Raw genomic sequence first — 47,635 nt, 5'->3', positions numbered from 1 at the left:
GAGGGGGTCGGGGGTGTCGGCGCTCATGGTCGGGTCCAGCCCGATTCTAGAGCGCGCACCACATCGGAGACGGTGGGGCGGGTCTGCACCACGCGGCCGAAGCCGGCTTTCTGCGCCGTGGCCGCGATGCGCGGGTGTGTGACCAGCGCGCTCGCCTGCGTCCACACCAGGGGCGGACGCAACGCCTGCAAGGTGGTCAGCGATTCCGAACTGCTGAACAGCCACACATTGCCAGGGCCCGTGGCGGCTTGTATCCAGGCATGGTCTTCGGTCGACAGGGATGGCGCGCGGCGCGCATAAGCCACGCAGCCCCGCACGGTGGCGCCCGCGGCCGCGCATTGCTCGATGAGCCAGTTGCGGCCACGCCCGGCCACCGCCGCCGCGGCCGTGGTGGTGGCCTGCGCGCCATGCGACGACGTGCCCCGCACGATCAATACAAGGCGACCCGGTGCGACCTGCGACGACACCAAGGGCCACAGGTGTTCGGAATCAAACTGCTTCGCGTCGGCCGCGGGTGCGTCGATGCGGTCTTCGGCCAGGCCCAGCGGTGCGATCGCCCGCGCCAACTGGCGCGCGGTGCCCGGGCCGGGCGCCCAGAAGCGCGTGCGGCTGGTCGGCAACGCGGCGGCCACACCCTGCGCAAAGAAGTGCTGGACCGCGGCCGAGCTGACGAACAACATGGCGTCGGCCTGTCCCCAGTGCCTGCGCCAGTGCTGCAGCGTGGCGACGTCCTCCGGCGCCTGCGGCCCGGTGATGTCGATCAGGGGTTGCGCGTGCGCGGGCCAGCCTTGGGCGCGCAGGGCCTCCACCCAGGTGGCGACCTCGGGCGCGGGCCGTGTGACCACGAGCCGCTCCAGGCGTGTGAGGGCTGACGCATGCGTGCCGTGTTCGGCCAAGGCTCAGGCCCCCACGGGCGGCGCAGGCGGCACGGCGCCCGCTGCACGCAGGGCCGTGGCCACACGCTGGCCAAGCGCTTCGGCGTCGTCCAGTGTGTGGACCTGGGCATGGCCACTGGCGCGCACCAAGGCCTGCTGGCCATCGGGGTCGCCCCAGGCGGTGTCCAGCAACAGGTTGCCATCCGGCATCCAGTCCGCGAAAGCGGCCAACGGCATGGAGCAACTGCCGCCCATGGCGCGTGAGACCGTGCGCTCGGCCGCCACGCGCAGCCAGGTGGGCTGGTGCACCAGGGGCGCGAGCGCGTCGACGAGATCGGTTCGGTGGGCCCGCACCTCGATGCCCAAGGCGCCCTGCCCCGCCGCGGGCAGCGACTCGGCGGGCTCGAAGGTGTGGCGGATGCGCGCGCCCAGGCCCAGCCGCTTGAGGCCGGCGGCGGCCAGCACGATGGCGTGGTACTGGCCTTCGTCGAGCTTGCGCAGGCGGGTGTCCAGGTTGCCGCGCAGGGGTTCGATGCGCACGTCGTCGCGCTGCAGCTGATGCAAGGCCTCGCGCAACAACACCTGGCGGCGCAGGCTGGAGGTGCCCACCACCGCGTTCGGCGGCAGATCGGCCAGCCCGGCGCAGTGGGGCGACACCCAGGCATCGCGCGGATCTTCGCGCTCCATCACGCAGGCCAGGGCAAAGCCGGGCGGCAGGTCCATCGGCACGTCCTTGAGCGAGTGCACGGCAATGTCGGCACGGCCGTCTTCCAGCGCCAGCTCCAGCTCCTTGACGAACAGGCCTTTGCCGCCCACCTTGGAGAGGCTGCGATCAAGGATCTGGTCGCCCAGGGTCGTCATGCCCAGCAGCGTGACGTGGTGGCCCAGGCCTTCGAGCAGCGCCTTGACATGCTCGGCCTGCCACAGCGCCAGCCGGCTCTCGCGGGTGGCGATGGTGATGTTCAAGGCGAGGGGAGATGGAGACATTCGGATTCGGGGAGAGAAGCGGCCCGCAGGGCCTGGAAACGCGGGCATTTTGGTACCCGGCTGGTAACTGAAAAAGGGTGTGCGGGATGCTAGCATGGCCCGTTTGTCTGCTCGCCTGAATTCCCCCTTTACACCTCACCTCCATGACGCGCATGCCCGCCCGCTCCGCAACCCCATCCAAGGCCTCTGGACGGGCCGACAAAGACCAGCCCCTGATCGACGACATCCGGCTGCTCGGCCGCATTCTGGGTGACGTGATCCGCGAGCAGGAGGGCCAGGCCGCGTTCGACCTGATCGAACAGATCCGCCAGCTCTCGGTGGCCTTTCGGCGCCATGCCGACGAGTCCGCCGACAAGACGCTGAAGAAGCTGCTCAAAGGCCTGAGCGGCGACCAGGCGGTGAGCGTGATCCGCGCCTTCACCTATTTCAGCCACCTGGCCAACCTGGCCGAGGACCGCCACCACATTCGCCGCCGCGCCGTGCACGAACGCGCGGGCAACCTGCAGGAAGGCAGCCTGGCGCGCACGCTGCAGCACCTGCGCGAGGCCGGCATTGCGCCCGCCGAGGTGGTGCGCACGCTGGCGCACAGCCACATCTCGCCGGTGCTCACCGCGCACCCCACCGAAGTGCAGCGCAAGAGCATTCTGGACGCCGAACGCGCGATCGCGCGCCTGCTGGGCGAGCGCGACGAACAACAGCGCCTGCCGCGCGAACGCGCCGACATCGAGGCACAGATCCGCGCCCGCGTCACGCAGCTCTGGCAAACGCGCCTGCTGCGCTTCACCAAGCTCACCGTGGCCGACGAGATCGAGAACGCACTGAGCTACTACGACGCCACCTTTCTCACGCAGATTCCGCGCCTGTACCGCGAGCTCGAAGAAGGTCTGGGCCACAGCGGCGACGGCGCGGCGATCGCGCCCTTCCTGCGCATGGGCCAGTGGATCGGCGGCGACCGCGACGGCAACCCCAACGTGACCGCGGAGACGCTCGAACTCGCGCTGCACAGCCAGGCCGACATGGTGCTGCGCCACCACCTCACGCAACTGCACCACCTGGGCGCGGAGCTGTCGGTGTCGGCCATGCTCAACAGCGTGAGCCCCGAGATGCAGGCCCTGGCCGAACGTTCGCCCGACACCAACGCACACCGGCAAGACGAACCCTACCGCCGCGCCCTCACCGGCATGTACGCGCGCCTGGCGGCCACGCTCAAGCACCTCACCGGCGGCGAGGCCGCGCGCCATGCCATCGCGCCGCAGGACGCCTATGCCAGCGCGGCCGAGCTGCTCGGCGATCTGCGCACCATCGAAGCTTCGCTCAAAGGCCACCACGGTGAAGCGCTGGCGCGCGCACGGCTGCAACCGCTGATCCGCGCGGTGCAGGTGTTCGGCTTTCACCTCGCCACGGTCGACTTGCGCCAGAGCTCGGACAAGCACGAAGAGGTGGTGGCCGAGCTGCTCGCCGCGGCGCGCATCGAGTCGCGCTACAGCCAGCTCGACGAAGCCGGCAAACAAGCGGTGCTGCTGCGCCAGCTGAACGACGCGCGGCCGCTGCGCGTGCCCGGCGTCGCGTACTCCGCCCACACGCTGGGCGAGCTGGCCATCTTCGAGACCGCGCGCAGCGGGCGCGCCCGCTTTGGCGCGCAGGCGATCCGCCACGCCATCATCAGCCACACCGAAACCGTGAGCGACCTGCTGGAGGTGTTGCTGCTGCAGAAGGAAACCGGCCTGGTGCATGGCACGCTGGACGATGGCGCGGTGTGCGACCTGATCGTGGTGCCGCTGTTCGAAACCATCGAAGACCTGCGCAACGCCGCGCCCATCATGCGCGACTACTACGCCCTGCCCGGCATGCTCGCCATGGTGCAGCGGGGCGCGGCCGAGGGCTACAGCGAGCAAGACATCATGCTCGGCTACTCCGACAGCAACAAGGACGGCGGCATCTTCACCAGCAACTGGGAGCTGTACCGGGCCGAGACCGCGCTGGTCGAGCTGTTCGACAGCGTCAACAAGGACAACCCCAAGCCCATCGGACTTCGCATGTTCCACGGCCGCGGCGGCACGGTGGGACGCGGCGGTGGCCCGAGCTACCAGGCCATCCTGGCGCAGCCCCCGGGCACCGTGCGCGGCCAGATCCGCCTGACCGAACAGGGCGAGGTGATCGGCTCCAAATACGCCAACCCCGAGATCGGCCGGCGCAACCTGGAAACCCTGGTCGCCGCCACGCTGGAGGCCACGCTGCTGCAGCCCACGCGCAACGCGCCCAAGGCCTTCCTGGCCGCGGCCGACGAGCTCTCGCGCGAAAGCATGGCGGCCTACCGCGCGCTGGTCTACGACACCCCGCGCTTCACCGAGTACTTCTTCGCCGCCACGCCCATCCGCGAGATCGCCGAGCTCAACATCGGTTCGCGCCCGGCCTCGCGCAAGGCCTCGCAAAAAATCGAAGACCTGCGCGCCATCCCCTGGGGCTTCAGCTGGGGCCAGTGCCGGCTCACGCTGCCGGGCTGGTACGGCTTTGGCTCGGCGGTGCATGCCTTCCTGCACCGCGACGGCCCCAAGGGCGTGGCCGCGCAAAAGGCGCTGCTGCAGAAGATGGTGAAACAGTGGCCCTTCTTCAGCACCTTGCTGTCCAACATGGACATGGTGCTGGCCAAGAGCGACCTGGCGCTGGCCTCGCGTTATGCCGAGCTGATGCCCGACAAGCGCCTGCGCAACCAGGTCTTCAAGGCGATCGAGGCCGAGTGGCAGCGCACGGCGGCGGCGCTGGCGCTCATCACCGGCGAGAAACAACGCCTGGTGAACAACGCCGCCCTGCAGCGTTCGATGCGCCACCGCTTTCCCTACATCGACCCGCTGCACCACCTGCAAGTGGAGCTGGTGCGGCGCTACCGGGCCGGCGAAAACAAAGCCGACCGCGACGAGCGCGTGCGCCGGGGCATCCACATTTCCATCAACGGCATCGCGGCCGGCCTGCGGAATACGGGATAACCCCGCACGCCATTCGCCACGGCGCCACATGGTCAATCCGTAAAACCTAGAATGAAACGGTGAACACCTTGACCAACGCCGACCTGCATTGCCATTCCGTCATCTCGGACGGCACGCTCACGCCCGAGGTGCTGGCCCAGCGCGCCAAGGCCAACGGCGTCGAGTTGTGGGCGCTGACCGACCACGACGAACTGAGCGGCCAGGACCGCGCCATCGCCGCCGCGGGCGCGCTCGGCCTGCCCTACCTCACGGGCACCGAGATCTCCGTCACCTTTGCCGGCATCACGGTGCACATCGTCGGCCTGGGCATGGACCACAAGCACCCCACCCTGCTGACCGGCCTGCACGCCACGCGCAACGGGCGCGAGCAGCGCGCGCGCGAAATGAGCGATGACCTGGCGCGCGTGGGCATCCCGGGCGTGTACGAAGGCGCGCTGAAGTACGTCGGCAACCCGGAACTGATCTCGCGCTCGCATTTCGCGCGCTACCTGGTGGAAATCGGCGTGTGCAAGGAGACCAACGAGGTCTTTCGCAAGTACATCACCGAAGGCAAGCCCGGCTACGTGCCGCACCGCTGGGCGGCGCTGGGCGATGCGGTGGGCTGGATCACGCAGGCCGGGGGCGTGGCCGTGGTCGCCCACCCGGGCCGCTACAAGCTCACACCGAATGAAGAGTTTGCGCTGTTCACCGAATTCAAGGCCCATGGCGGCCGGGGCGTGGAGGTGATGACCGGCGCGCACGGCCAGGCCGACTACGTGAAATACGCCGGTTACTGCAAGGAATTCGACCTCGCGGCCTCGCGAGGCAGCGACTTCCACAGCCCGGAAGAAAGCCACACCGACCTGGGCCAGCTGCCCGATCTGCCCGGCACCGTCACACCCGTGTGGGAACTCCTGCGGTCGCGCATCCTTCAGTGATGGCGAACCCGGCGCACTACAAGCCCGCGCAGGCCGCGCTGGGCATTGGCTTCCTGGTGCTCGCCACCGCGTGCTTCGCGGTGCTCGACACCACCGTGAAATACGTCGGCGCCTTCGTGCCGGTGCTGATGGCCGTGTGGTTCCGCTACGTGTTCCACGCCGTGGTGGTCACGGCCGTCATGCTGCCCGTGCGCGGGCGCAGCCTGGTGCGCACGGAACACCCGCGCTTCCAGTTGTTGCGGGGCACCCTGTTGCTGACCGTCAGCGCGCTGTCGTTCGTGGCGCTGCAGTACATGCCGGTGGGCGAGTTCACCGCCATCGTGATGATCACCCCGCTGGTGGTCACCCTGCTGGCCGCCCTGTTCCTGCGCGAGCGCGTGACCTGGCTGCGCTGGGCGCTGGTGGCGGGCGGCTTCACCGGCGCCTTGCTGGTCGTGCAGCCGGGCGGCGACGTGATCGGCTGGGCCAGCCTGCTGCCGCTGGTGATGGTGTTCACCTACGCCTGGTTCCAGATCCTCACCAGCAAGATGGCGCGCACCGAAGACCCGATGACCATGCACTTCTACACCGGCTGGGTCGGCGCGCTGGTCTCCAGCCTGGCGCTGCCGCTGGTGTGGCAGGCCATCCCCGACGCCTTCACCTTCGCGTTGCTGTGCCTGATCGGCCTCATGGGCACGGTGGGCCACTTCCTGCTGATCCTCGCGTTCGCGCGCACGCAAGCGTCCACCCTCACGCCCTACCTCTACGGCCAGATCGGTTTTGCCATGTTCTGTGGCTGGCTCGTGTTTGGCCATGTGCCCGGGCGGTTCGAGCTGATCGGCATCGCGCTGATCGTGCTGTGCGGCGCCTCGGCCAGCTGGATCACCGCACGCGACCAGCGCCTGCCGGTGGAACAACCCGAGGCGTAAGGGCCGGTTGCGGATCACAATCGCACGATGTCCCAGTTCTTCGACGTCCACCCCGAGAACCCGCAGCCCCGCCTGCTCAAGCAAGCTGTGCAGCTGCTGGAAAAGGGCGGCGTGCTGGCCGTGCCCACCGATTCGAGCTACGCGCTGGTCTGCCACCTCGACGACAAGGCTGCCGCAGACCAACTGCGCCGCATCCGCCAGCTCGACGAGAAGCAACACCTCTCCCTGCTGTGCCGCGACCTGAGCGAACTCGCAAGCTACGCGAAAGTGGACAACCGGCAGTACCGCCTGCTCAAGCTCGCCACGCCGGGCCCGTATGCCTTCATCCTCGAAGCCAGCAAGGAAGTGCCGCGCCGCCTGAGCCACCCCTCGCGCAAGACCATCGGCCTGCGCGTGCCCGAACACAAGACGCTGCAAGCGCTGCTGGGCCTGCACAACGCGCCGCTGCTGGCGACCACGCTGATCCTGCCCGGTGACACCGACCCCATGAACGACGCGCACGACATCCGCGACCGCCTGGAACACGAACTGGCCGGCGTGATCGACGCCGGCGCCTGTGCGCTGGAGCCCACCACCGTCATCGACCTCACCCCCATGGGCACCGGCGGTGAGCCCGAGGTGGTGCGCACCGGACGGGGCGACCTGGCGCGCCTGGGGCTGTGAGCCGCTGAGGCTCGGGGCTGCGCCCCACCAGTCTGGGACAATACGCGTTTGCTTTCGCGTCCGCCCGACATGGATTTCGCCCTCATCGTTCAAACCGTCGCTCTCTACGCCATCCCGGTGCTGCTCGCCATCACGCTGCACGAGGCGGCGCATGGCTACGCCGCGAAGCGCTTCGGCGACAACACCGCCGAGATGATGGGGCGCATCACGCTCAACCCGCTCAAGCACATCGATCCCCTGGGCACGATCGCGATGCCCTTGCTGCTCTACTTCGCCACCTCGGGCGCCTTCCTGTTCGGCTACGCCAAGCCCGTGCCGGTGAACTTCGGTCGACTGCGCAACCCCAAGCGCGACATGATCTGGGTGGCCCTGGCCGGCCCGGGCTCCAACTTCCTGCAAGCCATTGTCTGGACCGTGCTGTTGTACGTGCTGGTGGCCATGGGCGTGGAAGAAGAATTCTTCCTGCGCATGTGCCGCGCCGGCATGCTGGTCAACCTCGTCATGTTCGCGTTCAACCTGTTCCCGCTGCCGCCGCTGGACGGCGGCCGCATTCTGGTCGGCCTGCTGCCCTGGAAACAGGCCGCGCTGGTTTCGCGCGTGGAGCCTTGGGGCTTCTTCATCGTGATGGCCCTGGTCATCACAGGCGTGGTCGGCACCTTCTGGCTGCGCCCACTCATGATGCTCTCCGGCAACGCCATCGAGCTGCTGCTCTCTCCTCTTCGCATGCTGCTGTTCTGATCGATCTCCCGTCCATGAAAACCCAACGCGTCCTCACCGGCATCACCACCTCCGGCACGCCCCACCTGGGCAACTACGTGGGCGCCATCCGCCCGACCGTGCGCGCCAGCCGCCTGGCCGAGGTGGAGAGCTTCTACTTCCTGGCCGATTACCACGCGCTCATCAAGACCAGCGGCGATCCGGCGCGCGTGCAGCGCTCCACGCTGGAGATCGCCGCCACCTGGCTGGCCTGCGGGCTCGACCCCGAGCGTGTGACCTTCTACCGCCAGTCCGACATCCCCGAAATCCCCGAGCTCACCTGGCTGCTCACCTGTGTCACCGGCAAAGGCGTGCTCAACCGCGCGCACGCCTACAAGGCCTCGGTCGACAAGAACAACGCCGCGGGTGAAGACCCCGACGCGGGCGTGACCGCCGGTCTCTTCATGTACCCGGTGCTGATGGCGGCCGACATCCTGATGTTCAACGCGCACAAGGTGCCGGTCGGGCGCGACCAGATCCAGCACATCGAAATGGCGCGCGACATCGCCTCGAGCTTCAACCACCTGTACGGCGAGCACTTCACGCTGCCCGAAGCGGTGACCGAAGACCATGTGGCCCTCTTGCCCGGTCTCGACGGCCGCAAGATGAGCAAGAGCTACGACAACACCATTCCGCTGTTCGTGCCGCGCGAGCAGTTGCGCAAGCTCATCATGGGCATCCTGACCGACTCGCGCGCGCCCGGCGAGCCCAAGAGCACCGAAGGCTCGGCCCTGTTCCAGCTCTACCAGGCCTTTGCCTCCGCCGACGAAACCGCCGCACTGGCCAAAGCCTACGCCGACGGCATCGCCTGGGGTGACGCCAAACAGGTGCTGTTCGAGCGCCTGGACCAGGAGATCGCCCCCATGCGCGAGGTCTACGACCGGCTCATGCAAGACCCGGCGCAAATCGAGAAAACGCTGAAGGCCGGCGCCGAGAAGGCCCGTGCCATCGCCACCCCGTTCACCACGCGGCTGCGCGAAGCCGTGGGCCTGCGCCGGCTGGACAGCGTGGAGGCTTCAACCGGCGCCAAGGCCGGCAAGGCGGCCCCGCCCACGTTCAAGCAGTACCGTGAAAGCGACGGCCTGTTCTATTTCAAGCTCGTCGATGCGGCGGGCCAGCTGCTGCTGCAAAGCACCGGCTTCCCCTCCGGCAAAGACGCGGCCCAGGCGATCGCCCGGCTGCAGCAGCAAGGCCCCGCAGCCCTGGTCGAATTGCAGGCGCAACTGGTCGTGCAAGGCGAGGCCAACGCGCTCGAACACGCCCTTTCGCACTTCCGCTCGAACAAGCCCTGAGACTCATTCGCCCCCACAATGTCACGTCGTGCGTGCTTTGATACACAATCGGAAGCACCCGCGGCCCGCAAGCCACAAACCCTTCGACTTCAGCGGGCGTCGAGACTGAACCCATCCGTTCGAATACCCTCCAACGATGGGATCAGAAAGTAAAAAGAACGACTGCATTCCTGCCCCGCTGGCTATCGCCAAACACGGACAATCTCGATATGCTGTCGCATTGAAACCATTTATTAGTAGCACGCCAGACATGAGCATTTTTGTAATTGACGATCACCCGCTGATGCGCGAAGCAGTCGTCATGCTGCTTCGGCGCCTACGCGCCTCCACCCAAGTGGTCGAACTCGAACGTCTGGCGGCGGTGAGCAAAGCAATTGCAGAACACGGCGACCCCGAACTGGTGTGCCTGGATCTGAAGCTGCCCGACACCAACGGCGTCTCGGGCGTGCGCGAAGTGCGCCAGATGCTGCCCGACACGTCGCTGATCGTGCTCTCGGCCTCACCCGCGTCTGACTACGAAGACTTGGCGCGCGAAGCCGGCGCCGATGCCTACGTCGAAAAATCCGCCGGTGCCGCCCAGATTGCCAAGGTGCTGCGCGAGTTTCTCGCGGAAGAACCGGAAGACGAAAACGCGCCGACCATTCCCGAAAAACTTTCCAAGCGCCAAAAACAGCTGCTGGTGATGCTGGACCGCGGCCTGAGCAACCGCGACATTGCCGAACAACTGCAGATCAGCGAACACACCGTCAAGGTGCACCTCTGGCGGCTGTTCCGCCGCCTCAACGTGAAGAGCCGCTCGCAAGCCAGCCACCTCGCGCGCACGGCCGGCCTGCTCGATCTCTGAGCGAAAAGCGCGGGGCACACGCGCCCCGCCACTCAGAAAATGGAGTTGTCCTCCACACCGTTCGGATACTCCTCAGGCTCCCGCTGCGTGAACTCCGGCATCATCACGCGGAACACACTGCCCTGATTGGCCACCGAGTTCAACGCCAGCTGGTACCCCATCAGCGACGTGAGCTTGGACACGATGGTCAATCCAAGGCCCAGGCTGTCCTCCGTCCCCTGGTGCTGCGAGACGCGGAAGAACTCCTGAAAGATGGCCTGCTGGTGTTCGCGCGCGATGCCGACGCCTGTATCCCACACTTCGAACATCAGCATGTCCTCGCGGTGCCTGAGCGACACCAGAACGCCGCCCTGGTGCGTGTGGCGCAAGGCGTTGGAAATCAGGTTGCCCAGAATGCGGCGCAGCACCACCGGATCGGACCAGATGATGGTCGGTCGGGTGTGGGTGCGCAGCCGCAGCGACTTGCCCACCGCCACCGGTTCGAACTGCAATGAGAGATCGCCAAAAAGCTTCCGGACATCGACATGCTGCAAGCGAACCTTGTAGTTGCCCGCGTCGATGCGCGTCAGGTCGAACAGCGAGTCGAACAGTTCGTTGATCGCGCGGGTGGACTGCAGGATCCGTGGCGAGATGTCACGCGCCATCTCCGGCTCGGTGGCCAACCAGTCCGCGTACAGACTCAGGGCATGCACAGGCTGACGCAGATCGTGAGCAGCCGAAGCCAGGAAACGGTTTTTGGTGGCCACGGCGCGCAACGAGGCCCTTGTTTGCAAGGTCAGTGAGTCGATCAGCTCCTGGTTGGAGAACTGCAGCTCGAAGCTCGCGCGGTACACCTCGTGCAGACGCCGGCCGGCCATGGTCAGCAACCCCCAGAACACCATCAGAAGCACCATCAGCACGATGCCGGTCTGCAACACGTCGGGTTTTTGGGCCATGCGCGCGGTGCCCAAGGCCAGGCCGATCAGTACCGCAAACATCAGGGCATTGGTGTAGCGCCGGAACACCGGCATGTAGGCACTGAACGTCGTGAGCGCCAACAGCCCGTGCCCCAACACCACCAGCCCGCACACGAACTGCGTGGGCTGGGAAGACACCTGGTAGCTCAGGAACACGGGACCGCTCCAGAGCAGCGCCATGACCGTCCACGACCATTTGTAGCGCTGCACGAAGCTCAAGCGCTGCGGGCCTTCAAGGCTGTCGTGGCGCACACGGTAGATGCCGATCATCCGATAGCGCAACACCAGCATGACGGCCGTCAGCACCGCCCAGACGGCCAATGCGATCGTATTGGTCTGTCCTGCCATGAGCAAGACCAGCGCGGGCAGCGACAGCACACCGGCCAGCAACGAAGGCCCCATGTTGTCCATGAGGACCCCGATAAGCTGCGAGCTGACCCAATGGTCGCGCACCTCCGGCGAGGCGGGCACATGCTGATAGGTGGCGGGCTGGGTGTCGACGAGCATGTCAGGGCCAAAGTCAAACGGTGGCGCATTCTCTCATTCGTCTGCCGCCGCGTTGGCGAATCCGATCGGCCTCCGGCACCTGCTAGAATCGCAGGCTTCGAGCACGGAGAGGTGGCAGAGTGGTCGAATGCGCGGGACTCGAAATCCCGTGTACGTTTTCAACGTACCGTGGGTTCGAATCCCACCCTCTCCGCCAAGAAATTGGACTCCTATATAGCCCTTGTAGATCAAGCATCTACGAGGGCTTTGTTTTTGATCTTTCCCCCACGCAGTTCCCCCACGCAGCCCCGGCGACTTGAATCGCTGCCAGGGCTACTTCAAGCGCATACCATCACGGTCGGCCCGCATCCTTTTCCACTCCAACGAGACACAGGACCTGCATGACGTTTGAAGACACCCTCGACTGGCAGGACGTGCAGGGCCGTCCCTCGTACCGATACTTCAAACTGATTTTTACGGCCGCACTCCGTCTTGGGGCCGAGGTGAAAATCAGGACTCCGCTCCACATAGTTCTGAGCGGTGACAAGACATCGGCACCGCAATACAAGGACCGAATCACTTACGAAGGGAAGCTCTCGATCAATGGCGCAATCCACGATGGCATCGTCTACGTCCTGGACCATAGAAAAAGCAATCCCGAGTTAGTAACCTTCTGGCGGAAAAGTCAGTTCGGCGACTCGCCTGGAACGCGCGGCGGTGCTCACCCTTTTGTTGAGCTCTACATGGAATACCTACGGGGTACCACTGTTGAGCGAAAGACATTCGACACCAAAGCGGTCGCCGACCTCTGCGAGGTCTACAACCGTGACCCTCGTTTCAGCATCCAGTCTTGGATCGTGAACAACGTCCCCACCGACCGCACGGAACCCCCGGAGGCAGCCCCCTCCGTTGAGGCCTTGGAGCCGGACGAAGATCAAAGCTCGGCTCTTCCTGCGCTTCGTCTATTAAACAAGTGGAAAACCGATGTCCGCGCTACCGGCATTCCGTACACGAACTACGAAATCGACGCGTGCGTTCGCGGTGTCACGTGGAGCCCCGGCGACGAGCGTATTTCACTTGAAGTGCATTGGGAAAACGGGAACTACGTCCGGGTTCGAGACTTTGGTCGTTTTGATAGGTACGCGCCGATAGCGGAGCGGCGTAGCGTTTTCGAGTACCTGAAGGCAAGCGACGGCGCAACCCAGCGTGCTCGATTGATCCTCACGGTCAAGGGTGACTCGACGGACTGGGTGTTGGCTGCGGCGACAATGCTGCGGCGTCTCCCCGACATCTCGTAGCCACGTCTTCTCCGTTTGACGCGCCCTGCATGCTGCCCTCCGTGCTATGCAATTGCACCTCCTAGGGGTGCATAGCCGGGCTACTTCTCGACCCCCTCGATCTCCCCAGCGCGTCCTCCTCACGGCGCTGCGCGAGGTCATCTGCGAGGGCTCGTGCAAACTGGGGGCTGTAGACCTTGACGGCTCTCCAGAAGATGTCCGGCTGGCGCTCCGCCGTGGCCCCAAGGCTCTACGCAGGAACAGGGCCATCTGCTCCATCCGCTTCTCTTCCTCCTCGGGCGACCAGTCATCGGCATCAGCCATCCCACTCATTGAACCCCAGTATCCATGCGGCCTCCATGGCCGGTCAACTGCGCCAGCCTGGCCTGGTTCTGTAGCCGATCGCATCACGCGCCTTACGAAACTCGTAGCGAGAAGAGCTCACCACGCATCGCCGTTTGATAGTGCAACTCGCGCACCTCGGGCTGAAGTCGCCAATCGCGAACCACGTCTTGAGCCGCCAACTTGTCCATGGCGTTCATTCGACCCGCAGTTGCAGCGTAGATGCCAATGGCGACCTCCTTGGGCGTGAGGCCAGTCTTCCTCGCTTGATCGACAACCTCGGTGGAAAGCGGCGAGTTCAGAACGATCTCGTTGATGCCGAGTTCGCGTAGAGCGGAGCTGAGTGACAGGCGGAAAGCGAGCTTCTTGAGCATGCAGTGATTGGGACATCAGGAACCAGATGCCCTGTTCGTGGCGCCGAAAAAGCGGAGGATGCGAATCGACCGAAGGGCCAAGGGGACGAAGGGAACAGGGCGGTTCACCCCATGTGCAGGCCACCGTTGACCGACAAATCGGCACCGGTGGCATAGCCGCCCTCCTCGCTCGCCAGCCACGCGATGATGGAGGCGATCTCGCTCGGCTCGCCCAGGCGCTTGACCGGCACGGTGGCCACGATCTTTTCCAGCACGTCGGGGCGGATTGCCTTGACCATCTCGGTGCCGATGTAGCCCGGGCTCACGGTGTTGACCGTCACACCTTTGGTGGCCAGCTCCTGTGCCAGCGCCATGGAGAAGCCGTGCATGCCCGCCTTGGCCGCCGAGTAGTTGGTCTGCCCGGCCTGGCCCTTTGCGCCGTTGACCGAACTGATGTTGATGATGCGGCCCCAGCCTTTCTCCACCATGTCGGGCACCACCTGCTTGGTGACGTTGAACATGGAGTCCAGGTTGGTACTTATCACCGCGTCCCAATCTTCCTTGGACATTTTCAAGAACATACGGTCCTTGGTGATGCCAGCGTTGTTGACCAGCACGTCGATGGGTCCATGTTCGGCTTTGGTCTTGGCGAATGCCTCAACCGTGGAATCCCATTCGGCCACATTGCCGACCGAGGCGTGGAAGGTGTAGTCCAGCACCTTTTGTTCGCGAAGCCATTTCTTGTGGTCACGTGTGGGGCCGCAACCCGCGATAACGGTGAAGCCTTCGTGGTGCAGGCGTTGACAGATGGCGGTGCCGATGCCGCCCATGCCGCCCGTGACATATGCAATCTTCTGACTCATGTGGTGCTTTCCTGTGAAGTCGAGATTGACGGATTCATGCTAGCGGGCTTTCGCAGTACCCGACAGTGAGGGAAATTCCCCATACCTCGGAACGCATTGAAGTAAGAGGATGCCGATTGGTGAGTGAACCGCCGGTCAGCTTTGAGTTGCAAGCCATGCACGGGAGTCTGGTGAACGGCATCGTGTCCAACCCGTTCATTGAACACGCCTTCACCACGCTGGAGTGGCGCATCAAGGTAACGTTCAACGCCGACGGTACCTGGTCCTACGACCAAGACACCGTGATGCAGATCCAGGGGCTGGCAGAACCCTTTCACCACGCCGACCGGAACACGCTCACCAAGGTCGGCGAACCCTCTCCGAATCCGCGCAGCGGCTTTGTTCCTGGAACACCTTGAAAAAGAATTTCCCAAAATTCAAACGGTGCTCACGACCAGGTCGACATCGGGCTAGAGAAGGTTTTCCGAGAACCCATTCTTCACCAGCCACACCGACCATAACGGTGGGTTTCAAAACCTTCCGTTGACATCCGGCCAAGGCTTCGCTTGTAAGGGTACTTCTGGAGCATCTGACACCAGCGCACCCCTATACTGATTTGATGCCTCCGCCTTCCCTCAACGTTGCCCCGCCTGACATCCGCATGCGCGGCTTCACGCAGCGGGTTGAAGTGGCCGCGGCACTGGGCTGGATCGACGATCATGCGCATGTGCTGCCCGGTGAACAGGTGTCGATGGATGACGTCACCGGACGCGTGCTGGCGTCCCATGTGGTGGCGTCCATTGCGGTGCCGGAGTTCGACCGCTCGGCCATGGACGGCTACGCGCTGCGGGCTGCCGAGACCACGGGCGCGGGTGAATACAACCCGCTGGCGTTTTCCATCGTGGGCCATTCGTTTCCCGGACGGCCATTCGAGGGCACCGTACAACAGCGCTCGGCCATTCGCATCATGACCGGCGCACCGGTTCCGGATGGCGTGGATGCCGTCGTGCCGGCCGAGTACGCAACGGAGGTGGATGGTCTTCTCACCATCACGCGTGCGGTGGCACCCGGGCAGCATGTGGGGCATGTGGGCGAGGACATTCAATCGGGTTCCACGGTGCTGTCCACAGGGCGCCGGCTGCGCCCCCAGGACGCCGGCCTTGCCGCCTCGCTCGGCCTGACGCACTTGCAGGTGGTTCGCCGTCCCCGTGTGCGCCTGCTGGTCACGGGCAACGAAGTACGGCCGCCCGGCGAGCCCAAGCGTCCCTATGAAATCTATGACGCGAACTCGATGATGTTGCGCGGCCTGGTTCGCCGGGATGGTGGCGTGATCGAATCCCACCTGCGATTGGGCGATGACCCGCAGGCCATCAAGCTCGCCATGTCGGCCCCGGGTGCCGATGTTGTTCTCGTCTCGGGAGGCTCCAGCGTCGGGGCGGAAGACCACGCGCCCCGGCTGCTGGCCGAATTGGGCGATCTCGCGATCCACGGCATCGCGATGCGGCCCTCGAGCCCGGCGGGCATGGGCCGTATCGGCGATGCACACGTTTTTCTGTTGCCCGGCAACCCGGTGTCCTGCCTGTGCGCCTACGACTTCTTCGCAGGCCGTGCCATCCGCCGGCTGGGCGGCCTGCCCGCGGACTGGCCCTATCGACAAACGCGTGCCGTCGTCGCGCGCAAGATCGTCTCGCAGGTCGGCCGCGTCGACTACGTGCGCGTGAAGCTGGGCGAAGAAGGCCTGGAGCCGCTCGCGCTCTCGGGAGCGTCGATGCTGAGCTCAACCACACGGGCCGATGGTTTCGTGGTCGTGCCCGCCGAAGGCGAAGGCTACGGTGTCGGGACCGACGTGACCGTCCATCTCTACGAATGCCCTTGAAAGCCCAATCGCAATTTCTCCATGTCGTCACGCGGGACGAGGCCGAGCGCCGGTTCCGTGAGCACCTGAATCTGGCACCGCTGGGCCATGAAACCATCCCGCTTCGTGCCGCCCTGAACCGGGTGTTGGCCGTGGATGTGGCCGCTCCCATCGACGTGCCCGGTTTCGATCGTTCCAATGTCGACGGCTTCGCGGTACAGGCCGCGGACACCTGGGGCGCCATGGAGGAGCAGGCGCGCTCGCTGGCACTCACCAGCGAGATCCTCGCGCCCGGCATCGCGCCGGGTCAGGAGGTGCGGGGCGGTCTGGCAACCACCATCGCCACCGGCGGCATGCTGCCGCGCGGCGCGGATGCGGTGGTGATGGTGGAGCACACCGACGTCACGGACGGCGGCGTACAGATCCGGCGCGCGGTCACGGCCGGCGAGAACGTCAGCTATGCGGGCACGGACATCGCGCGTGGAGAAACCGTGCTGCGCGCCGGCATGCCGCTGAGCTCGCGCGAAATCGGCGTTCTCGCGGCATTGGGTCTGGCCGATGTGTGCGTCTACCGCCAGCCGCGCGTGGCCGTCTTCTCCACGGGCAATGAGATCGTCGCGCCCGGCGAACCCTTGCCCGTCGGCGCCGTGTACGACTCCAACGCGGCGATCATCGGCGCCGCCATCGAAGAGTTGGGCGGTGTGCCCGTGCACCTGGGCGTCATCCCGGACGACGAGGCCGCGTTGTCGAGCGCGTTGGCCCAAGGACTGGCGCACGACGCGGTCGTTTTTTCGGGCGGCACGTCCAAAGGTGAGGGCGATCTTTCCTACCGTGTGGTGGGCGCCCTCGGCGATCCGGGCGTCGTCGCGCACGGCGTGGCGCTCAAGCCCGGCAAGCCGGTGTGCCTGGCCGTCACCAACGGCAAGCCCGTGGTCATCCTGCCCGGCTTTCCGACCTCGGCCGTCTTCACGTTCCACGAATTCCTGGCGCCGGTGATCCGGGCGTTCGCCGGTCTGCCGTTGCAGCCCAGGCACGAGCACATGACGGCGACGCTGCCGATGCGCATCAACTCGGAACGGGGCCGCACCGAGTACCTCCTGGTGGGCCTGGTGCCCACCGAGGGGGGCCTCAGCGCGTATCCCATGGGCAAGGGATCGGGTTCGGTGACCACCTTCAGCGGCGCCGATGGCTTCATCACGATTGGCCAGCACACCGAGATCCTGGACGAAGGCGCTTCTGTCCAGGTGCAATTGCTGAGCAAAGGTCTGGATGCGGCCGATCTCATTCTGATCGGCAGCCATTGCGTGGGCCTCGATTGGTTGGCCGGCGAGCTGATGCGCCAGGGCATCCGCATCAAGTCCATGAGTGTGGGCAGCACGGGCGGTTTGATGGCCGCCCGGCGGGGTGAATGCGATGCCGCGGGCATCCACCTGATGGACCCCGCCACCGGCATCTACAACCGGCCGCTGCTGACGCCGGCCCTGGAACTGATCCCGGGCTATGGCCGCATGCAGGGCATCGTCTACCGACGGGGTGACGCCCGCTTTGAAGGGCGTGACGCGGTGTCCGCGATCACGGCAGCCCGTACGGAGCCCGGCTGCGTCATGGTGAACCGCAACGCTGGCAGCGGCACACGCATTCTGATCGACCGCCTGCTCGACGGCGCGCAACCGCCGGGCTTCGGCGTGCAGACCAAGTCGCACAACGCCGTGGCCGTGGCCATCGCGCAGCGGCGCGCCGACTGGGGTCTGGCCATCGATACCGTCGCACGGCAGTACGACCTGGGGTTCATTCCGATCCAGGAAGAACACTACGACTTCGTGGTGCCGAAAACGCGACTGGAACGCGCGCCCGTGCAGGCGTTCATCGCCTTGCTGCGCTCCGACGCCGCGCGCAACGCCTTGCGCGATCTCGGCTTTCGCGTCGATACCGAAGCGACCGACACCGACGCTTGAGAACGGCATGGCCGGGTGCATCGCGCTCGGGTTCGCTCGCAACCTATGCTCGGGCGTTCATATAGCCCGAGGGAGATGGCACTGCCAGAATGGGCGCGCCCTCCAACAACTCAAATCCCCACACGCCCATGACCTCGCGCAGAAGTTTCACGCTCCTCGTCCTTGTCGCTGCGACGCTGCTGGCACCCCTTGTCCAGGCACAAGAAAAATTCATCGTGCTGGCCTCGACCACCTCCACCGAGCAATCCGGTTTGTTCAAGCATCTGCTGCCCGAGTTCACCAAGGCCTCGGGCATCGAGGTGCGCGTGGTGGCCGTGGGCACGGGCCAGGCGCTGGACATGGCGCGCCGCGGCGATGCCGACGCGCTCTTCGTGCACGACCAGCCCGCCGAGGAAAAGTTTGTCGCCGAGGGCTTCGGCCTCGAACGCCGACCCGTGATGTACAACGACTTCGTGCTCATTGGCCCCAAGGCCGACCCCGCTGGCGTGCGCGGCAACAACATTGCAAGCGCGCTCAAGCGCCTGGGCGAGACGGGCGCGGCGTTCATCTCGCGCGGCGACAAGAGCGGCACCCACTCGGCCGAGTTGCGCCAATGGAAGGAGGCGGGCATCGACGTGGCCACCGCCAAGCCCACGGGCTACAAGGAATGCGGTTGCGGCATGGGGCCGGCGCTCAACATCGCAGCGTCCACCCATGCCTATGTGCTCTCCGACCGTGGCACCTGGCTCAACTTCAAGAACCGCGCCGACCTGGGCATCGTCGTCGAAGGCGACAGGAATCTGTTCAACCAGTACGGCGTGATCGTGGTGAACCCGGCCAGGCACCCGCACGTGAAGAAGGCCTTCGCACAGACCTTCTCCGACTGGGTGGTGTCGCCGGCCGGCCAGGCCGCCATCGCGGCCTACAAGATCGGCGGCGAGCAGCTGTTCTTCCCGAACGCGAAGCTGTGAACGGCCAGCCCCTCCAGCGGCCCTGCGCACCGCAGAGGTGATCGGTAGCGGCCGATATGATCGGCACGACACCCCCGGGGCCCAGCGCCTCGCTCTCCGCACCGACCTATGCCCAGTGCTTCGCGCGGCATCCATCTGCGCTACACCTTCGAAACCGCCGGCGCCGCCGACCAGCAGGGTGCGCAGATCGAGAACCCGCTTTTCGACCTGCTCTTCGCGTTGCAGGCACACGGCTCCATCAGCGCGGCGGCGCGGGCGCAGAACAGCTCCTACCGCCACGCCTGGGGATCGCTCAAGCACTGGGAAGAAGTGCTGGGCGAACCGCTGGTGCATTGGGGCCAAGGCCGCCATGCGCGGCTGACACCGTTTGCCCAACGCCTCATGTGGGCCGAGCGCCAGGCGCGCGTGCGCATGACCCCGCACGTGGAAGCGCTGCGCGCGGAACTCGCGCGCGTGTTTGCGCTGGCCGACGACGCGTCGCTGCAGGTGCTGGACATCTTCGCCAGCCACGACCTGGGCCTGCCGCAACTGCAGACGCTGGCCGAGGAACGCGACGGCCTGCACATCGGTCTGCGTTTCGCGGGCAGCCAGGAGGCCCTGCGCGCGCTCAACGACGGCCGCTGCCGCGTCGCCGGCTTCCATGTGGCGCGCGCTGCTGCGGCGGACAGCGTCATGGCCACGGCGCTGCGGCCGCTGCTGCAGCCGGGCCAGCACAAGCTCATCGGCAGCCACTGGCGGCGCCAGGGCTGGATCTGGCGGCCTGGCGATACGCGGCCTGAAGACATCCTGGCCCTGCGCACAGGCCGCTGGCGCTTCGTCTCGCGCCAACCCGCTTCGGGCACGCGGCTGCTCACGGACCACCTGCTCGCGCAAGCGGGCCTGCGCCCCGAACAGGTGCCCGGCTACACCACCCGCACCGAAGACACCCACGTGGCCGTGGCCGCGGCGATCGCGTCGGGCGCGGCCGACGTGGGCATCGGCATCGAGGCCGCGGCCGCCGAGGCGGGCCTGGCGTTCTCGCCGCTGGTGGACGAAAACTACTACCTGCTGTGCCTGAAGGAAGACCTGGAGACGCCGCCGTTGCGCAAGCTGCGCGAGCGCCTGGCTTCACCGGCCTGGGCACAGGCTTTGAGCCGGCTGCCCGGTTACGGCGTGCACCGACCGGGCGAGGTGCTGTCGCTCACGCAGGCCTTGCCCTGGTGGCGCTACAAGAAGCCCAAGCGCTAAGAGCCGTTGCTCCGCGGCGGCATCAGCGCTGCAACTGGCCCAGTTCGCCCAGGGTGTTGGCATTGAAGAAGGCGGCGCCATCCTCGAAGGGCACCTCGACCGTGCGGTGCCGCGCGGTCCAGCGGTCGAATTTGCGCTCACCTTCGTGCAGGTACGCCACCAGGCTTTCCATGAGATCGGTGCGCAGCAGGCAGAACACCGGTTGCGCGCGCAACCGCCCCTCTTCGGGCGCGGCGGCCATGGCGATCTCGGCGTCCTGCGCGGCCGCCGCAACGGCCAGGCGTTCGACGACATCGGTCGGGAAGTTGGGCGTGTCGCAGGGCACGGTCACCAGCCAGCCCGTCTGCGCGTGCTCCAGCCCGGTCAGCAGCCCGGCCAGCGGGCCCGCATAACCGTCGATGGAATCGGGCCACACAGGCGCCCCCATGGCCTCGTAGGCCGAGAGGTTGCGGTTGGCGCTGATCATGGTCGCGCCCACCTGCGGCTGCAGACGCAGCAGGGCGTGCAGGGCCAACGGCATGCCGCGGTGGTTCTGCAGCCCCTTGTCGACCCCGCCCATGCGGCTGCCGCGGCCGCCGGCCAGCACCAGGCCCGTGATGTCGTCGCGCGAAATCGGGTTCATGCGTTGATTCTCGGTGTGCTCAGGTTTCGAGCAGGTCGAAGGCCTGTGTCTCGACTTGCACGAAGGCCCATGTCATCGCCGCCACGGCGCTCCAGAGCCGGGCCGCGGGCTGCGCCTGCACCGCCTGGCAGAGGGCTTCGATCCAGGGCTGTACATGGGTACGGAAGAAGCGCCGCTGCTGCTCGAGGTTGCTCACGGCCGCATCCTCGCCCGCAATCAGGTAACGCATCACCTCGAAGAGGTAGGCCACGTGGTCTTCGGTTTCCAGCAGTGCCGCATCGCGCGTCAGGCCCAGTTGAGCGAGGTCGGTGCGCAACAGCGCCAGCGGCTTTTCGTTGACGAAGCCCGCCAGGAAGAAGGAACCATAGGGAAAGACCTCGGGCTTGCCCACGCCCTGAAACAGCGCGATGAATTCGGCGCTGGCCGTTGCCACCGTGGTGGCGCGCATCTGCTCCACCAGTGCCTGCCAGGGCGCTTCGAGCAAGCCGCCGGCCTGCGGGGCCACGGTCACCGCCACACGGAACTGCTGCAGCAGTGGCTCGTCGGGCGGCGCCAGCCACAGGCGCGCGAGCAGGCCATAGAGTTCGGCGCGGGCGATTTCTTCGCTGAAAGGTTCGTTCTTCACAGGTCGGTGATGCGTTGTTCGTGGGTATTGGAATACATGTCGATGACGCGGCAATCGCTGCACATCTTCAGCCGTTCGGCCGCGGCACCCTGGAAGGCGGCGTGGCCGGCGAGCCGGGTGATCATCGTCTCGATCGCGCGCAGCGTGCCGAAGGGCTTGGCGCAACGCACGCAATGGAAGGGCTGCGCCTCGTGCAGCACGCGCGAACGCGTGCGCTCGCGGCCACCATCGGCCAGCAACAGCCGCGGTTCCAGCCGGATCGCATCCTCGGGACAGGTGCTCTGGCACAGCCCGCACTGCACGCAGTTCTTCTCGATGAACTTCAACTGCGGTTGATCGGGGTTGTCGGCCAGCGCGCGGGACGGGCAAGCACCCACGCAGGCCAGGCACAGCGTGCACTTGGCGCTGTCGACCAGGACGTTGCCATACGGTGCACCTGCCGCTGGCAACACGATGACGTCTGGCGGAGGGGCCGCATCGGGCAAACAATCGATCAGATGGCCCAGCACGAGTTCCAGCGTGCCGCGTTTGTCGGGCTGGATCGCGAAGCCCGCGGGCCGGGCCACGCCCTGCGCAGGCGCCGCGCGCAACGCCGCATCGAGCGAGGCCACATCGCCCCGGGCATCGATGAGCCGGAAATGCTCGCCCGCATAACCCAGGCCGTGCAGGATGGCCTGCGCCAGCGCCATCTGATCGGCCAGCGCCTGCCGATACGCGGGCGCTTCGGACTCGCCCACCAACACCCAGACCTGGTTGGCGCCCTGGGCAAAGGCGCTCAGCCAGACATCCAGCCCGACACTGGCGCTGTGCCACAGGGCCATGGGCAACACGCGCGCGGGCATGCCCTGTGCGCGGTGCGTGCTGGCGACGCGGCCCAGCGCGTTGATGAGGGACGTGCCTTCCTCCTGGCTGTGCAGCAGCAGCACGGCGTCACGACCACCAGCGACCGCATAGGTCTTGAGCAGCGTGCGCACGCGGTGGCCCAGGTCGACCGGGCCGGGGTAGCCGTAGCTGATGGCACCCGTGGGGCACACGGTGCTGCAAGCACCACAGCCCACGCACAGATGGGGTTCGACCACGATGCCCGCCGTGAGCGGCGCGGCACTGCCACCTTTGCGTCCCACGGTCTTGCCCTTGAGCGAGGCGTCGGAGCGGATGGCCTGCGCCGAACACACGTCAATGCAGGCGGTGCAGCCGATCTGCTCGTTGCGGCTGTGCGCGCACACGCGCTGCTCATAGCGGAAGAATTTGGGTTTCTCGAACTCGCCCACCATCTCGCGCAGCGCGAACACGGCGGGCATGAGCTGCGTCTCACTGCCCACGTGAAAGTAGCCCTGCGGCGGCTGGTGCATGGCGAAGGCGGGCGTCGCGCCCAGATCCAGCACGAGGTCGAAGCGGCCTTCGGAGATGCGCGGGCCGCGGTTGAAGTCGATCGCGCCGGCCGCGTCGCAAGCCGCGACGCAATCGCGGTGCGCCTTGCAGCGCGCGAGGTCGACCTGGTAGCCGAAATCGATGGCGCCCTCGGGGCAGACCTCGATGCAGGCGTTGCAGCGCGTGCACAGATCCAGGTCGATCGGGTTGGCGTCTTCCCAGCGCGCCGCGAAGGCGCCCAGCCAGCCGGTGAGTTGCGTGAGCCGACCACGCTGGACCGCGAACTCGTGCGCCTGCTGCAAGTCGCCGCCATCGACGAGCAAGCTCAGTTCCAGCTTGTCGGCCAGCAGCGCCGCGGCGGCCTCGGCGCGTGCGGCCGGACCCAGGATGAGGCAGTGGCCGGCCGAGCGGTAGCTCACCGTCCCCACCGGCTCGGGGGATGGCAACTGGGCCGCGGCGATCAGCGCGGCCAGCTTGGGCGTGGCCGCCGCGCCTTCGCGGGACCAGCCACCGGTTTCGCGCAGGTTGACGAAACGGATGGGCCGCTCGGTCAGCGCGGGCGCGCCTTCGGTGTGCTCGGCCAGCGCCTGGAACAGGCGGCTTTCCTGCGTGCAGGCCACGAGCAGTTCCTCGCCCGATCTGGCGGCGCGCTGGAAGGCCGGCGCCTCGCGCCGGCACAGCACCGAATGGACGTCGCCGATGCCCTCAGCGCTGGCGCCCGGTGTCTTCGTCAGCGCCTGGCTCAGCGCCGGGCGGTCCAGCGTCATCGAGCGGTTGCAATCGCAGATCAGGGTCTTCATCGTGGGTCTTCATCTCGGCCGCATGCAGTGCGGCGGCGGTGGGCACGGCCGGTGCGTTGCCGGCCATGGGCGCCGAGGTCGGCGCGGGTTCCGGTTCGACCAGGCCCAGGTAGGCCGCCTGCGCCATCTGGCGCAGCATCGACGCGGGCAAGGGGTCGGGTGTGTTGTAGTCGTCGATGTAGGTGTCGAGTCCGTCCATCACGTTGAAATGCGGGTCGGTGAACAGCTTCTTCAGCGCGGCATTGCGGACTTCGCCACTCACCTCGGGCGCGACGAACCGCGCATAGTCGGACTCGCGGGTGAGCATGGCCACGTCGGCCAGCGTGGGCGGCGGCGGGCCCTTCGAATCGGGCTGCCCGGCATCGCAGGACCCGGATGACAACGCGGCGCGCGCGCGTGCCGCTTCGCCGTGCGCCGGCGCTTCGTCCAACGGGCGCGTGGCCTCTGGTGGCGACACGTCCGGCAGCGGGTCGCCATGGCGCGCCTCCACCTTGCGCCGTGACCAGCGTGACAGGAAGCCCTGGTTCTCTTCCACGGCCGTCAGCGCCTGTCTTCCGGCGCCACGAAGGAGGCGGGGCGCTTGCGCTTCTTCGGCTCGGGCCGGTAGTTGGCATCGACGTAGTCCTGCAGCGCGTCGCGCACCGGGGCGTCGAGCGGGCAGTTGTCCACCCGTTCCTGGGCATCCAGCCACCGGCCCGCCTCGTTGTAGGAGAGGGTGACGATCTCTGGCCACGCCAGGGAGGGGTCCGCATGGTGGACACGCCACATCACAAACCAGACCGGGGACCCGGAGCTGAGGTTGAGGTAGTAGCCCTCGGCCTCGTCGCGGTGCAGGGACACCGGCAGATCCGGGAACAGCCACTGTGTGCAATGGCCATCGTCCCGCAGCACCCGCTGCTCACCACCGAACAGGCCGTCATCGAGGACCACCTCGGCGATGTTGAAGCGCCAGTCCTCCCAGCGGGTCGGTTGCCGCAGTCGGTCAATGCGCACCGCAACGCGCAAGGAAGGTGGGGAATCGCTCGAGAACACCGTGGGCAATCAGCGCGCGAAGGCGCACGTCGATGGGACTGTTCGATTCAGTATAGGCCTGCGATGGGCCCGTCGATAGATGGGTGCAATCCCTTAGTGGACTCAGAATTTGTTACGGCTTATGCTCGGACGGTCATATGGAGTTTCAGCGAAGCACCGGCATCCGAGCCGGAACGAGGTGAGCCAAATGCCAAAGCCAAACCCGTTGCGCGATCCGCGCCAACCCACGCTCTCACGCCGCACCGTTTTCGCGGGCGCCGGCGTCGCAGGGGCGGCGGCGGCGGTCGTCGCCGTGCTGCCCGGCGTGACGCAAAACCCTGAACCCGCCGCTGCTGCCACAGCACCGTCCGCCGAGGGTTATCGGCTGACGGAGCACATCCAGCGTTACTACAAGACCGCCAGGGTCTGAGCGCGAGGAGTCCCACCATGCTGCTCACGCGCAAAACACACACCACGTCAGCCGGGGCCGTGTCCTCTGGCCTGGTCACCAACCTCGCGCGCGGCCTCGCGCACGCCGTGCCCACCATCGACCGCCGCGCCTTCCTGCGCCGCTCGGGCCTGGGCGTCGGCGTGGGCATCGCCGCTTCGCAGTTGTCGTTGGTCAAGAAGGCCGAGGCGGCCGATCCGGTCAAGGCCGGCGATGGCTCGGGCAAGGTCGAGGTCAAGCGCACCGTGTGCGGCCACTGCTCGGTGGGCTGCGCGGTCGATGCCGTGGTGGAGAACGGTGTGTGGGTGCGCCAGGAACCGGTGTTCGATTCGCCGATCAACCTGGGCGCGCACTGCGCCAAGGGCGCGGCGCTGCGCGAGCACGGCCATGGCGAGTTCCGCCTCAAGTACCCGATGAAGCTCGTCAACGGCAAGTACGAGCGCATCAGCTGGGACCAGGCGCTGCAGGAAGTCACGGCCAAAATGCTGGAGTTGAAGAAGGCCAGCGGCCCCGACTCCGTCTTCGTGGTCGGCTCGTCCAAGCACAACAACGAGCAGTCCTACCTGCTGCGCAAGTGGCTCTCGCTCTGGGGCAGCAACAACACCGACCACCAGGCCCGCATCTGCCACAGCACCACCGTCGCCGGTGTCGCCAACACCTGGGGCTATGGGGCGATGACCAACTCCTACAACGACATGCAGAACAGCAAGTGCGCGTTGTACATCGGCTCCAACGCCGCCGAGGCGCACCCGGTGTCGATGCTGCACATGCTGCATGCCAAGGAGACCGGCTGCAAGATGATCGTGGTCGACCCCCGCTTCACGCGCACCGCGGCCAAGGCCGACGAGTACGTGCGCATCCGCTCGGGTACCGACATCGCCTTCCTCTTCGGGGTGCTCTACCAGGTGTTCAAGAACGGCTGGGAAGACAAGCAGTACATCGAGAACCGCGTCTACGGCATGGACAAGGTGCGCGAGGACGTGCTGGCCAAGTGGACGCCCGACAAGGTGCAGGAAGTCTGCGGCGTCGACGAGGCGACCACGCTCAAGGTCGCCCGGATGATGGCCGAGAACCGGCCCAGCACGCTGGTGTGGTGCATGGGCCAGACCCAGCACACCATCGGCAACGCCATGGTGCGCGCCTCCTGCATCCTGCAGCTGGCGCTGGGCAACATCGGCAAGTCCGGCGGCGGCGCCAACATCTTCCGCGGTCACGACAACGTGCAGGGCGCAACCGACGTCGGCCCCAACCCGGACTCCCTGCCCGGCTACTACGGCCTGGCCGAGGGCTCGTTCAAGCACTTCGCGGCCACCTGGGGCGTCGACTTCGAGTGGATCAAGCAGCAGTACGCGCCCGGCATGATGACCAAGCCGGGCATGACGGTGTCCCGCTGGATCGATGGCGTGCTCGAGAAGAACGAGTTGCTCGATCAGGACAGCAACCTGCGCGCCCTGTTCTTCTGGGGCCATGCGCCGAACTCGCAGACGCGCGGTCTGGAAATGAAGACCGCGCTGGACAAGCTGGACCTGCTGGTGGTGATCGACCCATTCCCCAGCGCCACCGCGGCCATGGCCGCCATGCCCGGCAAAGAGGGCGACCTCAATCCCAATCGCGCGGTCTACCTGCTGCCGGCCTGCACGCAGTTCGAGACCAGCGGCTCGTGCACGGCGTCCAACCGGTCGCTGCAATGGCGCGAGAAGGTCATCGACCCGCTGTGGGAAAGCCGCAGCGACCACATGATCATGTACCAGCTGGCCGAGAAGCTGGGCTTCGGCAAGGAGCTGGTCAAGAACTACAAGATGCAGAAGATCAAGGGCCTGGACGAACCCGTGCCCGAGGACATCCTGCGCGAAATCAACAAATGCGTCTGGACCATCGGCTACACCGGCCAGAGCCCGGAGCGGCTGAAGGCGCACATGCGCAACATGAACGTCTTCGACGTGAAGACACTGCGCGCCAAGGGCGGCATCGACAAGGAAACCGGCTACTCGCTCGATGGCGACTTCTTCGGGCTCCCCTGGCCATGCTGGGGCACGCCGGAGTTGAAGCACCCGGGCACGGCCAACCTGTACGACACCAGCCAGCACGTGATGGACGGCGGGGGCAACTTCCGCGCCAACTTCGGCGTGGAACGCGAGGGCGTCCCGCTGCTGGCCGCCGACGGCTCGCACAGCAAGGGCGCGGACCTGACCACGGGCTACCCCGAATTCGACCACCTGCTGCTCAAGAAGCTGGGATGGTGGAACGAGCTCACGGAAGCCGAACAGAAGGCCGCCGAGGGCAAGAACTGGAAGACCGACCCCACGGGCGCCATCATCCGCGTGACCATGAAGAACCACGGTTGCCACCCCTTTGGCAACGCCAAGGCCCGCGCGGTGGTCTGGAACTTCCCCGACCCGATCCCGCAGCACCGCGAGCCTCTTTACAGCACGCGCCCCGACCTCATCGACAAGTACCCGACGCACGACGACAAGAAGGCCTTCTGGCGCATGCCCACCCTCTACAAGTCCGTGCAGGACAAGAACAGGGACATCGTCAAGACCTTCCCGTTGATCATGACCTCGGGCCGTCTGGTCGAGTACGAAGGCGGTGGCGAGGAAACGCGCTCCAACCCCTGGCTGGCCGAGCTGCAGCAGGAGATGTTCGTGGAGATCAACCCGCGCGCGGCCAACGACCGCGGCATCCGCGACGGCGACCAGGTGTGGGTCAAGACCCCACCCATGGCGGCCCTGCCCGACTTCAAGGGATTGAAGGTGCGCGCGCAGGTCACCGAGCGCGTGGACGCAAGCACCGTGTTCCTGCCCTTCCACTTCTCCGGGCGCTGGGGCGGCATGGACCTGGCCAAGTACTACCCCGAGGGCGCGATGCCGGTGGTGCGTGGCGAAGCCGTGAACACCGCGACCACCTACGGCTACGACAGCGTCACGATGATGCAGGAAACCAAGACCACCGTGTGCCAGATCGAGAAGGCCACCTAAAGGAGTCCGACCATGGCACGAATGAAGTTCATCTGCGATGCCGAGCGCTGCATCGAGTGCAACGGTTGTGTCACAGCCTGCAAGGCTGAGAACGACGTTCCCTGGGGCGTGAACCGCCGCCGCGTGGTCACCCTGGGCGATGGCCAGCCGGGCGAAAAAAGCATCTCGGTCGCCTGCATGCATTGCAGCGATGCGCCCTGCATGGCGGTGTGCCCGGTCGACTGCTTCTACCGCACCGACGAAGGCGTGGTGCTGCACAACAAGGACACGTGCATCGGCTGTGGCTATTGCAGCTACGCCTGCCCCTTCGGTGCGCCGCAGTTCCCGAGCAACGGCACGTTCGGGTTGCGCGGCAAGATGGACAAGTGCACCTTCTGCGCGGGCGGGCCCGAGGACAACGGCAGTGCCGCCGAGAACGAGAAGTACGGGCGCAACCGCCTGGCCGAAGGCAAGCTGCCCGCGTGTGCCGAAATGTGCTCCACCAAGGCCTTGCTGGGCGGCGATGGTGACGTCGTGGCCGACATCTTCCGCACCCGCGTTCTGCACCGCGGCAAGGGCAGCGAGGTGTGGGGTTGGGGCACGGCCTACGGAAAGCCGAGCAAGTGATGTGCCGCAAACCCATCGCCCGAACGGTGTTCTTCGCCGCAACGCTCGCGCTGTTGCTCGGCGCCTGCGGCGAGAAGCCGCAGACCGCCAGCGCGCGCACGAGCGATGCCCAGGCCTGGAATGGCGCTAAACCGGCCTTTGACGCCCCGGGCTGGAAACCGGGCGACAAGGCCAGCTGGGAAGAGCAGGTCAAGCAACGCAACCGCCATCAGGACGAGTACGCGCGCATCGCGCCGTGACCCGACGACATTCCGCGGAGGCCTCCACGATGAACAAGCTGTTGTCCCGTTGGCTGGTGACCGTGCTGTTGAGCACCGCGGGTGTATGCGCGCAGGCGCAGACGACCGCACCCGCGGAGGCGACAAAGGGGCCGCCGGCAGGCTTCGTGGCGCCCGCGGAACCCCAGGCCGATGAAAACAACGCGGCCCGCGCGCGGTCGCAGCCCGGCAACAACGCGCCCTTCTGGCGTGGCGTGCGCCAGTCGGGTGAAACCGCGGGCGTGACCAATCTTCCGGGTGTGGAAAAGGGCGTTCTGATCCAGCGCTTCGTCACCTACCCGGGCTCCGACCACACCAACGCGGGCGAGGCCTGGCGGCAGGTGCGCAACCGCGTGATCATTCCCTACGGGGGCTCGCTGATGCTGATCGTGCTGGTCGCGATCGCTCTCTTCTACGTCCGCCGCGGCGCCATCGGGCACAAGCATCCGGAGGGCGGCCGGCGCATCGAGCGCTTCACGCCGTTCGAGCGTGCCGCACACTGGCTCAACGCCATTGCCTTCGTGCTGCTGGCGCTCTCCGGCGTGGTCATGGCGTTCGGCAAATTCTTCCTGCTGCCGGTGCTGGGCGGCACGATCTTCGGTGCGCTCACCTACGGCCTGAAGACGCTGCACAACTTCGTCGGCCCTTTGTTCGTCGTGTCGCTGCTGGTCATCATCTTCACCTTCATCAAGGACAACCTGCCGCGCAAGGAGGACTGGACCTGGATCAAGAAAGGCGGCGGCATGCTCTCGGGCGAAGAGGTCCCCTCGCACCGCTTCAACGCGGGCGAGAAAGCCATCTTCTGGGGAGGCGTCCTGGTGCTCGGCCTGACCGTCATCGCCTCGGGCCTGGTGCTCGACCAGCTGATACCGAACATCGCGTACACGCGCGGCACGATGCAGGTGGCCCACATGTTCCATGCCATCGGCGCCGTGCTGATGGTCTGCGCTTTCTTTGGCCATATCTACCTGGGCACCATCGGCATGCGCGGCGCCTACCGCGCCATGCGCACCGGTTATGTCAGCGAGGGCTGGGCCAGGGAACACCACGCCTTGTGGTACGAGGACATCCAGGCCGGCAAGATCCCCGCGCAGCGCTCGGACGCATCGGCGCCCGAGAAGCAGATGCCGCCGCGGCCCCGCGGAGCCTGAGCCCCGCCCGCAGGCCAACCACGGAGATCCAGCATGAGAACCCAGATCGCCTTGTCGTTCCTTGCCCTCGTCGCGGGCAGTGCCATGGCCAAGCTGCCCCCACTGTCGGACGAGGCCAAGGCCAAAGCCGCCGAAACCGCCGCCAGAACCGCCTGGACCGACAAGGCCGCGGCCTACAAGCTGTGCCAGTCGATGGACCGGGTGGCCGCCACGTATCTTGAGCGCACCCGGGCCGCCGGCAAGCCGGTTCAACCCGTGGCGACGCCACCCTGCACCGACCCGGGGCCGTTCAGCTACGCCCCCAAACCCATTGAAGCGGCGGGCGCGCATTCACCGCCAGAGACCGCGTCCTCACCGCCCAGCACCACCAAACCGGCGGCAGCGGGACCCAAGCCCTGACCACCTCGGCCCCCGACCCGGACGACGTCCTCGGCTTCGAGGCGGACGCCTTCCTGCATGCCCCGCTGCCGGGTGCGCCGCGCCTGTCGCGGGCCAGCGTCCCGCTGCTGCGCAACATCGAGATCCTCGACGCCAGCGGTGAGCGCCGCCGCATCCAGATTCCCGACGAGCGCCCGTTGACCGTGTTCGTCGACAAGCGCGAACTGGTGACCTTGATGACGCTGGGCGCGCGGCCCGAGCTGCTGGTGCTGGGCTACCTGCTCAACCAGCGGCTGATCGATCGACTGGAGGACGTCGCGGCCATCAACGTGGACTGGGACGTGGCCGCCGCCGCGGTCACGACGCGCGCGGGCATTGCCGATCTGCAGGCGCGCACCGCGCACCGGGTCGTCACCACCGGCTGCGGCCAGGGCACCGTTTTCGGCGATGCCATGGATGCCCTGGACCACATCCAGTTGCCCGACGCACACGCCGCGCGCATCACGCAGGCGCAGCTTCAGGATCTGCTGCTCAGCATGCGCCAACGGGATTCGGTGCACCGCCGCGCCGGCTCGGTGCACGGCTGCGCGCTCTTCCAGGGCACGCGCATGCTGGTCGCCGTCGAAGACGTGGGGCGCCACAACGCCATCGACACCATCGCCGGCTGGATGCTGATGCATGGCGTGCGCGGCGCCGACAAGATCTTCTTCACCACCGGCCGGTTGACCAGCGAGATGGTGATCAAGGCGGCGCAGATGGGCATTCCCATCGTGGTGTCCCGCAATGGCGTCACCGCCATGGGCCATGAATTGGCCTCGCGCCTGGGCATGACCCTCTTCGGCCGCGCCGCCCACCGGCACTTCCTGTGCTACACCGGCTTCGAACGCTTCGACGCCGAACCCGCCATGGAAACCGCTTCTGTCGTCGACGCCCACGACTGAATTCCTCGGTCTTGTTCACCGACTGCGGTACAAAGCAGTCCATCCATGAACACCATGACCGACAGCTGGGGACTGGCCGCACGCCTCATCCTCGACGCAGACCCCGAACTCGTGCGCATCGCCTTGCTCTCGCTGCAGGTCAGCGCCACGGCCTGTGCGATCGGCGCGGTGATCGGCCTGTTGCTGGGCGCCTGGCTGGCCGTCGCACGTTTTCCGGGCCATTCGCTGCTGGTGTGGCTGGTCAATACCCTGCTGGCGCTGCCGGCCGTCGTGGTGGGCCTGTTCGTGTACCTGTTGCTGTCCCGGTCGGGGCCCTTGGGGGAACTCGGCATCCTGTTCACGCCATCGGCGATGGTGGTCGCCCAGAGCGTGCTGGTCACACCGTTGATAGCAGCCCTGTCGCGGCGGCTGGTGATCGCCGCCCTGGCCGATGGCGGCGATCAGCTTCGCTCGCTCGGTGCCCGGCCCTTGACGGTGTCGCTGCTGATGCTGGCGCACGACCGCATGGGCGTGGCCACCGTGGTGCTCACCGCCTTTGCCCGCGCGATCGCCGAGGTGGGTGCCGTGATGATCGTGGGCGGCAACATCGCCGGCGTCACCCGCGTGATGACCACCTCCATTGCGCTGGAAACCAGCAAGGGCGATCTCGCCCTGGCGCTCGCGCTGGGCATCGTGCTGCTCGCGGTGGTCGGCGTTGTCAACGGCGCGACCGGCCTGGTGCATTTCCTGAGCAGCCGCGCACGCCGCACCGCGCCAGATCCAAAGGCGCCCTCGGCGCCGCCCGAGCCTGTTGCGCCCGGTGCGCCTGCCGCTGCCGCACCGGATCCGCTGGTGGTCCTCGAGGACGCCACGGTGCGCCTCGGTTCGGTCACGGCGCTGCGCGGCGTCACACTGACCTTGCGGCGGCGAGATCGCCTCGTCGTCGTCGGCGCAAACGGGTCTGGCAAGACCACCTTGCTGCGGTTGCTGCACGGCCTGGTCCCTGGCACGGGGCGCTGCGAACAGCTTGCGTTGCGCCCGGAAGGACGATTGCCGCGCGTGGCGATGGTGTTTCAGCGCACGTTCCTGCTCAACCTTTCGGTGTGGCGCAACATGTGGATCGGCCTCTGGCTGGCCGGCGTCCCGGCGAACGAACGCCGCGAGCGGTGCCGCCATGCGTTGGCGCGCGTCGGCCTGCTCGGCCACATCCACCGGCCCGCGCGCATGCTGTCTGGCGGCGAGCAGCAGCGTCTGGGACTGGCGCGTGCATGGTCGCAGCAGCCCGACATCCTGCTGCTGGACGAACCGACGGCCAACCTGGACCCGAACGCCAAGAGCGAGATCGAAAGCCTCGTCGAAGAAGTCGCGGCCAGCGGTGTCACGGTCGTCATGAGCACGCACAACCTGGGCCAAGCCAAGCGCCTCGCCACGCGCGTGGTCTATCTGCAGGCGGGTCGGCTGGTCGTCGAGCGCCCGGTTGCGCACTTCTTTGATGGCGAGGCGTTGCCGGCGGAAGCGGCCAGGTTTCTGCAGGGTGAGTTGGGCTGGCGCTGAGGGTGGTTGGCTTCTCTCTGTAGCGAGGAAACGGCCAGCCTCTCGTGATGAACTGCCCGGGTCACGGGCGCACGTCACGTTCCGCAGGAGAAGGCTCAGGCCGAGCTCCCGCCTTGCTGTGAAGACACCAGCAGATGTTCTTTCAGCAGCGCCGCCGCGCTCGACAGTGGGCGCTGCGCCGACGTTGCCAGCAGCAGCCGCCGGACGGCCCATGCGTCGGTCAGGCGCACCGCCTTCAGTCCCATCGAATCGATGCGCGGCTGGCACGCCGCCAGGGGCAGCACGCCAATGCCGAGGTTGGCGTCGATCATCTGGCACATCGCGTCGAAGCTGCGCACCTGCACCCGCAGCCGCAGCGGTGAACCCGCCTGCTCCGCCGCGCGCGAAATCAATTCGAGCAACGAACTCCCCCGATTGAGTCCGACAAATTCGTGCGCCAGGCAGCGCGCGAAACTGACCTTCCTGAGCCGCGCGATGGGGTGTTTGGGCGCGCACACCACCACCAGATCGTCGGTCTGAAAAGGTCGCACATCCAGGCCATGGGTGGGCGTGTTTTCGGCAAACACGCCGACGTCGGCAAGGCCGTCGATCAGCGCGCGCGCAATGTCCCCACTGAGCTGTTCCTCGACCTCGACACGGATGTCCGGGTACAGCTTCAGAAAGGAGGCCAGGCACGCCGGCAGGAACTCGGTCAGTGCCGACATGTTGGCCCACAGCCGCACGTGCCCTCGCACGCCGCGCGAGTAGTCCTGGATCTCGCTGCTGAAATGCTCGAAGCCCTGGAACAGGCGCATCGCGTGCTGCATGGCCACGTGGCCCGCCGGCGTCAGGGCCACGCCCTGTGCCGAACGCTCCAGCAACCGGGTGCCGGCCGTGTCCTCGAAATCGGCCAGGCGCCGGCTCGCGGCCGACAGCGCGAGGTTGCAGGCCTGGGCACCCTTGGTGATGCTGCCCGACTGCGCCACCGCGCAGAACAGCCGCAAGGTGACGAAGTCCATTCGGGCCGGGTTGATGAGCTTGCTCATGCCCGGATTATGGGCCTTCGCAAAACGCGAAGGGCCTCTGCCGGATGGGCAATTCCGCTGATGCGCGCCGCTGCCTACAGTCTCGTCCAACCACAGACTCACAGGCATCGCATGGAAGCACTCAAAGGCGTCAAGGTCCTCGAACTCGGGCAACTCATTGCCGGACCTTTCGCAGGAAAAACACTGGCCGAATTCGGCGCCGACGTCATCAAGATCGAACCGGAAGGCACGGGCGACCCGCTGCGCAAATGGCGCATGCTGCGAGACGGCACGTCGGTGTGGTGGGAGGTGCAGTCGCGCAACAAGCGCTCGGTGGCACTCGACCTGCGCAGCCCGGAAGGACAGCGCGCCGTGCGCGAGCTGGCCCGCGAAGCGGACGTGCTGATCGAGAACTTCAAGCCCGGAACACTGGAAGGCTGGGGACTGGGCTGGGAGGCGCTGCACGCGCTCAATCCGCGGCTCATCATGCTTCGCATCTCGGGCTATGGGCAGACAGGTCCCTACCGCAACAAGCCGGGCTTCGGCGTGCTCGGCGAGGCCATGGGCGGGCTGCGCCACCTCACCGGCGAACCGGGGCGCGTGCCGGTGCGCGTCGGGGTGTCGATCGGCGACAGCCTCTCCGCCCTGCATGGCGTGATCGGCGTACTGACCGCGCTCTACCACCGCGACGCGCGCGGTGGCCAGGGCCAGATGGTGGACGTGGCGCTCTACGAGAGTGTCTTCAACGTCATGGAAAGCCTGGTGCCCGAGCACGACGCGTTCGGCGCCGTGCGCGAGCGCTCCGGCAGCGCCCTGCCCGGCATCGCGCCGACCAACGCCTACCGCTGCGCGGACGGGCGCTATGCCCTCATCGCCGGCAACGGCGACAGCATCTTCAAGCGGCTGATGCGCTCGATCGGGCGCCCCGATCTCGAGAACGACGCCACGCTTGCACAGAACGACGGGCGCGTGGCGCGCGTGGAAGAGCTCGATGCGGCCATCGAGGCCTGGACCTGTCATCGCTCGCTGGACGACGTGTTGGCGACGCTGGACGCGGCCGGTGTGCCGGTGGGCCGCATCTATTCCGTGGCCGACATCGCGAGCGACCCGCAGTACCTGGCGCGCGACATGATCGTCCAGGCGCCGCTGGCGGACGGCAGCGTGCTCAAGGTGCCGGGCGTGGTGCCCAAGCTCAGTGCCACGCCGGGCGGCATCTCCCACCCGGCGCCCCGGCTCGGTGAACACAACGCCGAGGCCATCGGCGCCCGCGGCTGGCCCGTTCGCGCGCCTTCGTGTGCTGCCCATGCAGTTGTACAGGAAGGAAACGCGGCATGAACGCAGGCAAGAACACCCCCCTGGCCATCAACGAGGTGGCGACGCGCGACGGCTTCCAGATGGAGCGCCACTTCATCGAGAGCGAGGCCAAGATCGCGCTCATCGACGAGCTCAGCCAGCTCGGCTACGCCAAGATCGAGGTCACGTCCTTCACGTCCGCGCAGGCGATCCCCGCGCTGCGCGATGCGGAGCTGGTCATGCAGCGCATCCGGCGTGAGCCCAACGTCGTCTACACCGCGCTCGTGCCCAATGTGCGTGGCGGCGAGCGGGCCCTGGAATGCCGCACCGACGAGTTCAACCTCGTCATGTCGGCGAGCGAGACCCACAACCTCGTCAACCTCCGCATGACGCGGGAGCAGTCGTTTCGCCAGCTCGACGACGTGGCCGCGCTGGCGAACTCGGCGCGCGTGCCGGTCAATGTGTCGCTGTCCTGCGTGTTCGGTTGCCCGATGGAGGGCGAGGTGCCGGTGGACAGCGTGCTGAAATGGGTCGACCGCTTCGCGGCGCTCGGCGTGCAGGGTGTCACGTTGTGCGACACCACGGGTATGGCCTATCCCACGCAGGTGCAGGAGGTGTGCGAGCGTGTGCTTGGCCGGCACCCGGACCTGGCGGTCACCGCCCACTTCCACAACACACGGGCCATGGGCCTGGTCAACACGATCGCTGCGGTCGAGGCGGGCATCCGCCAGTTCGACATGTCGCTGGGTGGCATCGGCGGCTGCCCCTACGCGCCAGGGGCATCGGGCAATGTCGCGACCGAGGATGTGGTGCACATGCTCGAATGCATGGGCTACGACACCGGCATGCGGCTCGACGGGCTCATCGGCGCGGCCGGACACTTGCAGACACTGGTCGGCCACGAACTGGCCTCTCAGGTCTCGCGCGCCGGCCACCGCCTGATCCGGCACGCGCCGCCACCCGAGTTCGAGTCCTTGCGCGAGCGCGCCCTGGCCCGCGAGGCCGCGCGCCAGGCCGGTGGGCGCATGGACGGAGCGGCCCCATGATCGACCGCCTCGACCACCTGGTGCTCACGACCGCACACGAGCAGGCCTGCACCCGCTTCTACACCGAGGTGCTGGGCATGCGGCTCGAGACCTTCACCGGCGGCATCCCGCCCGTCGAGCGCAAGGCCTTCACGTTCGGGCGCCAGAAGATCAACCTGCATGTGAAGGGCCTGGAGTTCGAGCCGAAGGCACACACGCCTGTTCCCGGCGCGCTGGACCTTTGCTTCATCGCCAGCGTGCCACTCGAAGACGTCATCCGCCGTCTGGCCTCGTTCGGCATCGCCATCGTGGAAGGGCCCGTTCTGCGCACCGGTGCGACCGCGCGCATCCGCTCGGTCTACGTGCGGGACCCCGACCTGAACCTGATCGAGCTGTCGGAGACCGTCGAATGAGCCCGCACCGTGTCGTTTTCCTGGACGCCGCCACCCTGCCCTTTCCGCTGAGCTTCGATGCATCGCTCGGGATTCGGTACGAAGCCTTCGAATCGACGTCCGCGCAGGCGCTTGCCGGCCGCATCGACGGCGCGGAGATCGTCATCACGAACAAGGTTCGGCTCGACGCGGCGCAACTGCGCAGGGCCTCCGCGCTGAAGCTGATCTGCGTGGCGGCCGCCGGCACCGACAACATCGACCTGACAACCGCCGCGGCCCTCGGCATCGGTGTGCACAACGTGCCGGACTACGGCAGCGAATCCGTGGCCGAGCATGTGATCGCCTCGCTGTTCGCCCTCCGGCGCGAGCTGCGCGCGTACGCCAGCGCGGCGTCCGACGGCCGATGGGGTCGCTCACCCCACTTCTGCTGGCTCGGGCCGTCGATCCACGACCTGGCCGGCTCGGTGCTGGGCATCGTCGGCCGTGGCCGCATCGGCCAGGCCACGGCACGCAAGGCGCGCGCGCTGGGCATGCAGGTGCTCTTCGCGCAGACCCCCGGGAAGCCTTGCGCCGACGACGAGCGCGAGATCGACAGTTTGCTGGCCGACGTGGACGCCGTGAGCCTGCACATCCCGCTCACGCCCGCCACGCGTGGGCTCATCGATGCCCGACGGCTGGGGTTGATGAAGCCACAGGCTGTACTGATCAACACCGGCCGCGGCGCGCTGGTCGATCCCTTCGCGTTGGCCCAGGCTCTGCGCACCGGCGTCATTGCCGCGGCGGCCATCGACGTGCTCGAACAGGAACCGCCCCGCGCCGGGCACCCCTTGCTCGCCCCCCACCTGAAAAACCTGCTGCTCACGCCGCACGTGGCCTGGGCCAGCCAGGGCGCGCAGCAGCGCCTGGCCACGCGGCTGGTGGAACTCGTGACGGGCCATGTGAAGGCTGCCCAGACAGCCCCGACAGCGACTGCGACCTGATCCCCTTTCTCGCCAACCAACACACGGAGACAAGACCGATGATTGCCAAGACACTTCTCGCGGCGGGCCTCGCGCTCGCGACCCAGTTCGCCAGCGCACAGGCCTGGCCCACGGCCCGCCCGATCACGATGGTGGTGCCCAGCGCGCCGGGCGGCTCGACCGACATCAGCGCACGGCTCGTCGCGGAGCCGCTGGCGCTCGCGCTGGGCCAGTCGATCGTCATCGACAACAAGCCCGGCGCCGCGGGCAATCTCGGCACCGAGATCGTCGCGCGCGCCAAACCGGACGGCTACACGCTGCTCATGCAGTACTCCGGTTACCACGTCGGCAACCCGGCACTGTTCCCGCAGATCAAGTGGCACCCCACCAAGGACTTTGTGCCGGTGGCCCTCGTGATGCGCGCGCCCCACGTCGTGGCGGTCAGCGCCCATGTGCCGGCCAACTCGCTGCAGGAACTGATCGCGCACGGCAAGAAGAATGGCAAGGGCATCCTCTATGCCTCCTCGGGCAACGGCTCCATCCAGCACATCGCGGGTGCGCTCTTCGCGGAGCAGACCGGGGTGCCGGTGACGCACGTGCCCTACAAGGGCGCGGGGCCGGCGCTGAGCGACCTGATGGGCGGCCAGGTGGACATGTTCGTCACCACGCCGCCATCGGTCATCAGCCAGGTCGCCTCCGGCAAGCTCAAGGCGCTGGCGTACACCGCCCGGCAGCGCCACCCTTCGCTGCCCAACGTGCCCACCTCGGCCGAGGCCGGGCTGCCCGGCTACGAAGTGGAGTCGTGGTTCGCGGTGTTCGCACCGGCCGGCACGCCGCCCGCCGTGGTGGCGCGGCTGAGCGCCGAGATCAAGACCGTCGTGGAAAGCGCGATCTTCCGCAAGAAGATGGACGACCAGGGTGCCTTCGCGGTCTACATGGATTCGCCAAGCCTCGCGCGGTTCGTGGACACGGAGTTGAGCGCGTGGGCCAAGGTGATCCGCAGCGCCAACATCAAGCCGGACCAATAAGCGGCACAGACCACAACACCCCGAGGAGACACACACCATGAAATTCATCTTCCGGCTCATCGCATGGATGATCGCCATCACCGCCAGCACCAGCGTGCTGTCGAGCGAGTTGTTCGTCTCGAAGATCCCGTCCAAGGCCTTGTCACGCGAGTACCGCTTCAGCGTGTATCTGCCGGACGGCTACGCCAACTCGACGCTGCGCTACCCGGTGCTCTACCTGCTGCACGGCGGCAACAACGACGAGAACTCGTGGGCCGTCAAGGGCAACATCCAGGCCATCGTCGACGGCATGGTTGCACGCCGCGAGATTCCCCCGATGATCGTCGTGATGCCGGGCCACTACCGGGGCTACTGGGTCGACGGCCTGGTCGAGCGCGGTGAGAGCGCGGTCATCGAAGACCTCGTGCCCCACATCGACCGGCAGTACCGGACCATCGCCCAGCGCCGCGGACGTCTCGTCGCGGGTTTGTCGGCCGGGGGTTACGGCACGGTGAACATGGCGCTCAAGCACCCGCAGCTGTTCGCGGCGGCGGCCGCGCTCAGCCCGGCGGTGTGGCATCCGGTACCGGACGCGAAGTCCGGCTCACGCACCTACCCTCAGTTCCAGGTCGACGGCAAGTTCGACGAGGCCACGTGGCAGCGCCTGAACTGGCCCACGCACCTGCCGGCCTACCAGGCGGCCAAAACGGTGGTGCCGATGTTCATCGCCAGCGGCGACCACGACCGGCTCGACATCGCCTACGCATCGGCGCAGCTGTTCAAGGAGCTGCGCAAGCACCAGCCCGACGCGGTCGAGCTGCGCATCGTCGACGGCGATCACGAGTGGGACGTCTGGCAATCGCAGATCGCCGAAGGCCTGAAGTTCATGAACCGCTACCTCAGCCGCCCGGAGACGCCGTGAGCACCGGCCATTCCGTTCCCACCGACTTCCAGGTGCGGGTCGACGACCTGCAGATCCACGGACGCGGCTTCAGCCGACCCGAATGCGTGCTGGCGCTCTCCAGCGGCGAGGTGCTGGCCTCGCACGGCAGCGGCGGCTACTCGGTGCGCAGCCCGGACGGCGGGCTGCGCCACGTCATCGGTCGCGGCGAACCGGGCCGGCAGTACGTGCCCAACGGCATCGCACTCGCACCGGACGGGCGTGTGCTGTTCGCCGACCTGGGCGCCGAACAGGGCGGCATCTTCGCGGTGGAGCCCGACGGGCGGATCGTGCCGGTGGTGGCGGAGATCGAGGGCAAGCCCCTGCCGCCAAGCAACTTCGTGACGGTGGACGAAGCCGGGGTGCTGTGGTTCACCGTCAGCACGCGGCTGCATCCCCGCAGCCGCGCCTGGACACCCACCGTGGCCGACGGGTTCATCGCGGTCCGCGACCATCGGGGCACGCGCATCGTCGCCGATGGCCTGGCCTACACCAACGAAATCGCCTTCTCGCCGGATGGCCAGTGGGTCTACACCAACGAGACCTACGGGCAGTGCGTGAGCCGCTTCCGCCTGCTCCCCGGGCCCAGCCTCGGTCCACGCGAACTGGTGGTGCAACTCGGCGGCGCCGACCTGCCCGACGGCATCTGCTTTGACGTCGAAGGCGGCGCCTGGATCAGTTGCATCGCCAGCAACCGACTGCTGCGGGTGCGACCCGATGGCGCCGTGCAGACGGTGCTGGCCGACACCGACGAGGACCACGCCCGGCGCGTGGCCGAAGGCATTCGCAGCGCCACGCTGGCGCACGCGACCATGCAGACCGCAGGCCACTCGCGCCTGGGCAACATCTCCAGCCTGGCCTTCGGCGGCCCCGACCGGCGCACGGCCTACCTGGGCTGCCTGCTCGATGACCGCTTGCGTGGCTTTCGCGCGCCGGTCCAGGGCGCCGAGCCGCCCCACTGGCGCCGCCGCCTGCGCGGCGCCTGAGATGCCTTCAAGAAGAACGACACCACCACCCCTTAGGAGACAACATGAACAAGAAGATCCAAACACCGCTGCTCGCCGCCACCACCGCCCTGCTCGCCACGCTCGGCGGCGTGGGCGCCCATGCCGCCGACGTGCAGGAACGCACCATCAAATTCGGCTACGTCGCACCGCAGCAGCACCCGCAGGGCATGGGCGCGAAGAAGTTCGCCGAACTCGTGGCCCAGAAGAGCGGCGGCAAGCTCAACGTCAAGGGATTTTCCGACGGGCAACTGGGCGGTGAGGTGCAGATGATTTCGGCCAGCCAGGGTGGCGTGCTGGAAATGACCGCCATGTCGACCGCGCCGCTGGTGGGCGTGGTCAAGGAATTCGCGCTCTTCGATTTCCCGTTCCTTTTCGAGAACACGAAAGAGGCCGATGCGGTGGTGGACGGCCCAGTCGGCAAGGCCCTGCTCGACAAACTGCCCGCCCGGGGCCTGGTGGGCCTGTGCTACTGGGAGAACGGGTTTCGCCACGTGACCAACAACAAGCGCGCGATCACGAAGATGGAGGATCTGGATGGTTTGAAGATCCGCACGATGCAGAACCCGGTGTACGTGCAGATGTTCGGCGCGCTGGGCTCGAACGCGATCCCGATGGCCTTCACCGAGCTTTACTCCGCGCTCGAAACGAAAGCCGTGGACGCCCAGGAGAACCCCTACGCGATCATCGCGGCCAACAAGTTCTACGAGGTCCAGAAGTACCTGACCGCGACGCGCCATGCTTACTCGCTCTACGTGGTGATGGCCGGAGCGAAGTTCTGGGACAAGCTGTCCGCCGATGAGAAGCAGATCCTGCAGGCGTCCTGCAACGAGTCGCGCGACTACCAGCGCAAGCTCAGCCGTGAGGTCGACGCGAGCCTGTTGATCGACCTGCGCGCCAAGGGCATGGCCTACAACGAGCTGCCGCCGGCCGAGCTCGCGAAGATCCGCGCGCAGCTCAAGCCCGTGGTCCAGAAGTTCAGCAAGGAGGTCGGCGAAGAGCTGGTCAACCAGACCTTCGCCGAGCTCCAGAAGCTGCGCGCGCAGAAATGACCCGGCAGAACCACATGCGTTTCGCCATCGATTTCTTCTGCCGCGGCATCGAACGGCTGGTCGTCGGGATCCTCGCCACCATGGTGTTGCTCGTGTTCGGCAACGTGGTGCTGCGCTACGCCTTCAATTCCGGCATCACCGTGAGCGAAGAACTCAGCCGCTGGCTGTTCGTGTGGATGATCTTCCTCGGGGCCATCGTGGCCGTGAAGGAACAACGCCACCTGGGCACCGACGTGCTGGTCTCGCGCCTGCCGCCCGCCGGGCGCAAGGCCTGCCTGCTGATCGCGCAGTTGCTCATGCTCTGGGTGCACGGGTTGTTGCTCTCGGGCGCCTGGACGCAGGCCCACATCAACTGGGACGTGCGGGCGCCGGTCAGCGGCCTCTCGGCCGCCATCTTCTATGCCAGCGGCATCGTGTTCGCGGCGGCGGCCGGCTTTCTGCTGCTGCGCCAGTTCTGGCACGGACTCACCGGGCGGCTCGACCTGTCGGACCTGACGATGGTCCAGGATTCCGAGGACCAGATACCCGGCTCGGCGCCGCAGCACCTCGGGGAGCCTTCACGATGACCGTCGCCGTCTTTCTGCTGTCCCTCCTGGGCGCCATGGCGATCGGCATGCCGATCGCCTACTCGCTGCTGCTCTCGGGCGTCGCGCTGATGTGGCATCTCGATCTGTTCGACGCGCAAATCCTGGCGCAGAACGTGATCAACGGCGCCGACAGCTTCCCTCTGCTGGCCGTGCCCTTCTTCATGCTGGCCGGCGAGATCATGAACGCGGGCGGCATGTCGCGCCGCATCGTGGCGCTGGCCATGACGCTGGTCGGCCACCGGCGGGGTGGCCTGGGCTTCGTGACCATCGTGGCCGCCTGCCTGCTGGCCGCGCTGTCGGGCTCGGCCGTGGCGGACACGGCGGCGCTGGCCGCCCTGCTGTTGCCGATGATGACCAAGGCGGGGCACGACAAGGCGCGTTCCGGCGGCCTGATCGCCTCGGCGGGCATCATTGCGCCGGTGATCCCGCCGTCGATCGGCTTCGTGATCTTCGACGTGGCGGCCAACGTCTCGATCTCGAAGCTGTTCCTCGCCGGCATTGTGCCGGGCCTGATGATGGCCGCGGCCATCTCGATCACCTGGTGGTGGGTGGCGCGGCGCGAGAACATCGCGCCGCCCCCCAGAGCCAGTGGCGCCGAACGGCTCATGGCGCTCCGGGAATCGGCCTGGGCGCTCGGCCTGCCGGTGATCGTGCTCGTGGGCCTGAAGCTCGGGGTGTTCACGCCCACGGAGGCGGCGGTCGTGGCCGCGGTGTACGCGTTGCTGGTATCCGTTTTCGTCTACCGCGAACTCCGCCCTCGGCAGCTGTACGGCGTGTTCCTGAGCGCGGCCAAGACCACGGCCGTCATCATGTTCCTGGTGGCCGCGGCGATGGTGAGCGCGTGGTTGATCACCGTGGCGGACATCCCGAGCAAGATGATCGCGCTGCTCGAGCCGTTCATGGACAACCAGACGCTGCTGCTGATCGCCATCATGCTGCTGGTGATGGCCGTGGGCACCGCGATGGACATGACGCCGACGATCCTGATCATGACGCCGGTGCTCATGCCCGTCATCAAGGCCGCCGGCATCGACCCGGTCTACTTTGGCGTGCTCTTCATCATCAACAACGCCATCGGCCTGATCACGCCCCCGGTCGGGACTGTGCTCAACGTCGTGGCGGGTGTCGGGCGCATGAAGATGGACGAGGTCACGCGCGGCGTGCTGCCCTTCATGGGCGCCCAGTTCGCCGTGATGTTCCTGATGGTGCTCTTCCCCTGGCTCGTGATCGGCCCGGCCAGGTGGTTCGCCGGCTGAAGCAGGCCGAGCCCCACGACGCGCGCACCAGATCGCGCATGGAACGGTGGTGGCTCGATCGGTTCAGCGGGGGCTGGCGTCGCTCAGTTTGTGCGCCTCGCATCGACGAACCGCAGCACGGCCTCGATCATGCGCCGCACATGCGGCTGCACGCCGGCCGCCAGGTCGGGCAGGTAGTCGAATGGCAGGGCTTCCCGCATGTAGCTGCTCTGCGTCATTTCGAGTTGCACCGCATGCACGTTGCGCGCGGGTCGGCCATGGTGGCGCGTGATGTAGCCGCCGGTGAAGCGTCCGTTGAGGACGCCGGTGTAACCGGGCGCGCTTTCGGCGATGGCCAGCAGCGTCTGCGCCAGCCCCGGGTCGCAACTGGCGCCCTGGGCGGTGCCCAGGTTCAGGTCGGGCAGCTTGCCGTCGAAGAAGCGCGGCAATACCGAGCGGATCGAATGCGCGTCCCACAACGCGGCCACGCCGTGCACGGCCTTGATGCGCGCCAGTTCCTCGGCCAGCTTGTCATGGTAGGGCTGCCAGATGGCGTCGCGGCGCGCGGCGATCTCGGCCTCAAGGGGCACGTCGCCAGCGGCGTAGATCGGCGTGTCGTCGAAGGTGTCGATGGGGCACAGACCGGTGACGCTCTGGCCCGGGTACAGGCTGGCGCCGTCGGGCGCGCGGTTCAGATCAATCACGTAGCGCGAATGTGTGGCCACCAGGATGGACGCGCCGAGCTCCCGCGCGAAACCGTAGAGGCGTTCAAGGTGCCAGTCGGTGTCGGGGACCTGGCGCGCTTCGGCCGTCAGGCGTTCGGCGATGGCCGGCGGCACGTAGGTGCCGACGTGGGGCATGGAGATGAGCAGCGGGCGCGTGCCCGGGTGGAAGCGGAACGCGGGCTGGTCGGTGACCGGGAAGGCGGTGGACATGGCGGTGGCGTCTCAGGTGGTGGCGAGCAGGCGGGTGCGCGCGGCCACGAATGCCGCGGCGGCGGAAGTGTGCAAGGCGTGATGGCCGGCGCTGACGCGTTCGCGGCCAGCAGCCCAGACGCTGGCAATGGCCGAACGGCGGTGGCTGGCGAACACATGGGCCGACAGCATGTCGGGCGCGGGCAAGCCGGCCAGCGCAACATGGCTGGCGTCGAGCGCCACGAAATCAGCGCGCTGCCCCACGGCCAGGCCGCCCGAACAGGGTGGTGCGCGGCCGCTGGCCTGCGCGCCGCCGGCCACGGCCTGCAGCGTCATGGCCGTGGCCACCTGGGGCTGCGCGGCGCTGGCCAGCACGTTGCGCTCACGGCGCTGCAGGCGCTGGCCGTATTCGAGCAGCATCAGTTCCTCGGCCGCGTTCACCGTGGCATGGCTGTCCGAGCCCAGGCCCCAGGCGCCACCGGCCGCGAGCCAGCGCGGCATGTCGAACAGGCCGTCGCCCAGATTGGCCTCGGTGCTGGGGCACAGGCCGGCCACGGCGCCGCTGGCTGCCGCGCGCTGGTACTCGGCATCGCTCATGTGGGTGGCGTGCACCAGGCACCAGCGGCCATCGACGGCCGCGTGGTCCAGCAGCCAGTCCACCGGCCGCTGACCACTCCAGGCCAGGCAGGCGTCGACTTCGGCGGTCTGCTCGGCGATGTGGATGTGGATCGGCGCGGTGGGGTCGATGGCGTCGAGGCCGGCGAGGGCCTCGCGCAGGCCCTCGGGCGGTACGGCGCGCAGCGAGTGTGGCGCGAGACCCAGCCGGACGCCTTGGGCGTCGCACACAGGGTTCAGGCCTTGCAGCAGTTTCAGCATCGCATCGGTGCTGCGGATGAAGCGGCGCTGGCCATGGTTCGGCGGCAGGCCGCCGAAGCCGCTGGTCTGGTACAGCACGGGCAGCAGCGTGAGGCCGATGCCCGTGGCCTGGGCGGCGCGCAGCAGGCCGAGGGCGAGTTCGGCGTCGTCGGCGTAGGGGCGGCCGTCGGTGTCGTGGTGCACGTAGTGGAATTCGCAAACGCTGGTGTAGCCAGCCTCCAGCATCTCGACATAAAGCCAGGTGGCGATGGCCTCGACCTGTTCGGGGCTTAGCCGCGCGGCGAAGCGGTACATCAGGGTGCGCCAGCTCCAGAAGCTGTCCTGTTGGCCATCGGGCGCCGCGCCGCGGTATTCGGTGAGGCCGGCGAAGGCACGCTGGAACGCGTGGGAGTGGAGGTTGGGGAGGCCGGGGATCAGCGGGCCCGGGACGGTGGCCACGCCGGATGCCGGCCGGGTGTCGGGCTGGACCTGGGTGAGGTGGCCCGAGGCGCTCCAGGTGAGCTGGACGTTTTTTGCCCAGCCTGTGGGCAGGAGCGCGTCTTGGGCGAAGAGGCTGGTCATGGGCTTCAAGCCTGGGCCGTGATCCGGCCTTGGCGCACGATGGTGCGCACGGGCCGATGGCCAAACCAGTAGGCGAGTTCGGCCGCGTCCTGCACGTTCCACAGCACGAAGTTCGCCGGCCGGCCCACGCCCAGGCTGCCATGCGTGTTCTGCAGGCCCAGCGCACGCGCGGCGTGGCGGGTGATGCCCGCCATCGCTTCGGGCACGGTCAGGCGGAACAGCGTGCAGGCCATGTTCGCCATCAGCAGCAGGCTCAGCGCGGGCGAGGTCCCGGGGTTGTGGTCGGTGGAGACGGCCATGGGCACGCCGGCGGCGCGCAGCGCCGCGATCGGGGGCAGATGGGTGTCGCGCAGCGTGTAGTAGGCGCCGGGCAGCAGCACGGCCACGGTGCCGGCGGCGCGCATGGCGTCGATGCCGGCTTGCGACAGGTGCTCGATGTGGTCGCACGACAGCGCGCCGTAGCGCGCCGCCAGTGCCGCGCCGCCCATGTCGCTGAGCTGTTCGGCGTGCAGCTTCACCGGCAGGCCCAGCGCCTGCGCGGCCTGGAACACCTGCTCGGTTTCTGCCAGCGAGAAGGCGATGCGTTCGCAGAACACGTCGACCGCATCCACCAGGCCCTCGGCGGCGAGCGCGGGCAGCATCTCGCGGCAGACCAGGTCGATGTACTCGCGGCTGCGGCCGGTGTATTCGGGCGGCAAGGCGTGGGCGCCGAGAAAGGTCGTGCGCACCGTCACGCCGTAGGTTTCGCCCAGGCGCCGGGCCACGCGCAGCTGCTTGCGCTCGTGCTCCAGGGCCAGGCCGTAGCCGGATTTGATTTCGATGGCGCAGACGCCTTCGGCCAGCAGGGGTTCGAGCCGCCTGGAGGCGCAGGCGAAGAGTTCGTCTTCGCTCGCCTCGCGGGTGGCGCGCACGCTGGACACAATGCCGCCGCCGGCCTGGGCCACTTCTTCGTAGCTCGCGCCGGCCAGGCGCATGGCGAATTCGTTGGCCCGCTGGCCACCGTAGACCAGGTGGGTGTGGCAATCGACCAGGCCGGGCGTGAGCAGCGCGCCGCCGCCGTCGTGGCGCGGCAGCGTGGCGAACGCGGGGGGCACGCCGTGGCTGGCGCCGATCCAGCGGACCACGCCCTCCGAGACCACGATGGTGGCATCGCCGTCGATGTCCGGGCCGTCGGTCAAAGCACCGGGCATGAGGTGCAGGTGGTGCCAGATGCCGTCGGCGTTGGGGTGGTGGGAGCTGCTCATGAAGTTCACCTGTCGGTTCACCGGTCTGCGGTTTCGATGTGCACGGCAATCAGCGCCGCGCCGGCATCCAGCGGGGCAACGTGCCAGGCTGGGGTTTCGCCCTGCCACCAGACGCCACTATCGGCCTGCCAATGCTGCGTGTGGCCGCTGTCGTCCGTGCATTGCCAGGCGCCGCCGCGCGTGAGCAACACACCGGCTGGCGCGGCTGCGATGTCGCCGGCCGCGTGCCACACCCGCACCTCGGCCCGCAGCTTGCCGCGCCGGGTCATCAGGTTGAAGTCGGTCGAGGTTCCGCCCAGCAGATCGCAGGCGAGCGCCACGTCACCGGCAAAGGCGAATGGCGTGAGCGGTG

At 67.3% G+C, this 47,635-nt stretch carries 45 protein-coding genes, 1 tRNA gene and 2 pseudogenes (1 of these 48 cut by a window edge); 32 read left to right on the top strand and 16 right to left on the bottom strand.

The features are described from left to right. Positions 1-23 precede the first annotated feature (23 nt). On the bottom strand, positions 24-845 hold the full coding sequence (locus FFS09_RS12735) for a uroporphyrinogen-III synthase (protein WP_252374348.1): 822 nt from the start codon (positions 843-845) through the stop codon (positions 24-26). A 54-nt stretch (positions 846-899) separates the two neighbouring features. Continuing rightward, positions 900-1,862 (bottom strand): hydroxymethylbilane synthase, encoded by a 963-nt coding sequence (hemC, locus tag FFS09_RS12730; protein WP_137919252.1) that lies wholly within the window; start codon positions 1,860-1,862, stop codon positions 900-902. 152 nt (positions 1,863-2,014) lie between these two features. Between hemC and ppc the strand changes: the two genes are divergently transcribed. From ppc to FFS09_RS12695, 7 genes are all read left to right on the top strand, one after another. After that, positions 2,015-4,846 carry a phosphoenolpyruvate carboxylase gene (ppc, locus tag FFS09_RS12725; protein WP_502703728.1) on the top strand — a complete coding sequence of 944 codons (2,832 nt, stop codon included), beginning with the start codon at positions 2,015-2,017 and terminating at the stop codon, positions 4,844-4,846. A gap of 59 nt (positions 4,847-4,905) precedes the next feature. Continuing rightward, on the top strand, positions 4,906-5,763 hold the full coding sequence (locus FFS09_RS12720; protein ID WP_137919250.1) for a 3',5'-nucleoside bisphosphate phosphatase: 858 nt from the start codon (positions 4,906-4,908) through the stop codon (positions 5,761-5,763). Beyond that, positions 5,763-6,671, top strand: a complete 909-nt coding sequence (locus tag FFS09_RS12715; RefSeq protein WP_137919249.1) for a DMT family transporter — start codon at positions 5,763-5,765, stop codon at positions 6,669-6,671. Before FFS09_RS12720 ends, FFS09_RS12715 begins: the two co-directional genes overlap by 1 nt. A 27-nt stretch (positions 6,672-6,698) precedes the next feature. Further along, positions 6,699-7,334, top strand: a complete 636-nt coding sequence (locus FFS09_RS12710; protein WP_137919248.1) for an L-threonylcarbamoyladenylate synthase — start codon at positions 6,699-6,701, stop codon at positions 7,332-7,334. A 69-nt stretch (positions 7,335-7,403) separates the two neighbouring features. Beyond that, on the top strand, positions 7,404-8,072 hold the full coding sequence (locus FFS09_RS12705; RefSeq protein WP_137919247.1) for a site-2 protease family protein: 669 nt from the start codon (positions 7,404-7,406) through the stop codon (positions 8,070-8,072). A 14-nt stretch (positions 8,073-8,086) separates the two neighbouring features. After that, positions 8,087-9,382: a tryptophan--tRNA ligase gene (locus FFS09_RS12700; RefSeq protein ID WP_137919246.1), complete on the top strand. Its 1,296-nt coding sequence runs from the start codon at positions 8,087-8,089 to the stop codon at positions 9,380-9,382. 250 nt (positions 9,383-9,632) lie between these two features. Then, positions 9,633-10,226 (top strand): LuxR C-terminal-related transcriptional regulator, encoded by a 594-nt coding sequence (locus FFS09_RS12695; protein ID WP_137919258.1) that lies wholly within the window; start codon positions 9,633-9,635, stop codon positions 10,224-10,226. Positions 10,227-10,258: 32 nt separating this feature from the next. Here the strand turns inward: FFS09_RS12695 and FFS09_RS12690 are convergent, their stop codons facing one another. After that, positions 10,259-11,689: a sensor histidine kinase gene (locus FFS09_RS12690; RefSeq protein ID WP_137919245.1), complete on the bottom strand. Its 1,431-nt coding sequence runs from the start codon at positions 11,687-11,689 to the stop codon at positions 10,259-10,261. A gap of 105 nt (positions 11,690-11,794) precedes the next feature. Here FFS09_RS12690 and FFS09_RS12685 point away from each other — a divergent pair. Both FFS09_RS12685 and FFS09_RS12680 read left to right on the top strand, forming a co-directional pair. Continuing rightward, positions 11,795-11,885: transfer RNA gene (locus FFS09_RS12685), tRNA-Ser, on the top strand. A gap of 184 nt (positions 11,886-12,069) precedes the next feature. Further along, positions 12,070-12,966: a hypothetical protein gene (locus FFS09_RS12680; protein WP_137919244.1), complete on the top strand. Its 897-nt coding sequence runs from the start codon at positions 12,070-12,072 to the stop codon at positions 12,964-12,966. A gap of 395 nt (positions 12,967-13,361) precedes the next feature. On the opposite strand, the gene FFS09_RS12675 is transcribed toward FFS09_RS12680, so the two are convergent. Both FFS09_RS12675 and phbB read right to left on the bottom strand, forming a co-directional pair. Next, complete coding sequence (locus FFS09_RS12675) at positions 13,362-13,661, bottom strand: hypothetical protein (RefSeq protein WP_137919243.1); 300 nt, start codon at positions 13,659-13,661, stop codon at positions 13,362-13,364. Between the two features lie 104 nt (positions 13,662-13,765). Further along, positions 13,766-14,503, bottom strand: a complete 738-nt coding sequence (phbB, locus tag FFS09_RS12670; RefSeq protein ID WP_137919242.1) for an acetoacetyl-CoA reductase — start codon at positions 14,501-14,503, stop codon at positions 13,766-13,768. 119 nt (positions 14,504-14,622) lie between these two features. On the opposite strand from phbB, the gene FFS09_RS12665 reads away from it, so the two are divergent. From FFS09_RS12665 to FFS09_RS31550, 3 genes and pseudogenes are all read left to right on the top strand, one after another. Beyond that, a complete protein-coding gene (locus FFS09_RS12665; protein WP_502703727.1) occupies positions 14,623-14,901 on the top strand; it encodes a hypothetical protein in 279 nt (92 codons plus the stop codon). Between the two features lie 200 nt (positions 14,902-15,101). Further along, positions 15,102-16,358: a molybdopterin molybdotransferase MoeA gene (locus tag FFS09_RS12660; protein ID WP_252374347.1), complete on the top strand. Its 1,257-nt coding sequence runs from the start codon at positions 15,102-15,104 to the stop codon at positions 16,356-16,358. Continuing rightward, a pseudogene (locus tag FFS09_RS31550) lies at positions 16,349-18,157 on the top strand (molybdopterin biosynthesis protein); the annotation flags it as partial. The gene FFS09_RS12660 and the pseudogene FFS09_RS31550, both read left to right, overlap by 10 nt. A gap of 1 nt (position 18,158) precedes the next feature. Here FFS09_RS31550 and FFS09_RS30630 read toward each other — a convergent pair. Then, a pseudogene (locus FFS09_RS30630) lies at positions 18,159-18,253 on the bottom strand. Between the two features lie 167 nt (positions 18,254-18,420). Here FFS09_RS30630 and FFS09_RS12650 point away from each other — a divergent pair. Beyond that, positions 18,421-19,242, top strand: a complete 822-nt coding sequence (locus FFS09_RS12650; RefSeq protein ID WP_137919240.1) for an ABC transporter substrate-binding protein — start codon at positions 18,421-18,423, stop codon at positions 19,240-19,242. Positions 19,243-19,350: 108 nt separating this feature from the next. Further along, the gene (locus FFS09_RS12645) at positions 19,351-20,469 is read left to right on the top strand and encodes a substrate-binding domain-containing protein (RefSeq protein WP_137919239.1); all 1,119 of its coding nucleotides are present in this window, start codon (positions 19,351-19,353) and stop codon (positions 20,467-20,469) included. A gap of 22 nt (positions 20,470-20,491) precedes the next feature. On the opposite strand, the gene mobA is transcribed toward FFS09_RS12645, so the two are convergent. From mobA to FFS09_RS12620, 5 genes are read right to left on the bottom strand one after another with little or no spacing between them, the layout of a single operon-like run. Then, complete coding sequence (gene mobA, locus FFS09_RS12640) at positions 20,492-21,091, bottom strand: molybdenum cofactor guanylyltransferase MobA (protein WP_137919238.1); 600 nt, start codon at positions 21,089-21,091, stop codon at positions 20,492-20,494. Between the two features lie 19 nt (positions 21,092-21,110). After that, a complete protein-coding gene (locus FFS09_RS12635) occupies positions 21,111-21,716 on the bottom strand; it encodes a TorD/DmsD family molecular chaperone (RefSeq protein WP_137919237.1) in 606 nt (201 codons plus the stop codon). Then, positions 21,713-23,887 (bottom strand): 4Fe-4S binding protein, encoded by a 2,175-nt coding sequence (locus FFS09_RS12630; protein WP_137919236.1) that lies wholly within the window; start codon positions 23,885-23,887, stop codon positions 21,713-21,715. The genes FFS09_RS12635 and FFS09_RS12630 overlap by 4 nt, the downstream gene beginning before the upstream one ends. After that, complete coding sequence (locus FFS09_RS12625; RefSeq protein WP_137919235.1) at positions 23,793-24,422, bottom strand: DUF3306 domain-containing protein; 630 nt, start codon at positions 24,420-24,422, stop codon at positions 23,793-23,795. The genes FFS09_RS12630 and FFS09_RS12625 overlap by 95 nt, the downstream gene beginning before the upstream one ends. 5 nt (positions 24,423-24,427) lie before the next feature. Further along, the gene (locus FFS09_RS12620) at positions 24,428-24,892 is read right to left on the bottom strand and encodes a DUF3305 domain-containing protein (protein ID WP_252374345.1); all 465 of its coding nucleotides are present in this window, start codon (positions 24,890-24,892) and stop codon (positions 24,428-24,430) included. A gap of 214 nt (positions 24,893-25,106) precedes the next feature. On the opposite strand from FFS09_RS12620, the gene FFS09_RS12615 reads away from it, so the two are divergent. From FFS09_RS12615 to FFS09_RS12580, 8 genes are read left to right on the top strand one after another with little or no spacing between them, the layout of a single operon-like run. Then, the gene (locus FFS09_RS12615) at positions 25,107-25,328 is read left to right on the top strand and encodes a formate dehydrogenase (protein WP_137919234.1); all 222 of its coding nucleotides are present in this window, start codon (positions 25,107-25,109) and stop codon (positions 25,326-25,328) included. A 17-nt stretch (positions 25,329-25,345) separates the two neighbouring features. After that, a complete protein-coding gene (locus FFS09_RS12610; RefSeq protein ID WP_137919233.1) occupies positions 25,346-28,324 on the top strand; it encodes a formate dehydrogenase subunit alpha in 2,979 nt (992 codons plus the stop codon). A 12-nt stretch (positions 28,325-28,336) separates the two neighbouring features. After that, positions 28,337-28,930: a formate dehydrogenase FDH3 subunit beta gene (gene fdh3B / locus FFS09_RS12605; RefSeq protein ID WP_137919232.1), complete on the top strand. Its 594-nt coding sequence runs from the start codon at positions 28,337-28,339 to the stop codon at positions 28,928-28,930. After that, complete coding sequence (locus FFS09_RS12600) at positions 28,930-29,169, top strand: hypothetical protein (RefSeq protein ID WP_137919231.1); 240 nt, start codon at positions 28,930-28,932, stop codon at positions 29,167-29,169. The genes fdh3B and FFS09_RS12600 overlap by 1 nt, the downstream gene beginning before the upstream one ends. A 29-nt stretch (positions 29,170-29,198) precedes the next feature. Continuing rightward, complete coding sequence (locus tag FFS09_RS12595; protein ID WP_137919230.1) at positions 29,199-30,338, top strand: formate dehydrogenase subunit gamma; 1,140 nt, start codon at positions 29,199-29,201, stop codon at positions 30,336-30,338. A 33-nt stretch (positions 30,339-30,371) separates the two neighbouring features. Next, positions 30,372-30,737: a hypothetical protein gene (locus FFS09_RS12590; protein ID WP_137919229.1), complete on the top strand. Its 366-nt coding sequence runs from the start codon at positions 30,372-30,374 to the stop codon at positions 30,735-30,737. A 53-nt stretch (positions 30,738-30,790) separates the two neighbouring features. Continuing rightward, the gene (locus FFS09_RS12585; protein WP_502703729.1) at positions 30,791-31,657 is read left to right on the top strand and encodes a formate dehydrogenase accessory sulfurtransferase FdhD; all 867 of its coding nucleotides are present in this window, start codon (positions 30,791-30,793) and stop codon (positions 31,655-31,657) included. 45 nt (positions 31,658-31,702) lie between these two features. Next, positions 31,703-33,190: an ABC transporter permease gene (locus FFS09_RS12580; protein ID WP_137919227.1), complete on the top strand. Its 1,488-nt coding sequence runs from the start codon at positions 31,703-31,705 to the stop codon at positions 33,188-33,190. A gap of 95 nt (positions 33,191-33,285) precedes the next feature. Here the strand turns inward: FFS09_RS12580 and FFS09_RS12575 are convergent, their stop codons facing one another. Then, the gene (locus FFS09_RS12575; RefSeq protein WP_137919226.1) at positions 33,286-34,215 is read right to left on the bottom strand and encodes a LysR family transcriptional regulator; all 930 of its coding nucleotides are present in this window, start codon (positions 34,213-34,215) and stop codon (positions 33,286-33,288) included. 111 nt (positions 34,216-34,326) lie between these two features. Between FFS09_RS12575 and FFS09_RS12570 the strand changes: the two genes are divergently transcribed. From FFS09_RS12570 to FFS09_RS12525, 10 genes are read left to right on the top strand one after another with little or no spacing between them, the layout of a single operon-like run. Beyond that, entirely contained in the window at positions 34,327-35,529 is a 1,203-nt protein-coding gene (locus FFS09_RS12570) for a CaiB/BaiF CoA transferase family protein (protein ID WP_137919225.1), read from the top strand. Continuing rightward, the gene (locus tag FFS09_RS12565; RefSeq protein ID WP_137919224.1) at positions 35,526-36,533 is read left to right on the top strand and encodes a hydroxymethylglutaryl-CoA lyase; all 1,008 of its coding nucleotides are present in this window, start codon (positions 35,526-35,528) and stop codon (positions 36,531-36,533) included. The genes FFS09_RS12570 and FFS09_RS12565 overlap by 4 nt, the downstream gene beginning before the upstream one ends. After that, entirely contained in the window at positions 36,530-36,925 is a 396-nt protein-coding gene (locus FFS09_RS12560) for a VOC family protein (RefSeq protein ID WP_137919223.1), read from the top strand. The genes FFS09_RS12565 and FFS09_RS12560 overlap by 4 nt, the downstream gene beginning before the upstream one ends. Continuing rightward, positions 36,922-37,884 (top strand): NAD(P)-dependent oxidoreductase, encoded by a 963-nt coding sequence (locus tag FFS09_RS12555; protein WP_137919222.1) that lies wholly within the window; start codon positions 36,922-36,924, stop codon positions 37,882-37,884. Before FFS09_RS12560 ends, FFS09_RS12555 begins: the two co-directional genes overlap by 4 nt. Before the next feature lie 38 nt (positions 37,885-37,922). After that, positions 37,923-38,891, top strand: coding sequence for a Bug family tripartite tricarboxylate transporter substrate binding protein (locus tag FFS09_RS12550; protein ID WP_137919221.1), 969 nt, complete (start codon positions 37,923-37,925; stop codon positions 38,889-38,891). Between the two features lie 37 nt (positions 38,892-38,928). Continuing rightward, a complete protein-coding gene (locus FFS09_RS12545; RefSeq protein WP_137919220.1) occupies positions 38,929-39,792 on the top strand; it encodes an alpha/beta hydrolase in 864 nt (287 codons plus the stop codon). Beyond that, positions 39,789-40,796, top strand: coding sequence for an SMP-30/gluconolactonase/LRE family protein (locus tag FFS09_RS12540; protein ID WP_137919219.1), 1,008 nt, complete (start codon positions 39,789-39,791; stop codon positions 40,794-40,796). Before FFS09_RS12545 ends, FFS09_RS12540 begins: the two co-directional genes overlap by 4 nt. 44 nt (positions 40,797-40,840) lie before the next feature. Beyond that, entirely contained in the window at positions 40,841-41,866 is a 1,026-nt protein-coding gene (locus tag FFS09_RS12535; protein WP_137919218.1) for a TRAP transporter substrate-binding protein, read from the top strand. Continuing rightward, positions 41,863-42,432: a TRAP transporter small permease gene (locus FFS09_RS12530; protein WP_252374344.1), complete on the top strand. Its 570-nt coding sequence runs from the start codon at positions 41,863-41,865 to the stop codon at positions 42,430-42,432. The genes FFS09_RS12535 and FFS09_RS12530 overlap by 4 nt, the downstream gene beginning before the upstream one ends. Further along, on the top strand, positions 42,429-43,709 hold the full coding sequence (locus FFS09_RS12525) for a TRAP transporter large permease subunit (RefSeq protein WP_137919217.1): 1,281 nt from the start codon (positions 42,429-42,431) through the stop codon (positions 43,707-43,709). Before FFS09_RS12530 ends, FFS09_RS12525 begins: the two co-directional genes overlap by 4 nt. Positions 43,710-43,792: 83 nt before the next feature. Here the strand turns inward: FFS09_RS12525 and hutG are convergent, their stop codons facing one another. The 4 genes in view from hutG to FFS09_RS12505 are tightly spaced (at most 17 nt apart) and all read right to left on the bottom strand, a layout consistent with a single transcriptional unit that may run on beyond the window. Further along, positions 43,793-44,623 carry an N-formylglutamate deformylase gene (gene hutG, locus FFS09_RS12520; RefSeq protein ID WP_137919216.1) on the bottom strand — a complete coding sequence of 277 codons (831 nt, stop codon included), beginning with the start codon at positions 44,621-44,623 and terminating at the stop codon, positions 43,793-43,795. 12 nt (positions 44,624-44,635) lie between these two features. After that, a complete protein-coding gene (locus FFS09_RS12515; RefSeq protein WP_137919215.1) occupies positions 44,636-46,039 on the bottom strand; it encodes a formimidoylglutamate deiminase in 1,404 nt (467 codons plus the stop codon). 5 nt (positions 46,040-46,044) lie between these two features. Further along, positions 46,045-47,283, bottom strand: coding sequence for an imidazolonepropionase (gene hutI, locus FFS09_RS12510; RefSeq protein WP_137919214.1), 1,239 nt, complete (start codon positions 47,281-47,283; stop codon positions 46,045-46,047). 17 nt (positions 47,284-47,300) lie between these two features. Then, positions 47,301-47,635, bottom strand: the 3' portion of a protein-coding gene (locus FFS09_RS12505) for a HutD/Ves family protein (protein ID WP_137919213.1). 289 nt of this gene lie beyond the right edge of the window; 335 of the gene's 624 nt are visible here — the last part of the coding sequence; its start codon lies beyond the right edge, outside the window; it ends in the stop codon at positions 47,301-47,303.

The sequence above is a fragment of the Hydrogenophaga sp. 2FB genome, from assembly GCF_005503365.1.
Taxonomy (GTDB): Bacteria; Pseudomonadota; Gammaproteobacteria; order Burkholderiales; family Burkholderiaceae_C; genus Hydrogenophaga.
This window is presented reverse-complemented; position numbering and strand designations above follow the sequence as displayed.

What these genes read in the sequence shown, in the direction of transcription:
- FFS09_RS12645 (WP_137919239.1), top strand. Translation starts at nt 19,351, where the DNA reads ATGCCCAGTGCTTCGCGCGGCATCCATCTGCGCTACACCTTCGAAACC.
- hemC (WP_137919252.1), bottom strand. Translation starts at nt 1,862, where the DNA reads ATGTCTCCATCTCCCCTCGCCTTGAACATCACCATCGCCACCCGCGAG.
- FFS09_RS12515 (WP_137919215.1), bottom strand. Translation starts at nt 46,039, where the DNA reads ATGACCAGCCTCTTCGCCCAAGACGCGCTCCTGCCCACAGGCTGGGCA.
- FFS09_RS12615 (WP_137919234.1), top strand. Translation starts at nt 25,107, where the DNA reads ATGCCAAAGCCAAACCCGTTGCGCGATCCGCGCCAACCCACGCTCTCA.
- phbB (WP_137919242.1), bottom strand. Translation starts at nt 14,503, where the DNA reads ATGAGTCAGAAGATTGCATATGTCACGGGCGGCATGGGCGGCATCGGC.
- FFS09_RS12570 (WP_137919225.1), top strand. Translation starts at nt 34,327, where the DNA reads ATGGAAGCACTCAAAGGCGTCAAGGTCCTCGAACTCGGGCAACTCATT.
- mobA (WP_137919238.1), bottom strand. Translation starts at nt 21,091, where the DNA reads ATGAACCCGATTTCGCGCGACGACATCACGGGCCTGGTGCTGGCCGGC.
- FFS09_RS12595 (WP_137919230.1), top strand. Translation starts at nt 29,199, where the DNA reads ATGAACAAGCTGTTGTCCCGTTGGCTGGTGACCGTGCTGTTGAGCACC.
- FFS09_RS12675 (WP_137919243.1), bottom strand. Translation starts at nt 13,661, where the DNA reads ATGCTCAAGAAGCTCGCTTTCCGCCTGTCACTCAGCTCCGCTCTACGC.
- hutI (WP_137919214.1), bottom strand. Translation starts at nt 47,283, where the DNA reads ATGAGCAGCTCCCACCACCCCAACGCCGACGGCATCTGGCACCACCTG.
- FFS09_RS12580 (WP_137919227.1), top strand. Translation starts at nt 31,703, where the DNA reads ATGAACACCATGACCGACAGCTGGGGACTGGCCGCACGCCTCATCCTC.
- FFS09_RS12710 (WP_137919248.1), top strand. Translation starts at nt 6,699, where the DNA reads ATGTCCCAGTTCTTCGACGTCCACCCCGAGAACCCGCAGCCCCGCCTG.
- FFS09_RS12525 (WP_137919217.1), top strand. Translation starts at nt 42,429, where the DNA reads ATGACCGTCGCCGTCTTTCTGCTGTCCCTCCTGGGCGCCATGGCGATC.
- FFS09_RS12550 (WP_137919221.1), top strand. Translation starts at nt 37,923, where the DNA reads ATGATTGCCAAGACACTTCTCGCGGCGGGCCTCGCGCTCGCGACCCAG.
- FFS09_RS12600 (WP_137919231.1), top strand. Translation starts at nt 28,930, where the DNA reads ATGTGCCGCAAACCCATCGCCCGAACGGTGTTCTTCGCCGCAACGCTC.
- FFS09_RS12650 (WP_137919240.1), top strand. Translation starts at nt 18,421, where the DNA reads ATGACCTCGCGCAGAAGTTTCACGCTCCTCGTCCTTGTCGCTGCGACG.
- FFS09_RS12610 (WP_137919233.1), top strand. Translation starts at nt 25,346, where the DNA reads ATGCTGCTCACGCGCAAAACACACACCACGTCAGCCGGGGCCGTGTCC.
- FFS09_RS12560 (WP_137919223.1), top strand. Translation starts at nt 36,530, where the DNA reads ATGATCGACCGCCTCGACCACCTGGTGCTCACGACCGCACACGAGCAG.
- ppc (WP_502703728.1), top strand. Translation starts at nt 2,015, where the DNA reads ATGCCCGCCCGCTCCGCAACCCCATCCAAGGCCTCTGGACGGGCCGAC.
- FFS09_RS12680 (WP_137919244.1), top strand. Translation starts at nt 12,070, where the DNA reads ATGACGTTTGAAGACACCCTCGACTGGCAGGACGTGCAGGGCCGTCCC.
- FFS09_RS12530 (WP_252374344.1), top strand. Translation starts at nt 41,863, where the DNA reads ATGACCCGGCAGAACCACATGCGTTTCGCCATCGATTTCTTCTGCCGC.
- FFS09_RS12660 (WP_252374347.1), top strand. Translation starts at nt 15,102, where the DNA reads ATGCCTCCGCCTTCCCTCAACGTTGCCCCGCCTGACATCCGCATGCGC.
- FFS09_RS12705 (WP_137919247.1), top strand. Translation starts at nt 7,404, where the DNA reads ATGGATTTCGCCCTCATCGTTCAAACCGTCGCTCTCTACGCCATCCCG.
- FFS09_RS12695 (WP_137919258.1), top strand. Translation starts at nt 9,633, where the DNA reads ATGAGCATTTTTGTAATTGACGATCACCCGCTGATGCGCGAAGCAGTC.
- FFS09_RS12715 (WP_137919249.1), top strand. Translation starts at nt 5,763, where the DNA reads ATGGCGAACCCGGCGCACTACAAGCCCGCGCAGGCCGCGCTGGGCATT.
- FFS09_RS12555 (WP_137919222.1), top strand. Translation starts at nt 36,922, where the DNA reads ATGAGCCCGCACCGTGTCGTTTTCCTGGACGCCGCCACCCTGCCCTTT.
- FFS09_RS12565 (WP_137919224.1), top strand. Translation starts at nt 35,526, where the DNA reads ATGAACGCAGGCAAGAACACCCCCCTGGCCATCAACGAGGTGGCGACG.
- FFS09_RS12545 (WP_137919220.1), top strand. Translation starts at nt 38,929, where the DNA reads ATGAAATTCATCTTCCGGCTCATCGCATGGATGATCGCCATCACCGCC.
- FFS09_RS12630 (WP_137919236.1), bottom strand. Translation starts at nt 23,887, where the DNA reads ATGAAGACCCTGATCTGCGATTGCAACCGCTCGATGACGCTGGACCGC.
- FFS09_RS12535 (WP_137919218.1), top strand. Translation starts at nt 40,841, where the DNA reads ATGAACAAGAAGATCCAAACACCGCTGCTCGCCGCCACCACCGCCCTG.
- FFS09_RS12575 (WP_137919226.1), bottom strand. Translation starts at nt 34,215, where the DNA reads ATGAGCAAGCTCATCAACCCGGCCCGAATGGACTTCGTCACCTTGCGG.
- hutG (WP_137919216.1), bottom strand. Translation starts at nt 44,623, where the DNA reads ATGTCCACCGCCTTCCCGGTCACCGACCAGCCCGCGTTCCGCTTCCAC.
- fdh3B (WP_137919232.1), top strand. Translation starts at nt 28,337, where the DNA reads ATGGCACGAATGAAGTTCATCTGCGATGCCGAGCGCTGCATCGAGTGC.
- FFS09_RS12700 (WP_137919246.1), top strand. Translation starts at nt 8,087, where the DNA reads ATGAAAACCCAACGCGTCCTCACCGGCATCACCACCTCCGGCACGCCC.
- FFS09_RS12590 (WP_137919229.1), top strand. Translation starts at nt 30,372, where the DNA reads ATGAGAACCCAGATCGCCTTGTCGTTCCTTGCCCTCGTCGCGGGCAGT.
- FFS09_RS12690 (WP_137919245.1), bottom strand. Translation starts at nt 11,689, where the DNA reads ATGCTCGTCGACACCCAGCCCGCCACCTATCAGCATGTGCCCGCCTCG.